Consider the following 57,671-nt stretch of genomic DNA (forward strand, 5'->3'; position numbering starts at 1 on the left):
CTTCGCTTTTCGCAGCGGCGCGGGGTGTGCATATTACGCTTTCCCGCTGTGAAGTCAACTGATTATTTTCAGAATTCTTCACCTGACAGGCCGGTATGTTTGCCGTTGTGCCGTGTCAGTGGAGGCGCATTATAGGGAGTTAATTCCTGCTGACAACCCCTAATTTCAAAAAACTTTTCAACCGTCTCTTTTTTGCTCAAAACGGCATTAAATAGCCAGTTTTTCGAGCCTTTCGAAGCCATAGCGCTGCAAAACGGGCAGTAATTGCGCAGTTTCCGGCGTCAAAGCCATGCAGTAGGCAATATTACTGTCAGACGATTTAGCTTCCGGCGCTTCATGCTCCAACAGCCAGGCGGTACGCCGTGCAATAGCCGAACCGGAATCAATCAGCCGCGTCCCTTCCGGCAGCACCTGCAACAGCTCTTCTTGTAATAGCGGGAAGTGGGTACAACCCAGCACCACGGTATCCGGTGGCTCCTTCATCCGCAGCCACGGGCGCAGGATACGGCGCAACTCCTCAAGCGGCACAGGTTCGCCGTGCAGCTTGCCCTCGGCCAGCTCCACCAGCTCAGCGGAACCCAGCATTTCGATCCGGCACTCATTAGCGAAGCGCGCGATCAATTCATGCGTATAAGGTCGCTTCACCGTCCCGCGCGTCGCCAGCAGGCCCACGATGCCGTTTGCCGTTAACCGCGCCGCAGGTTTGATCGCCGGCACCACGCCCACTACCGGGAAGGTGAACTTCTCACGCAGCGCGGGCAGCGAAACGGTGCTTGCCGAGTTACAGGCAATAATGGCCAGAGAGAGGGGATAACGTGCCTGAACGGCGGAAACAATCTCGACAACACGCTCAACGATAAACTCCTCGCTCTTCTCCCCATAGGGAAACGCGACGTTGTCGAAAGTGTAGATATAGTGCAAGTCCGGCAGGAGCTGTCGGATCTCGTCATACACGGAAAGCCCACCGACACCGGAGTCAAACACCAGCACGGTGGGCCGCGCGTCAGAAGGTGTAGCTGCCAGACAAGGTGTATTCCCGTCCTGCAGTTTGGTAACCATATGCTGTCTCGTACTCTTTATCGAACAGGTTGGCGATTTTACCACGAACTGTCAGGTGAGAGGTTACAGGATATGAGGCAGAAAAATCGACGGTGCTATAACTTGGCAGAATACGTTTCTCGCCCGTTGTATAATCGTGACGCTTACTGAAATACTCCCAGGCAAGATCCAAATCGACATCATATACAGACCAGTCAAGCTGGTACTTCGCCTGGCGCTGCGCCCTGCGCTGCAACACGTCGTGGGTTTCATCATCACGCGGGTCAATATATTGCAGCGTAACGCGGTGGGAGAAAATGCCCGTATCGATATCGCCGGTCCACTCAACACCCTTAATAGTGGCTGACTTAACATTGATATAAGCCTGGTTGCTGTAATCAATGAGATTCTCTATCTCATAGCGGTACGCCGAGAGACGCCAGTCCAGCGGACCGGTAAGCCCTTCAATGCCCGCTTCCCACTGTTTCGACTCTTCCGGCTTCAGATTGGGATTCGATGCAATGCCAAACCGCTTCGCGCCAAACTGCTGGCCCAGCGACGGCGCAAGGAAACCGGTGCCGTAAGAGAGCGTCAGGCGATAGTCCGGTACAAACTCCCAGCCTGCCGCCGTCTGCCAGGTGCCGTGCCAGCCAAACGAATCATCTTTATCTTCACGACCGGACGCCTCAAGCGTTACATCGCCTAACTGCTTCATTCCCGTCAGATAGAGCCCGGTGTTATCGCGATCGTAGGCATCGCGGCTGGTCTCGTTGGACGACACCAGGCGCTCCTGCTTCCAGTCCACGCCTGCACCAACCGAGCCTTTACCGATATCAACGTTATTTGCCCACTGGATGTAACGCTGCTCCAGCTCATCCAGCGTCGTGCCCGTATGGTATCGACCATAGATGCTGCTGTAGTTGTAGTCTTTGCTTTTTTGATAGCTCGCCAGCAGTTGAGAAGAGTAAATGCCCTGCTTGAAGTTGAGCCCGGTATCCCAGCCCTGGGCATAGAGCTGACGCTCATCGGCGCTGTACTCCGGCAAAAATGGCGGGCTGCCGAGGTCATAGTCCACGTTATTGCTGAAGTCATACCCGCGGAAGAAGCCGTCAAAATTGTCGTTAAACGTATGCTGAACGCTGCCCCAGAAGGTTTTGTTCCGGTAGCCGTCGCGATCCTCGTCATGATCCCAGCTTGAACCGGGCTGCACGTTAAACCCGCGCGTGCCGGTATAGGAAGCCGCACCGGTCACCACCGTGTCACCAAAACGCTGGCGCACTGTACCGTCGTAGGTTTGATACCCCTTCGAACCGATGCCCGCGTTAATTTGAGATTTCTGATCGCCCGTCAGAGTAATGATGTTTACGACGCCACCAATCGCGCCGGAGCCATACACCGTCGAGCGCGGCCCGCGGATGTACTCCACACGCTGCACCAGCGAGAGCGGGATCTGATCCAGCTCAGGAGCGTTAGAAATTCCTCCGCGCGCCACCGGCACACCATCTATCATCAGTAACAGGTGTCTGGATTCAGTCCCCCGTACATAGACAGATGAGAGCTGCCCGAGACCGCCGCTTTGCGAAACATCGATGCCCGGAAGGCGGCGCAGAACCTCTATCAGCGAGCGCGACTGCCAGCGATCAATCTCTTCACGCGTAACAATTTCCGTCGGCGCCAACACGGTTTTAAGCGGTTGTTGAAAACGGTTTGCTGTCACCACTACCTGATCCTGACCGCTATCCTGCGCCCAGCCGGAAAACGCCGTGACGGAGAGGGCCGTCAGCAGCGAAGCTTTTTTTATCATTATGTAAGCATCCACATAATAAGAAGGATGCCGCAGGTTCCATCAATAGCTCGCGATGATGACAACCAGATGCGACGTATGCCGGCAGGTCTTCGGGCTCGGAGGTACCACGAAAGGCGACTTCCCACCCGCAGGCAGTGTCTGGCCTCTCACCTTTATCCTTACCGCTGCGCGTCAGCCCCAGATTTGCACTGGGTTCCCTTTTAACTCACAGGACCGGAAAAAGGATGCTACATTCCGTTACATATAGATGTCCAGACTGCTACGGGACTATTTCATTGCGCCGCGGGCTGGACATCCCGTGAGCAATCCCTACAATCCCCGCGTTATTCATAATCTCTCAGGAAGCATCATGACCCCAGAACACCTGCCGACAGAACAGTACGAAGCCCAGCTGGCCGAAAAAGTCGTACGTCTGCAATCGTTGATGACGCCCTTTTCCGCGCCGCTTCCGGAGGTGTTCCGCTCACCCGTCAGCCATTACCGCATGCGCGCCGAGTTTCGTATCTGGCACGATGGGGACGATCTCTACCACATCATTTTCGATCAGCAGACCAAATCGCGTATCCGCGTCGACAGCTTCCCGGCGGCAAGCGAGCTGATTAACCAATTAATGTCGGTGATGATCGAGGCGGTGCGCGACAACAAAACCCTGCGCCATAAACTCTTCCAGATTGATTATCTGAGCACCCTGAGCAACCAGGCGATCGTCACGCTGCTCTATCACAAGAAGCTGGATGCCGAGTGGCAGGAAGAGGCCACGCGCCTGCGCGATGCGTTACGCGCGCAGAACCTGAATGTGCAGATTATTGGCCGCGCCACCAAAACCAAAATCGAGCTGGATCAGGATTTCGTTGATGAGCGTCTGCCGGTTGGCGGTCAGGAGATGATCTACCGCCAGGTGGAGAACAGCTTCACCCAGCCGAATGCGGCGATGAATATTCAGATGCTGGAGTGGGCGCTGGATGTCACGCGTGGGTCGAAAGGCGATCTGCTGGAGCTTTACTGCGGCAACGGCAACTTCTCGCTGGCGCTGGCGCGTAATTTCGAGCGCGTGCTGGCAACAGAAATTGCCAAACCTTCGGTTGCGGCGGCGCAGTACAACATCGCGGCGAACCACATTGATAATGTGCAGATTATCCGCATGTCGGCGGAGGAGTTTACCCAGGCGATGAACGGCGTACGCGCTTTTAACCGCTTACAGGGCATTGATTTGCAGAGCTACCAGTGCGAAACGATTTTCGTCGATCCACCGCGCAGCGGGCTGGATGCGGAAACTGAGAAGATGGTGCAGGCTTACCCGCGCATCCTTTATATCTCCTGCAACCCGGAAACGTTATGCAAAAACCTGGAAACATTAAGCCAGACGCATACGGTTTCACGCCTGGCGCTGTTTGACCAGTTCCCCTACACGCACCATATGGAGTGCGGCGTCCTGCTGACGCGCAAATAATCGCGATGCCGGAGGTGATAAAACGCCCTCCGGCTTACTGATTACTCGGAATCGGAGGCTTCGTACTGGCGGCTGCGGTTGCGCAGGCGAAAGCCAATCCAGAAGACCAGAATTACCGCCAGCAGCGCGGGCAGGAAGTTGGAGCCCATATCCGGATACTCCGCGCGCACCACGGCGCTATAGAGCAGCACACCGAGAATAAAGCAGGCCGCTGAAAGACCCGGTAAACCTACCGGCATGGTGCGATTCTGGTAACGCTGATGCAGACAGTAGATTGTCAGCACCAGCGAGATAATCGGAAAGAGCGAAAAGGGTACGAGGGAGCTAAACACGGCGGTAAACGTGCCGTTAATCGACAAACCGGCGATCAGCGCCAGCAGCAGCGTACCTTTCTCTTGACCTGACTGTTTCATCATTCATCCTTCACTCGTCGGTTGTTGCGCCATTTTTTCCTGTTCGCGGCGATACCAGTAATATGCGCCTTTTGAAATCATACGCAGCTGTAAAACCAGCCGCTCTTCCAGCTGTTTGCGCTGCTCTGCGCTGACGTCCAGCGCTTCCGCACCGGCGTTAAAAACGATGGTGACCATCGCTTCAGCCTGCGCTTCCGTGAAGGCGCGCGGCATGTGGTTTTCGAGTTCGAGGTAATCGGCAAGTTCCGCAATAAAGTGCTGGATCTCGCGCGCAACCGCTGCACGAAACGCGGCTGACGTTCCGGAGCGTTCACGTAAAAGTAGCCGGAAGGCGTTCGGGTTATTGCCAATAAATTCCATAAAAGTGGAGACCGACGTGCGGATCACGCTGCCGCCTTTAGCAATTCGCTGACGCGCCTGGCGCATCAACTGGCGCAGCATCAGGCCGCTCTCATCGACCATCGTCAGGCCAAGCTCATCCACGTCGCGGAAGTGCCGGTAAAATGACGTTGGCGCGATGCCCGCTTCACGAGCCACTTCCCGCAGGCTCAGGCTGGTAAAACTTCGCTCAGCGCTCAGTTGGCTGAATGCGGCTTCAACCAGTGACCGCCGCGTTCTCTCTTTTTGTTGCGCTCTTACACCCATCACGATGTTTGAATCCTTCCAGGGGCCCGCTGGCACTATACCAGAGAATAAATCCAAACCGATTGTACTGGATTGTGACGGATTGTTTACGCGCAGATTCTTCTTTTTCAGCGGAAAAAAGCACAGTGATAATTGGGTTATCCCGTGGTTAATGTTAGTATTATGTTGCTTTTATGTATAAGAACAGGTAAGCCTTACCATGCCACATTCCTACGATTACGATGCAATAGTGATAGGCTCCGGTCCCGGCGGCGAAGGCGCAGCCATGGGCCTCGTTAAACAGGGAGCCCGGGTAGCGGTTATTGAGCGCTACCACAATGTCGGCGGCGGCTGTACGCACTGGGGCACCATCCCCTCGAAAGCGCTCCGTCACGCAGTCAGCCGTATTATCGAATTTAACCAAAACCCGCTCTACAGCGACCATACCCGCCTTCTTCGCTCCTCTTTCTCCGATATCCTGAACCATGCCGAAAGCGTGATTAACCAGCAAACGCGTATGCGTCAGGGTTTTTACGAGCGTAACCACTGCGACATTCTGGAAGGCAACGCGCACTTTATTGATGACCACACGCTGGCGCTGGAGTGCCACGATGGCACCGTCGAAACGCTGACGGCAGAGAAGTTTGTCATCGCCTGCGGTTCGCGCCCTTATCACCCGGATGATGTCGACTTCGCGCACCCGCGCGTCTACGACAGCGACTCGATTCTCGATATGCACCATGAACCTCGCCACGTGATTATCTATGGCGCAGGGGTCATCGGCTGTGAATATGCATCCATCTTCCGCGGTATGAATGTGAAGGTTGACCTGATCAACACCCGCGATCGTCTGCTGGCGTTTCTCGATCAGGAGATGTCGGACTCCCTCTCCTACCACTTCTGGAACAGCGGCGTGGTGATTCGCCACAACGAAGAGTATGAGCGCATTGAGCCATTAGATGATGGCGTCATCATGCATCTGAAATCGGGTAAGAAGCTGAAAGCGGACTGCCTGCTCTACGCGAACGGCCGCACCGGCAACACCGACAGCCTTCAGCTTGCCAATATCGGGCTGGAAGCGGATAGCCGTGGTCAGTTGAAGGTCAACAGCATGTACCAGACCGCGCTGCCGCATATCTATGCCGTGGGCGATGTGATTGGTTATCCGAGCCTGGCATCAGCGGCTTACGATCAGGGGCGTATCGCCGCGCAGGCGATGATCAAAGGTGAAGCCACCGCGCATCTGATTGAGGATATCCCGACCGGGATCTACACCATTCCGGAGATCAGCTCCGTCGGGAAAACCGAACAACAGCTCACCGCCATGAAAGTGCCTTATGAAGTGGGCCGTGCGCAGTTTAAACACCTCGCACGGGCGCAAATCGTCGGCATGAATATTGGTACGCTGAAGATTCTGTTTCACCGCGAAACGAAAGAGATTTTGGGGATCCACTGCTTTGGCGAGCGCGCGGCCGAGATTATTCATATCGGCCAGGCGATTATGGAGCAGAAAGGTGGCGGTAACACCATTGAGTACTTCGTTAACACCACCTTCAACTACCCAACCATGGCGGAAGCCTATCGGGTAGCGGCACTGAACGGCCTAAACCGCCTGTTTTAAGCCTTTGTCGAAATGGCCATCCATCGCGCCGCGGATGGCCTCTGCCAGCTGCTCATAGCGGCTGCGCAGCGGCGAGCCTGGTCGATAAACCAGCCCAACCGTACGCTTCGGCTCCGGCTTAATGCACGGTAAGTAGACCACGCCGTCACGTTTACGCTCGCGCGGTACGGCAAGCGCAGGCAGCAGCGTGATGCCGCTTCCGGCCGCGACCATATTACGTAGCGTTTCCAGGCTGGTTGCGCGGAAATGAGTATCCTCATCCGCGCCCGCTTCAAAGCAGAAGCCCATCGCCTGATCGCGCAGGCAGTGCCCATCTTCCAGCATCAGCAGCTTTTCACCCGCCAGATCGGCCATTGGCACGCATTCACGGTTCGCCCAGGCGTGATCTTCGTAAATCGCCAGCATCATCGGCTCGTCAAACAGCGGCACTTCAATAAAAGCTTCACTCTCTTTGACCAGCGCGAGGATCGCGCAGTCGAGCTTGCCGCTATCAAGCTGCGCCAGCAGCTGCTGCGTCTGCGCTTCGTGCAGATACATCTCAAGTTTCGGGAAGGTTTGATGCAGCAGCGGAATAATATGCGGCAGCAGATAGGGGCCTACGGTCGGGATCAGCCCGATATGCAGCGGGCCGGACATGGCTTCACCTTGCTGGCTTGCCATCTCTTTCAGCACCTTGACCTCGCGCAGTACCGTGCGCGCCTGGTCCACCAGCAGCAATCCAGCCTGGGTAAAGAGAACTTTGCGGCTGGTGCGCTCAAGCAGCATCACGCCCAGTTCATCTTCCAGTTTGCGGATCTGCCCGCTCAGCGTAGGCTGGCTGACGTGGCACGAGTCGGCTGCACGGCGAAAATGGCGGTGTTCCGCTAACGCCACCAGGTATTCAAGATCACGAATATTCATCTTCATCCTCCGTCGCCACGATAGTTCATGGCGATAGATAGCATAGCAACGAACGATTATCCCTATCAAGCCTTCTGTACAATAATTGGCTCCAGGAAACGTAGCGGTACTGTGTTCTACCCTAACCAGTCACCCTTTTCACTACCGTTTCTCTCTGTACAACTAAAGCCAACGTGAACGTTTTGCGGACCCCGTGTCCGCTTTTTTTTGCATAAAAAAGCCCGGCGTTACGCCAGGCTCACTCTGTTTCCGCGCTTATCTCACACCAGGCGCGCTTTCGCTTCAGCAATCGCCTGCGCTACCTGCGTCGGGGAAACGCCCCCTTTCGCCGCGCGTTTATCCAGGCACGATTGCAGGGCAAGGATCGGGTAGACATCGTCGCCAATCACCGCACTGAACTGTTGCAGGTCGGCAAGCGCCAGCTCCTCCAGCGGTTTACCCTGACGAATCGCCTCCACGACCGCTTCACCCACAATGTGGTGCGCTTCGCGGAACGGCACGCCTTTGGCGACCAGATAATCTGCCAGCTCGGTCGCATTCGCGTAACCCTGCTGCGCCGCTTCCTGACAACGCGGGCGCTTCACCTGAATACCATCCAGCACCAGCGTCGCCATATGCAGGCAGTCAAGCCAGGTATCGAGCGCGTCAAACAGCCCCTCTTTATCTTCCTGCATATCTTTGTTGTAGGCCAACGGCAGCCCTTTCAGCGTCATCATCATACCGGTCAGCGCGCCCTGAACACGGCCGCACTTGCCGCGGATCAGTTCCAGCGCATCCGGGTTTTTCTTCTGCGGCATCAACGATGAGCCGGAAGTAACGCGATCGGAAAGCTCAACAAAGCCCGCTTCGCCGGAGTTGAAGAAGATCAGATCTTCAGCAAAACGCGACAGGTGCACCATGCCAATCGAGGCATCGGAGAGCAGTTCAAGCACGTGATCGCGATCGGAGACGCTGTCGAGGCTGTTACGAGTGGCCGATGCAAAACCTAACCAGCCCGCCAGCTGTTCACGATCGATCTCATAAGCGGTACCCGCCAGCGCGCCGCAGCCCAGCGGGCTGACATCCAGACGCTTCAGCGCATCCTGCAAACGGCTCTCATCGCGGGCCAGCATCTCAACGTAGGCCAGAGACCAGTGCGCAAAGGTGACCGGCTGGGCGCGTTGCAGGTGCGTATAGCCCGGCATGACGGCGTCCTGATTGTTCTCTGCGGTCACCACCAGCGCGCTCTGCAACTGGCGGTTGGCCAGCAGCAGTTCACTGATAGTCTCTTTGCACCACAGTTTTAAATCCGTCGCGACCTGATCATTACGGCTGCGCCCGGTGTGCAATTTCTTGCCCAGCTGGCCCACTTTGTCGATCAGCTTCCCTTCCACCCAGCTGTGAATATCTTCCGCGTCGCTTTGCAGGATCTGCTCAGGGTTGGCGCGCACCTCTTCCAGCAGGGTGTTCAGCGCCTCTTCCAGCTGCTGCTGCTCGGCGTCGGTCATCACGCCAACGGTGACTAACGCTTTGGACCAAGCCACAGAGCCAACGATATCCTGCTCCGCCAGGCGGTAGTCAAAGCGCAAAGAGTCGTTGAACTGTTTGAACCGTTGATCCGCTGCCTGAGTAAAACGCCCGCCCCAAAGTGCCATAATATGCTTCCTTCTTTTTCTACGTTTTGCCGGATGGCGCTGCGCTTACCCGGCCTACATAAGTGTGTCTGTGATTAAGCCAGAATACGGGTGCCGATTGGCGTGCCGTTAAACAGTGCCGGCAGTTGCTCGGCGTGACGCCAGGAGGCGATATCCACCGGACGACCCAGCGTGCGCGCTGCATCGAGCGCCGCATTCACTTTCACGATCATGCCATCGGTAATAATGCCCTGCGCAATCAGCTGCTCTGCTTTAGCCGCGGTCATCTCGGCGATGCGCTGGCCTTTGCCATCAAGAATGCCGCTCACGTCGGAGAGCAGAATCAGATCCGCGCCAAGGGTCGCCGCCAGCGCCGTTGCCGCCTGATCGGCGTTAACATTCATCAGCTTGCCTTCATCGGTCACGCCGATGGAGCTGACGACCGGCAGGAAACCGCCCTCCAGCAGGGTGTTAATCAGCGTCGGCGAGCCAGGCTGCGCTAAACCGACATGACCAAGCTCCTCATCCAGCTGGGTAACGCTGACGCTGTCGCCATCGCCAAGGAACAGACCTACCGAGGCGATATGGTGTTTCTTCGCCCACGCCAGCAGCGTTTTGTTGGCGGTGCCCGCCAGCGCGCCGGTAATGATGTCAATCTGATCGGCAGGCGTCACGCGCAGGCCATTCTTCTTCTTCACCGGCAGATTGAGTTGCTTCATTAACTCATCCACCACGCAGCCGCCGCCGTGAACGATCACCAGCGGGCGCTGATGGGCTTCGCGGTACTGCACCAGGGCGGTAAACAAACGCTCCAGCGCTTCTTCGCTATCCAGCAGTACGCCACCGAGCTTAATAATTAATGGATTCATCATCACGCCTGTTCGATTAGATAAGAGACTGGGTTTCAGCATAGCCGAAACGAATATTGGCACACTGCATCGCCTGCGCCGCCGCGCCTTTCAGCAGGTTATCTTCCGTCGCCACCACAATCAGATGCTCACCCTGCACGGCAAAGCCGATATCGCAGAATGGCAGGCCGACCACGTTTTTCAGCGCCGGGACACCTTTTTCATACAGACGCACCAGCGGTTTACCGTCGTAAGCCTGTTTAAACACGGCGGCGATTTGCGCATGGGTCACGCCCGGTTTTAAGCGGCAGGTGATGGTTTCCAGGATCCCACGCGGGAAGCTTGCCAGGTGCGGCGTGAAGATCACGTCCGTACCGAGATGCGTGGCGATTTCCGGATGGTGGCGATGGTTGAAGATACCGTACGGTTGCAGGCTCACTTCACAGAAGCTGTTCGAGAGCGCGGCTTTGCGCCCTGCGCCGCTAACGCCGCTGGTGGCGTTGATCACCGGCCACTGGTTAAGCTCCAGCAGGCCCGCATCGATCAGCGGTTTTAACGAGAGCTGCGCCGCCGTCGGGTAGCAACCCGGCACGGCAACCAGCTGTGCCTCTTTGATTTTGTCATGGTTCCACTCCGCCAGGCCGTAGACCGCTTTTTCGAGCAGATCGGCATGCTGATGGGTAAAGCCATAGAAGGTTTCATAAAACGCGGGATCGTTGACGCGGAACGCGCCAGAGAGATCGAACACCACGCAGCCAGCCGCCAGGCAATCCGGCACCAAATCGTGGCTCACTTCGTGGGCGGTTGCGAGGAACACCACATCCACACCGGTCAGAAAATCCTTGATATCGGCCATCGGCTGCAGCGGCAGATCAACAATGCCCTTCAGCTGCGGATGTAAATCGGAGAGACATTTTCCTGCATCATTACTTTGCGCAGAAACCGTCAAAGCGGTTATGTTCATATGAGGATGGCGATTTACATAGGACACAAGTTCTGCGCCGGCGTAACCGCTGGCACCCACAATTAATGTGTTCAACATCGGTGCGGTCTACCTTCTTACGTCATGTTCGGATCTGGAAGGGTGCGTTCTCCCTCCCGCGTCGCTGAGCAAAGTCGCCTTACGGGTTCCCATACGCTCAACATTATTGTATTTTTATGCACATTTACTGCATGAATATTGATACTATCACGAACTCAGGTATGTCAACAATGAAAATGAATTTGCCGCCATTTATCGAGATCTACCGCGCCCTGATTGCCACTCCGTCGATCAGCGCAACGGAAGAAGCACTCGATCAGAGTAATGCGTCTTTAATCAATCTGCTGGCAGGATGGTTTGGCGATCTTGGGTTCACTGTTGAAGTGCAGCCGGTACCCGGCACACGTAACAAATTCAATATGCTTGCCAGCGTCGGTAGCGGCGCGGGCGGGCTGTTATTGACCGGCCATACGGACACCGTGCCGTTTGACGATGGGCGCTGGACGCGCGATCCCTTCACCCTGACCGAGCACGACAACAAGCTCTACGGCCTTGGCACAGCGGATATGAAGGGCTTTTTCGCCTTTATTCTTGATGCCCTGCGTGACGTCGATGTGACAAAACTGAGCAAGCCGCTCTACATCCTCGCCACCGCCGATGAAGAGACCAGCATGGCGGGCGCGCGCTACTTCTCTGAGAATACGCAGCTGCGCCCGGATTGCGCGATTATTGGCGAGCCGACCTCACTGCAGCCGGTTCGCGCCCATAAAGGCCATATCTCCAACGCCATTCGCATCCTCGGCCAGTCCGGCCACTCGAGCGATCCGGCGCGCGGCGTCAACGCCATTGAATTGATGCACGATGCCATCGGCCATATCCTGACCCTGCGCGACAACCTGAAAGCGCGTTATCACTACGAGGCGTTTACCGTTCCCTATCCGACGCTTAACCTGGGACATATTCATGGTGGTGATGCGGCAAATCGTATCTGCGCCTGCTGTGAATTACATATGGATATTCGCCCGCTGCCGGGGATGACGCTTGACGATCTGAACGGTCTGCTTAATGAAGCGCTGGAGCCGGTCAGTTCGCGCTGGCCGGGCCGCCTGAATGTCTTTGAACTCCATCCGCCAATCCCCGGTTATGAATGCCCGCCGGATCATCAACTGGTTGAAGTGGTGGAAAAACTGCTCGGCGTCGAAACGGAGGTGGTGAACTACTGCACCGAAGCGCCGTTTATCCAGACGCTCTGTCCGACGCTGGTCCTCGGCCCTGGCTCCATTAATCAGGCGCACCAACCGGATGAATACCTGGAAACGCGCTTTATTAAGCCAACGCGCGAGCTTATTACCCAGGTTGTGCACCATTTCTGTTGGCATTAAGCGCGACAAAACAGATGAATGTTCCCCTCTGCTGAGGGGATTTTTATGCGCCAAAATAGTGCATTTCATAAGCGAAACTTATCTGCAGCGAAGGGTGTTAACTTTCATAAATTCCCGTGATTTATTCGTTTGCTGAACCGATTTCGCCGCAATTGACGTAGTGAGTTTTACGTGGCTTTATAAAAGACGGTGTCTTATATCTGCTCAACGGCGGGTATAACAAAACAAAATGAGATGGGGTGTCTGGGGTAACATGAACGAACAATATTCCGCGTTGCGTAGTAATGTCAGTATGCTCGGCAAACTGCTGGGAGATACCATCAAGGATGCACTGGGCGAGAACATTCTCGACCGCGTCGAAACAATCCGTAAGCTGTCCAAATCTTCTCGCGCCGGCAACGAAACAGACCGCCAGGCACTGCTCACCACCCTGCAGAATCTCTCTAATGATGAGCTGCTGCCGGTGGCCCGCGCATTCAGCCAGTTTCTGAATCTGGCGAACACCGCCGAGCAGTACCACAGCATTTCAGCGAAAGGCGAAGCGGCCAGCAACCCGGAAGTGATTGCCCGCACCATCAGAAAGCTGAAAGACCAACCTCATCTCAACGAATCCACCATTATTAATGCGATTGAATCGCTGTCGCTGGAGCTGGTACTGACTGCGCACCCGACGGAGATTACGCGTCGGACCCTGATCCATAAGATGGTGGAAGTGAACGCCTGTTTAAAACAGCTCGATAACAGCGATATCGCCGATTATGAGCGCCACCAGCTGATGCGCCGTCTGCGCCAGCTGATCGCCCAGTCCTGGCACACGGATGAGATCCGCCGCAATCGCCCAAGCCCGGTTGATGAAGCGAAGTGGGGCTTTGCGGTGGTGGAAAACAGCCTGTGGGAAGGGGTGCCAAACTACCTGCGCGAGCTGAACGAACAGCTGGAAGAGAACCTTAATTACAAGCTGCCGGTCGATTTTGTCCCGGTGCGCTTTACCTCCTGGATGGGCGGCGACCGCGACGGCAACCCGAACGTCACCGCCGACATCACCCGCCACGTTCTGCTGCTTAGCCGCTGGAAAGCGACCGATCTCTTCCTGAAAGATATCCAGCTGCTGATTTCCGAGCTGTCGATGGTTGAGTGTACCGACGAGCTGCGCGAGCTGGCCGGTGCCGAAGGTGCCCGCGAACCGTATCGTTACCTGATGAAAAAGCTGCGCGGCGATCTGATCGCGACGCAGAGCTGGCTGGAAGCGCGCCTGAAAGGGCAGAAGCTGCCGAAGCCTGCCGGGCTGCTGACACAAAACGAGCAGCTGTGGGAGCCGCTCTACGCCTGTTATAAATCCCTGCAAGCCTGCGGCATGGGCATTATCGCCAACGGCGAACTGCTTGATACCCTGCGCCGCGTGAAGAGTTTCGGCGTGCCTTTAGTGCGTATCGATATTCGCCAGGAGAGCACCCGCCACACCGAAGCGCTGGGCGAGCTGACCCGCTATCTCGGCATCGGCGATTACGAAAGCTGGTCAGAAGCCGACAAACAGGCCTTCCTGATCCGCGAGCTTAACTCCAAACGTCCGCTGCTGCCGCGCCAGTGGGAGCCAAGCGACGAGACCCGCGAAGTGCTCGACACCTGCCGGGTGATCGCCGAAGCGCCGCGCGGATCGATTGCCGCCTATGTGATCTCGATGGCGAAAACGCCGTCCGACGTGCTGGCCGTCCATCTGCTGTTGAAAGAGGCCGGTATTGGCTTTGCGCTGCCGGTTGCGCCGCTGTTTGAAACCCTCGACGACCTGAACAACGCCAATGATGTGATGAGCCAGTTGCTCAATATCGACTGGTACCGCGGCTTTATTCAGGGCAAACAGATGGTGATGATTGGCTACTCCGACTCCGCGAAAGATGCGGGCGTGATGGCCGCCAGCTGGGCGCAGTACCAGGCTCAGGACGCATTGATCAAAACCTGCGAGAAAGCGGGCATTGAACTGACGCTGTTCCACGGTCGCGGTGGATCTATCGGCCGCGGCGGCGCACCGGCGCACGCGGCGCTGCTCTCGCAACCCCCTGGCAGCCTGAAAGGCGGCCTGCGCGTCACCGAGCAGGGAGAGATGATCCGCTTTAAATATGGCCTGCCAGAAGTGACCATCAGCAGCCTCTCCCTCTATACCAGCGCAATTATGGAAGCCAACCTGCTGCCGCCGCCGGAGCCAAAAACCGAATGGCGTCACATCATGGATGAGCTGTCGGCCATCTCCTGCGAGATGTACCGCGGTTATGTGCGCGAAAACAAAGACTTTGTGCCCTACTTCCGCTCGGCGACGCCGGAGCAGGAGCTGGGCAAGCTGCCGCTGGGTTCGCGTCCGGCGAAGCGTCGCCCGACCGGCGGCGTCGAGTCGCTGCGCGCTATTCCGTGGATCTTCGCCTGGACGCAGAACCGCCTGATGCTGCCGGCCTGGCTCGGCGCGGGTGCGGCACTGCAAAAAGTGGTGGAAGATGGCAAACAGAGCGAACTGGAAGCGATGTGCCGCGACTGGCCCTTCTTCTCCACGCGCCTTGGCATGCTGGAGATGGTCTTCTCGAAAGCGGATCTGTGGCTGGCAGAGTATTACGATCAGCGCCTGGTGAAACCGGAGCTGTGGCCGCTGGGCAAAGAGCTGCGTAAGCTGCTGGCGGCCGATATTAAAGTGGTGCTGGATATCGCCAACGACTCCCATCTGATGGCCGATCTGCCGTGGATTGCTGAATCTATCCAGTTACGTAACATCTACACCGACCCGCTTAACGTGCTGCAGGCCGAGCTGCTGCAACGCTCGCGTCTGGCAGAAGAGCAGCAAAAAGAGCCTGATAGCCGCGTCGAGCAGGCGCTGATGGTGACCATCGCTGGCGTCGCCGCCGGGATGCGCAACACCGGCTAATCTTCTCGCGTTAGTTTTGTTAACTGATTGCAGCATTTTTATCTTCTGGGTAAAAATGCTGCAAATTTTGGTTGTCATCTATCCTTCACATTCCTTATATTCCTCGCGAAATTCTCACATCCTGGTGAGTCTTCACCAAAACAAACTCGCCTGAATAGTGACATTCAGGTTTGCTTAAGCTTTAGCCGCTATGTTTTAGCGCTATTTATTCGCACAGGCACTTCGTATGCGCTCCACACAATCTCATGCTAAACAATCGTTTAGTATGAAAGCCCTTGGATGGGCTCTGCTCTATTTTTGGTACTTCTCCACGGTTCTGCAGGTCGCTATCCTGGTTAGCGGATACAGCGGCACCAACGGTTTTCGCGACTCCATTCTCTTCAGCTCGCTATGGTTGATCCCGGTCTTCCTCTTCCCACGCTATACGCGCGCCATCGCGGCGGCTATTGGCGTGGTGCTGTGGGCTACCTCGCTGTCGATGCTCTCCTACTACGTCATCTACGGGCAGGAGTTCTCGCAGAGCGTGTTGTTTGTGATGTTCGAAACCAACACCCATGAAGCGAGCGAGTTTTTAGGGCAATACTTCAGCCTGAAGCTGGTGCTGATTGCGCTGGCCTACACTGCGGGCGCGATCTTCCTCTGGACTCGCCTGCGTCCGGTTTACATTCCTAACCCATGGCGCTGGGTCGTCTCTTTCGCCCTGCTGTATGGGCTGATCCTCAATCCGATTGCGATAAACATGCTGAAATATAAGCAGGATTTCGCTAAGGCTTCTTCAGGATTAGCCTCCAAGCTGGAGCCTGCCGCGCCGTGGCAGCTGGTGATGGGCTATGTGCAGTATCGTAACCAGTTGAGCAGCCTGAACAGACTGCTCGACAGCAACCACGCCCTGCCGCCGCTGGCAAATCTGAAAGATGAGTCGGGCGATGCACCGCGCACGCTGGTGCTGGTGATTGGTGAATCGACGCAGCGTGGCCGCATGAGCCTGTATGGCTATCCGCGCGAAACTACGCCGGAGCTGGATGCGCTGCATAAAAGCGACCCGCGGATGAGCCTCTTTACTAACGTAGTGACTTCGCGCCCCTACACCATCGAGATCCTGCAACAGGCGCTGACGTTCGCCGATGAGCAGCATCCGGATCTCTATCTGACGCAGCCCTCGCTGATGAACATGATGAAGCAGGCCGGGTACAAAACCTTCTGGATCACTAACCAGCAGACGATGACCGAGCGCAACACCATGCTGACCGTCTTTTCAAAACAGACGGATGTGCAGTTCTATATGAACCAGCAGCGTACGCAGAGCGCCCGCGAATATGACACCAACGTGCTGAAGCCGTTTAAAACCGTACTCGCCGACCCTGCGCCGAAGAAGTTCATCATTGTGCACCTGCTCGGGACGCATATTCGGTACGACTTCCGCTATCCGCAAGGCTGGGGCAAGTTTACCGATAAGCACGACCATCAACCGCCGGGGCTGGATGCCGATCAATCCGAGACCTACAACAGCTATGACGATGCCAACCGCTTTAACGATCATGTTGTCTCCTCGCTGATTAATGATTACAAAGCAACCGACCCGAACGGCTTCCTGCTCTACTTCTCCGATCATGGCGAAGAGGTGTATGACACGCCGCCGCACAATATTCAGGGGCGTAACGAAGCGGAGCCGACGCGCCATATGTACACCATTCCGTTTATCCTCTGGACTTCGGATAAGTGGCAAGCGGCGCATCCGCGTGATTTCTCCGCTGACCTCAACCGCAAATACAGCAGCTCACAGCTGATCCACACCTGGTCGGATTTGGCAGGCCTGCGCTATGACGGCTATGACGCCACGCGCTCGGTGGTCAGCCCGCAGTTCGTTGAAGCGACGCGCTGGATCGGTAACCCGTATAAGAAAAATGCGTTACGGGATTACGACGCGCTGCCGTACGGCGATCTCCCCGCCAACCAGTAAGCGTGTAAAGCCATCCCATCGGGATGGCTTTTTTTTTAGCCTGGCGCTATGGTGAGCCTGTTTTTTTGTCGCAGGAACATCATGAGCCACGATATTGCGCCTCTCCTCTCCCGCCTGATCCACGGCCCGGCAACGCTCAGGCAGATCCGCTTTGCGGCGGTGAACGCAACCGCGCCTGCGCTTGCCTGCCAGGTCGACTTCCCGCGCCTTGAAATCGTGCTGGAAGGGGCGCTGACCGATGCGGCGATCGTCGGCGAGACAGCATTGATGATGCAACATGATGTGCTGTACGTTCCCGCTGGCGGCTGGAACTGCCCGCGCTGGCTGGCACCGGCCAGGAGCTTAAGCGTGCTGTTTGGCAAACAGCAGCTCTGCTTTAGCCTTACGCAGTGGGATGGCGAAGCCCTGCAGACGCTGACCCGCCAGCACGTAGCCCGGCGCGGCCCGCGCATAGGCTCCTTCCTGCTGCAAACGCTGCACGAGATGCAGATGCAGCCAGATGAGCAGCACACGGCGCGGTTGATTGTCACCAGCCTGCTGAGCCACTGCCACGATCTGCTCGGCAGCCAGATCCATACCGCGTCGCGCAGCCAGGCGCTGTTTGAAGCCATTCGTGACTATATCGACGAACATTACGCCATGCCGCTCACCCGCGAGTCGGTCGCGCAGGCGTTCTACATTTCGCCCAACTACCTCTCCCATCTGTTCCAGAAAACCGGCTCTGTCGGCTTTAGTGAATATCTGACCCACACCCGGCTGGAGCATGCGAAAACGCTGCTTAAAGGCTACGACCTGAAAATCAAAGAGGTGGCGCACAGCTGCGGGTTTGTCGACAGCAACTACTTCTGCCGCCTGTTCCGTAAAAACACCGAACGCTCGCCCTCGGAGTATCGCCAGCACTACCATAGCCAGCTACGGGACAAGTAACTCCGCTACTGGATTTTTGTACGCTTTTATACCCACTTAACTTCCATGCTTCGCGTCTGAATCCGCTTTTCATCGGAGTGCACTGCATTTTGTGAGCGCTGTCGCACTTCATCCCTATGCGTACATTTGTCCAGTGTTTGGCAGAATTGTTATATAGCCGCCGCCGCCTCGCAGACCGTATGCTTTCGCCAGATCATATTGATGAGGAAGCAGGATGGAACTCTATCTGGATACGGCCGATATCGCGGAAGTGGAGCGCCTTGCGCGCATCTATCCGCTGGCTGGTGTCACCACCAACCCGAGCATTATTGCCGCTGGTAAAACTCCACTCTGGGAGGTTTTGCCGCGCCTGCAACAGGCGATTGGGGCGAATGGTACGCTCTTCGCCCAGGTGATGAGCCGCGATGCCGAGGGAATGGTGAGCGAGGCGAAAAGGCTTCACCACGCGCTGCCGGGTATCGTGGTTAAAATCCCGGTGACGGGCGAAGGGCTGGCGGCGATTAAACAGTTGAAAAAAGAGGGGATTGTGACGCTCGGCACGGCGGTCTATAGCGCGGCGCAGGGTTTACTCGCGGCGCTGGCCGGGGCCAAATATGTCGCGCCCTATGTTAACCGCGTCGATGCGCAGGGCGGCGATGGTGTGCGCATGGTGCAGGAGCTGCAAACTTTGCTGAGTTTGCATGCGCCGGAAAGCAAAGTGCTGGCGGCGAGCTTCAAAACCCCGCGCCAGGCGCTCGACTGCCTGCTCGCAGGGTGCGAAGCGATTACCCTGCCGGTCGATGTGGCGAAGCAGATGCTCAATACACCCGCCGTTGAATCCGCCGTCGAGAAGTTCGAGCAGGATTGGCAAAGCGCGTTTGGCAGCCTGAGCCTGTAATTTTCTCCGTACTAGACGGCAACGTTACAGGCCGGGCGCACGCCGAGGGTGTGGCAAATGGCATAGCTCATTTCGGCGCGGTTCAGGGTGTAGAAGTGAAAATCTTTAACCCCTTCACGGCTGAGGATCTTCACCATATCCATGGCGATATTCGCGCCGACCAGCTTGCGGGTTTCCGCATCGTCATCCAGCCCGGCGAACATTTGCGACATCCACGCCGGGATGCGCACGTTGGTCATGTCGGCGAACTTTTTCGCCTGCTTAAAGTTGGAGACCGGCAGAATGCCGGGGATGATCTCGACGTCGATACCGGTTGAGGCGCAGCGATCGCGAAAGCGCAGGTAGCTCTCAACATCGAAGAAAAATTGCGTGATGGCGCGGCTGGCGCCCGCATCGACTTTACGCTTCAGGTTGAGCAAGTCCGCCTGCGCGCTTTTCGCTTCCGGGTGCACTTCCGGGTAAGCCGCGACGGAGATATCAAAATCCGCCACCTCTTTTAACAGGCTCACCAGATCGGCGGCATACATTTCAGGCTTTCCGCCGCCCGGCGGTAAATCGCCGCGCAGGGCAACGATATGGCGAATGCCGTTGTTCCAGTAATCCTGCGCGATGGTGCGCAGTTCATCGCGGGTGGCGTCGATGCAGGTCAGATGCGGCACCGCTTCCAGCCCGGTGCGATCTTTAATCCCTTTGATAATGCTGTGCGTGCGGTCGCGCTCGCCGGAGTTCGCGCCGTAGGTGACCGAAACGAATTTCGGCTTCAGACTGCTTAAGCGATCGATGGAGCTCCATAAGGTCTGTTCCATTTCACTGGTGCGCGGCGGGAAAAACTCAAAGGAGACGTTAATCTGGCCGTGAACTTCCGCCAGGCTCTGATTCAGGGCTTCCCGCTGATTGGCGTGAAAAAAGCTCATACCTTACCTCATCAATCACAAGTCATTATTCAGGGTGAGTGAACTTCTATACGTTTAGACGTCCAGATGTAAAAGTGACGGAAATCGTACAAAGCGTCAACAGAAATATCTCGATTATGCGTGAGGAGTTTTCAGCGAAGATGAAAAAGATTCATGAGGCGGGAAAACTCCCCTCCCGGCGCGGGAGAGGAGTTGCAGCGAGGATTAGAGCAGCTGTGCGAGGCGGTTAATATCGGACTGAATAGCGCCCGCGGTGACATCACGGCCTGCGCCCGGCCCGCGGATCACCATCGGGTTATCGCGATACCAGCGGCTCTCAATAGCAAAGACGTTATCGCACGGCAGCAGCGCGGCAAGCGGATGCTCCGGACGCACCGCTTCAACGCCAACGCGCGCTTTGCCATTGGCATCGAAACGGGCAACGTAACGCAGCACCAGCCCCAGCTCGCGGGCGGCTTCAAGGCGCTGGAGCATCTGCTCATTTAACGCCTCGCCATTCTCGAAGAAGTGATCGACGGATTCTGCTTCGCAGCCCGGCGGCACCAGCGACTCGACGCGCACCTGATCCGGCTCGATGTCATACCCCGCTTCGCGGGCGAGGATCACCAGCTTGCGCATCACATCTTTACCGGAGAGATCGACGCGCGGATCCGGCTCGGTCAGCCCCTGCTGCCATGCCTGATCCACCAGCTCGGTGAAGGGCACGCTGCCATCAAACTGCAGGAACAGCCAGGAGAGCGTCCCGGAGAAGATACCGCTGATCGCCAGAATTGAATCGCCGCTGTCGCGCAGATCGCGCACGGTGTGGTTAACCGGCAGACCCGCGCCGACGGTGGCGTTATAGAGCCAGTGGCGGCCGGTTTTTTCAAAGGCGTCATGGATCTGGCGGAAGCGATCGCTTTTGCTCGCGCCCGCCAGCTTGTTAGCGCTGATCACATGGAAACCGTGGCTGGCGAAATCGAGATACTGCTCTGCAAGCTGCTCGCTGGCGGTGACATCCAGCACCACTAAATCATCATACGGATGGGCGCGCATCCACAGGAACAGCGACTCCTCATCCTGCTCTACCGCTTCGTCATTGAAGAAAGCAAGCGCGCGGCTGGCATCCAGCCCGTCGTAGCTCAACAGGCTGCGGCGGCTATCCACCACGCCTGCCAGCACAAACTCAAACCCGGTGCGCGCCGAGAGCGCGCTCTGCTCGCGGGAGAAAAGCTCCAGCCAGCGCGAGCCGATATTACCTTTACCAAACAGCACCAGACCAATGCGTTTTTCCGCGCGGAACAGCGACTGGTGCAGACCCTGAATCAGGCTCTCGGTCGGGCCGACGCGCAGCACGGCCACCAGGCTGATCCCTTCGTCCGATTGCCAGATAAACTCGACCGGCTGCCCTTTTAACTGCTGCCAGAAGCGGTGGCTGTGCAGTGGATTGCGGCATACGCCCGCGCCGACCATCGCCACCAGCGCCAGACCCTGGCGTAAACGCAGCTCGCCCGGCAGACCCGCCTCATCAAGCAGTTTAAAGACGCTGTCGACCACTTCGGAGGTGTAGCAGAGTTGCAGCAGATTGCGGTCAGCGTGAACACCGACCGCCAGCGGGCGCACCTGCGCGCGCTTGAGAATAATGTCGATCTCTCTGTGCGCCAGCTTGAAGTCCTGCCCTGACGGCACGAGGAACTCAATCAGGCAGACATCATCATGGCTGGTAACAATGCGCGCCCCGGTGCCGGAAGCGAGCACGCGCTCAATGCGCGTTGAACCCTGTTCGGGGTTGTAGCTGCAACGCAGTTGCAGATCGATATTGCTGCCGGAAACCGGCTGTAACGTGCGGGCATGCAGTACCGGCGCGGCAAGGCGCGCCAGCTCGCTCGCTTCATCCAGACGCAACAGCGGCAGCAGACAGGCATCTTTCACTTTGCGCGGGTCGGCGCTGTAGACCCCGGCGACGTCGCTCCAGATGGTCACGCGCGAAACATCGCCCAGCGCACCGATCTGCGTTGCCGAGTAGTCGGAACCGTTACGGCCAAGCAGCACGGTTTCGCCCGCGTCGTTGCGGCTGATAAAGCCGGTCACCACAATTCGTTTACCCGGATGCTGCGCCAGCTGCTGCTGGAGTAAAGGGTACGAGGCCCCTTCATTGACCTGCGGCTGCGCGCTGCGCTCGGCGCGCAGGAAATCGCGGGCATCGAGCCAGGTGGCGTCCAGCTCTTGCTGATTCAGCACCGCTGCCATCAAGCGCGCAGACCAGATTTCACCGTGACCCACTACTTCGGCATAAACGGCATCGTTGATGCCGCTGTCGAGCAGCGCGGCGAGGTGCTCCAGATCGTGAATAAAGGCGCTGGTCAGGCCATCGGCTACATCGGCAGGTAACAGGCCGTTAATTAATTCGAGCTGATAGCGGCGCAGCGATTGCTGCACCTGATGCGCAGAGAGGCGATCGGTCTGGCTCAGTTTAAGCCAGCTAATCAACTGGTTGGTGGTGCTGCCGGCGGCCGAAACCACCATCATGTCGCCCGGCTGCGAGTACTCCGCCATGATCCCTGCTACGCGCAGATAACACTTCACATCCGCCAGACTACTGCCACCAAATTTGTGCAGCTGACGAGCCTTCGTCCCTGCCTGCGCAATCACACTCATGTTTACCCCTCAGCGGCGATCCGGAAGCCATTTTCCAGATCGGCAATCAAATCTTCACTATCTTCAATACCGGTTGAAATGCGCAGCAGCGTCTCACCGATCCCGGCGGCGGCGCGTGCTTCCGGCGCCATGCCCGCGTGGGTCATGGTCGCGGCGTGGGAGATTAAACTCTCAACCCCGCCTAACGATTCCGCCAGTGTAAACAGAGACAGTCCGCTCAGGAAACGACGCAGCGTCTGCTCATCGCCAGCCAGTTCAAAACTCAACATCGCGCCAAAGCCCTTTTGCTGACGCGCCGCAATCTCATGCCCCTGGTTATCCGGCAGAGAGGGATGGTACAGCTTTTTCACCAGCGGCTGAGTCTGCAAAAAGTCGACAATCGCCTGCGCGTTACGCTGCGCCACTTCCATGCGCGGCGACAGGGTGCGCAGCCCGCGCAGCAGCAAATAGCTGTCGAAGGCGCTGCCGGTGACGCCAATATTATTCGCCCACCATGCCAGTTCGGTGACGGTCGCCTCATCCTTCGCAATCACCACACCGGCTACCACATCGGAGTGCCCGTTGAGGTATTTGGTGCAGGAGTGCAGCACCAGATCCGCCCCCAGCGCCAGCGGGTTTTGCAATGCCGGGCTCAGGAAGGTGTTATCCACCACGCTTACCGCACCCGCTTCCCGCGCAAGCCCACAGATTTTCGCAATATCTACGACGCGCAACAATGGGTTACTTGGAGTTTCTACCAGCACCAGCTTCGGTTTTTCCGCCAGCGCCGCTCTCAGCGCCTGCTCATCGCCCTGATCGACAAACTTCACGCGGTAGCAGCCGCGTTTCGCCAGGCTATCAAACAGACGATAGCTGCCGCCGTAACAGTCGTGCGGCGCCACCAGCAGATCGCCAGGCTTAAGGAACACCGTGGTCACCAGGTGAATTGCCGACATGCCGGTATTGGTCATCACCGCGCCCGCACCGCCCTCCAGCTCCGCCAGCGCGCGCTGCACTACATCACGCGTAGGATTACCGCGACGCGAGTAGTCATGGGCGCGAGGTTCGTTAAAACCGGTGAAGTTATAGGTACTGGAGAGGTGAATCGGGGGGACAACGCAACCGTACTGTTCGTCATCGTTCAATCCGCTACGCACTGCGATGGTGGCCTGTTTACGCGTCATGGTGAAGGCTTCCTGGCTTAATGGATGAAAAGTCAGGTCACAGAGTAAACACTGGAATAATAGACGTCAATACATCTGGACATCTAAACTTCTTTGCGTATAGATTGAGCAATCGCATAATAGCCGTTAAAATTATATGCTTTCGTACGATATTGCAGAGCGATACACGGTGTCACCCCGATGACTCTACGGTAAACTACGCGCAATTACGGCCCGGCGCGACCGGGTATAGATCAATGACTGAGAGGATTAAAGGTATCTCATGGCTGAATGGAGCGGCGAATATATCAGCCCATACGCTGAGCACGGCAAGAAGAGTGAGCAAGTAAAAAAAATTACGGTGTCCATTCCTCTTAAGGTGTTAAAAATCCTCACCGATGAACGTACCCGTCGTCAGGTGAATAACCTGCGCCACGCCACCAACAGCGAACTGCTGTGCGAGGCGTTTTTACATGCGTTCACCGGCCAGCCTTTGCCGAATGATGAAGACCTGCGCAAGGAGCGCAGCGATGAGATCCCGGAAGAGGCGAAAGTGATTATGCGTGAAATGGGTATCGACCCGGATACGTGGGAATACTGATCGCAATAAAAAGGGCGGAAATCATATTCCGCCCTTTTTGATTTATCGCACCTGCTTATCAGAAACGCGTCACTTCCGGATGCACTTCTGCCAGTGAGAGCAGGTAAGACATAAATACGTTTTTCATTGATGTCAGCATACAAATGATCCTTTTACGCTCAAATAGTGTGAGGAGATGTATGGCGACAGGGTATGCCTGTTTTTTGACCAGAGCAATATTTTTGTGAAGCTCATCACAAAAATACTCCCCCTGAGGCAAACCGCAGAGACAAAAAAAGCGCCTTTCGGCGCTTTTTTCTTTGGCAACTTACTTGCTGCCCGGGATGCTGAAGCGTTTGTTGAAACGGTCAACACGGCCACCAGTTGCAACATCACGCTGCTTACCGGTGAAGAACGGGTGGCATTTACCACACACGTCCAGGTTCAGATCGTGACCCAGAGTAGAGTGGGTTTCGATCACGTTACCGCAAGAACAGGTTGCAGTAATCGCTACGTAATTCGGGTGAATACCTTTTTTCATGGGGAAACCTCAGTTTAAGGCCGCGTCGCTCTTCCAGCCCTAACGCCAGACACCACGCGAGTTGATATGTAAGTGAATCTCTGACGCCGCAATGAGCATCAAAGGCGGCGAATCATACAGAAATTAACCGGCGTATGCAAACTGATCCGCTCGACCGTCTTAACAATGTGTATACTAACCCGCCACTTTTCAAGTCAGGATGATGAAATGCCCGTCGCCCACGTTGCGCTCTCTGTACCGCTGCCCCGCACTTTCGATTACCTGCTGCCGGAGGGAACCCCCGCCAGCGCCGGTTTTCGCGTGCGCGTGCCGTTCGGTAACCAGACCCGCGTCGGGATTGTGGTGGCGGTCAGCGACAAAAGCGAGCTGCCGCTGGCGGAGCTGAAAAGCGTCGAAGAGGTGCTCGACAGCGAGCCCGCGTTCTCAACGCCCGTCTGGCGAATGCTGCTCTGGGCGGCTGACTATTATCATCATCCAATTGGCGATGTGTTATTCAATGCCCTGCCCGTTCTGCTGCGCCAGACCAAACCGGCCAGCGCCGAGTTTCAGGGCTACTGGTTCGCCACCGAACAGGGGCAGGCAACCGACATCAACCGCATCAAGTCGCCAAAACAGCAGCAGGCGTTATCGGCGCTGCGCAAAGGCAAAGTGTGGCAGCATCAGCTAGCGGCGTTAGATCTGAAAAGCGTGACCCTGCAAGCGCTGCGCGCAAAAGGGCTGGTGGAGATGAACAGCGAAGCGCCGACGTTTACGGACTGGCGCAGCACCTTTTCCGTCAGCGGCGATCGTCTGCGGCTCAATACCGAACAGGCCACCGCCGTCGGCGCGATCCACAGCGCAGCAGATCGCTTCTCTGCCTGGCTGCTGGCGGGCGTCACCGGCTCCGGCAAAACGGAAGTCTATCTGAGCGTGCTGGAAAATGTGCTCGAACAGGGCAAACAGGCGCTGGTGATGGTGCCGGAAATTGGCCTGACGCCACAAACCATCGCCCGTTTTCGCGAGCGGTTTAATGCTCCCGTTGAAGTGCTGCACTCTGGCCTTAACGACAGCGAACGCCTGACCACCTGGCAGAAAGCAAAGAGCGGTGAAGCGGCGATTGTCATCGGCACGCGCTCCTCGCTCTTCACTCCTTTTAAGAATCTTGGCGTCATAGTTATTGATGAGGAGCACGACAGCTCCTATAAACAGCAGGAGGGGTGGCGTTACCATGCGCGCGATCTGGCTGTTTACCGTGCGCATAGCGAGCAAATCCCGATAATCCTCGGTTCGGCGACGCCGGCGCTGGAGACGCTGCACAACGTGCGGGCGCGGAAATACCATATTCTGCGTTTAACCCGCCGCGCAGGCAACGCACGTCCGGCGATGCAGCACGTGCTGGATATGAAAGCCCAGCCGCTGCAGGCGGGGCTGGCCCCTGCCTTAATCAACCGCTTGCGCCATCATCTGCAAGCGGGCAACCAGGCGATCCTTTTCCTTAACCGGCGCGGCTTCGCCCCGGCGCTGCTCTGCCATGATTGCGGCTGGATCGCCGAGTGCGCGCGCTGCGATCACTACTACACCTTCCACCAGGCGCAGCAGCATCTGCGTTGCCACCACTGCGACAGCCAGCGCCCGGTGCCGCGCCAGTGTCCGTCGTGCGGCTCCACCCACCTGCTGCCGGTTGGACTTGGTACCGAGCAGCTGGAGCAGGCACTGGCCCCGCTGTTTCCTGGCGTACCGATTTCGCGCATCGACCGCGACACCACCAGCCGCAAGGGCGCGCTGGAGCAGCATCTTGCCGAAGTGCATCGCGGCGGTGCGCGCATTCTGATTGGCACCCAGATGCTCGCCAAAGGGCATCACTTTCCGGATGTTACGCTGGTGGCGCTGCTCGACGTCGACGGCGCGCTCTTTTCCGCCGACTTCCGCGCCGCAGAGCGCTTTGCTCAGCTCTACACCCAGGTTTCAGGCCGCGCCGGACGCGCTGGCAAACAGGGCGAAGTGGTGCTGCAAACGCACCACCCGGAACACCCGCTGCTGCAAACGCTGCTGCATAAAGGCTACGACACCTTTGCCGAGCAGGCGCTGGCCGAGCGCCAGACACTGCAACTCCCGCCGTGGACCAGCCATGTGCTGATCCGCGCGGAAGATCAGAACAACCAGCACGCCCCCCTCTTCCTGCAACAGCTGAAAAACCTGCTGCAGGCGAGCCCGCTGGCAGATAACCAACTCTGGATCCTCGGCCCGGTCCCGGCGCTGGCGGCCAAGCGCGCCGGGCGCTACCGCTGGCAAATCCTGTTACAACACTCCTCCCGCATTCGCCTGCAACACATTGTGCATGGCGCGCTGGCGCTGATTAACACCCTGCCCGATGCCCGACGCGTAAAATGGGTACTGGATGTCGATCCGATCGAGAGCTAATGCTGCGAGCCAGCGCGTAAAATAGAATGCCCGTCACACTTTTTGTGAAATTTCTGTAACCGATGCGCTTAACTATCTGATAAAAATGTGACTACGCCTGCGCCGTGCATGCGAGGAGAACAAGGTGAAACCGAAAAATCAGGTTGCGGCAGCAACCATGAAAGATGTTGCCATGAAAGCAAAGGTTTCTACGGCAACCGTATCCCGTGCATTAATGAACCCGGAAAAAGTGTCACAGGCGACCCGCAACCGGGTTGAGCAGGCCGCCATGGAAGTGGGCTATCTGCCGCAGTCGATGGGCCGCAATGTGAAGCGCAATGAGTCCCGTACCCTGCTGGTGATTGTGCCGGATATCTGCGATCCCTTCTTCAGTGAGATTATCCGCGGCATCGAAGTGACCGCTGCGGAGCATGGCTACCTGGTACTGATTGGCGACTGCGCCCATCAAAATCAGCAGGAAAAGACCTTTATCGATCTGATCATCACCAAGCAAATTGATGGCATGCTGCTGCTCGGTTCACGTCTGCCGTTTGACGCCAGCATTGAAGAGCAGCGCAATTTACCGCCGATGGTGATGGCTAATGAGTTCGCGCCGGAGCTGGAGCTGCCGACGGTGCACATCGACAACCTGACGGCGGCCTTTAATGCCGTCTCTTATCTGCAGGAGCAGGGGCATCAGCTGATTGGCTGTATCGCCGGCCCGGAAGAGATGCCGCTCTGCCACTACCGTTTACAGGGTTACGTGCAGGCGTTGCGCCGCGCGGGTGCGACGGTGGATAAGGAGTATATTACGCGCGGTGATTTTACCTTCGAAGCCGGAGCGCAGGCGCTGGAGCAGCTTCTCTCCCTGCCGAAACCGCCGACTGCTCTCTTCTGCCATAGCGATGTGATGGCGCTCGGCGCACTGTCGCAGGCAAAACGCCGGGGCCTGAAGGTGCCGGAGGATCTGTCGATTATCGGCTTTGATAACATCTCGCTGGCAGAGTATTGCGACCCGCCGCTCACCACCGTTGCGCAGCCGCGCTACGACATTGGGCGCGAAGCAATGCTGCTTCTGCTGGAGCAGTTGCAGGGCCACACGGTGAGCAGCGGCTCGCGACTATTAGATTGTGAATTAATCCTGCGTGGCTCAACGCGCGCGCTAACGTAAAGGCGGGGGCTTTCGGACGCCCTCTTCTGGTCAAAACCCCGTCGCTTAAGTAACATGGCGGGCTGTTAAACGAATATGAATACAGCGAAACGATAGTGGCCCAACGAGATTATGTACGCCGCAGCCAGTCGACTCCTGCGCGGCGAAAGAAGAGCACCTCAAAGAAAAAGCAGCGCAGCGCGCCTGCGGTCTCGCCAGCAATGGTCGCGATAGCGGCCGCCGTGCTGGTCGCCTTTATCGGTGGTTTGTACTTTATTACGCATCATAAGAAAGAAGAGTCAGAATCCCTGCAGAACCAGAAAGTGACCGGTAACGGCTTGCCGCCGAAGCCGGAAGAGCGCTGGCGCTATATTAAAGAGCTGGAGAGCCGCCAGCCTGGCGTACGCGCGCCGACCGAGCCGACAGCCGGGGGCGAAGTGCAAAAACCGGAGCAGTTAACCGATGAGCAGCGCCAGCTGTTAGCCCAGATGCAGGCAGATATGCGCCAGACGCCGACGCAGCTCAATGAGGTGCCGTGGAACGAGCAGACGCCGGAGCAGCGCCAGCAAACGTTGCAGCGTCAGCGCCAGGTTCAGCAGATGCAGCAGCAGTCTCAGTGGACACAAAGCCAGCCGGTTCAGCAACCGCGTACGCAGCCGCGCACCGTGGAACAGCAGCCTGCACGCGTCGCCACGCCGCCACGCCAGACGCAGCAAGCGCAGCAGAAACCGGCCACCAATTCGCAGCCCTATCAGGATCTGCTGCAAACACCGCCGCACAGCAACGCCGCGCAGCCGAAAACGCAGCAGGCCGCGCCGGTAACGCGCGAAGCGGAAACGGCGAAGGCGCAGCCGACAGAGAAAAAAGATGAGCGTCGCTGGCTGATCCAGTGCGGCTCGTTCAAAGGCCAGGAGCAGGCGGAAACCGTCCGCGCGCAGCTGGCGTTTGAGGGCTTTGACTCACGCATCACCAGCAATAATGGCTGGAATCGCGTTGTGATGGGTCCGCTGAAAGGTAAAGAGAGCGCCGAAGCCACCCTCGGCAAGCTGAAACTGGCCGGTCACGCAAACTGCATTCGACTTTCCGCCGGGGGTTGAAACCCCCAAAATCTCCCCCATCTATAAATGCATTCTGCCCCGTACGCTGTGCGGGGCGCTGTATGTGCTTTTGTAACCAAGGGGTCTGCTCGTGACAACAATCGTAAGCGTACGCCGTAACGGCCATGTCGTTATCGCCGGTGATGGCCAGGCCACACTGGGCAACACCGTGATGAAGGGCAACGTTAAAAAAGTTCGCCGTCTCTATAACGACAAAGTCATTGCAGGCTTTGCGGGCGGCACAGCGGATGCCTTCACGCTGTTTGAGCTGTTTGAACGCAAACTGGAAATGCACCAGGGTCATCTGGTGAAAGCCGCCGTCGAGCTGGCAAAGGACTGGCGTACCGATCGTATGCTGCGCAAGCTGGAAGCGCTGTTAGCGGTCGCCGACGAAACCGCGTCGCTGATCATCACCGGTAACGGCGATGTGATTCAGCCGGAAAATGACCTGATTGCCATTGGCTCCGGCGGACCATACGCCCAGGCCGCTGCCCGCGCACTGCTGGAGAACACCGAGCTTGGCGCGCGCGACATTGCTGAGAAGGCGTTGGGGATCGCAGGCGATATCTGCATCTACACCAACCACTTCCATACCATCGAAGAATTACCCGCTCAAGCGTAAGGATCTCCCATGTCTGAAATGACCCCACGCGAAATCGTCAGCGAACTGAATAAACACATCATCGGCCAGGACGCGGCAAAGCGCTCTGTGGCGATTGCTCTGCGTAACCGCTGGCGCCGTATGCAGCTCGATGAAGAGCTGCGTCACGAAGTGACCCCGAAAAATATTCTGATGATCGGCCCGACCGGCGTCGGTAAAACCGAAATCGCCCGTCGTCTGGCAAAGCTCGCCAATGCGCCGTTTATCAAAGTGGAAGCGACCAAGTTCACCGAAGTGGGCTATGTCGGGAAAGAAGTGGATTCGATTATCCGCGATCTGACCGATGCCGCCGTGAAAATGGTGCGCAGCCAGTCAATTGACAGGAACCGCTACCGCGCCGAAGAGATGGCGGAAGAGCGCATCCTTGATGTGCTGATCCCGCCGGCGAAAAACAACTGGGGCCAGCCGGAACAGGCGGCAGAACCCTCTGCGGCGCGCCAATCCTTCCGTAAAAAACTGCGCGAAGGCCAGCTGGATGACAAAGAGATTGAGATCGATCTCGCCGCTGCGCCAATGGGCGTCGAAATCATGGCCCCTCCGGGCATGGAAGAGATGACCAACCAGTTGCAGTCGATGTTCCAGAACCTCGGCGGGCAGAAACAGAAGCCGCGTAAACTGAAAATCAAAGACGCGATGAAGCTGCTGATCGAAGAGGAAGCGGCGAAACTGGTTAACCCGGAAGAGCTGAAAGAGGAAGCGATCGAAGCCGTTGAGCAGCACGGGATCGTCTTTATCGATGAGATCGACAAAATCTGTAAGCGCGGCGGTAACACCTCCGGCCCGGACGTCTCTCGCGAAGGCGTACAGCGCGACCTGCTGCCGCTGGTTGAGGGCTGCACCGTGTCGACTAAACATGGGATGGTGAAAACTGACCATATCCTGTTTATCGCGTCCGGCGCGTTCCAGGTTGCCAGCCCGTCCGATCTGATCCCGGAACTGCAGGGCCGTCTGCCGATCCGCGTTGAGCTGCAGGCGCTGACTGCGGAAGACTTTGAGCGCATCCTCACCGAGCCTAACGCCTCTGTGACCGTGCAGTACAAAGCGCTGATGGCCACCGAAGGGGTGAATATCGAATTTACCGACGACGGCATTAAGCGTATCGCGCAGGCCGCATGGCAGGTGAACGAAAGCACCGAGAACATCGGCGCGCGCCGTTTGCACACCGTACTGGAGCGTTTGATGGAGGATATCTCCTATGACGCCAGCGATCTGGGCGGCGAAACCATTACCATTGATGCAGACTATGTGAGTAAACACCTTGATGCTTTAGTGGCGGATGAAGATCTGAGCCGTTTTATCTTATAATCGCGCTCATACTCTTTTCATCACACTCGATGGGGGCTTATGCCCCCATTTTTATTGGCCGGACTTATGAACGATACGCACTCTCTGAGCCTTACCCAGGCATGGCTGGAAAGCCTGCGACCGAAAACGTTGCCGCTGGCCTTTGCCGCTATCGTGGTGGGAACCGTGCTTGCCTGGTGGCAGGGCTACTTCGATCCGCTGGTGGCGGCGCTGGCGCTGATCACCGCCGGTTTGCTGCAAATCCTCTCTAACCTCGCGAATGATTACGGCGATGCCATTAAAGGCAGCGATAAGCCGGATCGCATTGGCCCCCTGCGCGGGATGCAAAAAGGGGCGATCTCCCTTGGGCAGATGAAGCGCGCGCTGCTTATCGTGATTGTGCTGAGCTGTATTTCCGGGCTCGGGTTGGTGAGCGCAGCGACCCAGACGATGGCCGATTTTGTCGGCTTCCTCGCACTCGGTGGCCTGTCGATTATCGCCGCCATTACCTACACCGTCGGCAAGCGGCCGTATGGTTATCAGGGGCTGGGCGATATTTCGGTGCTCACCTTCTTCGGCTGGATAAGCGTGATGGGAAGCTGGTATTTGCAGGCGCATACGCTGATTCCGGCGATCTTCCTGCCCGCCACCGCCTGCGGTTTGCTGGCGACGGCGGTGCTGAACATCAATAACCTGCGCGATATCGATAGCGATCGCGAGAACGGCAAACATACGCTGGTGGTGCGCTTAGGCCCGGTGAATGCCCGCCGTTATCACGCCGGTTTGCTGGCGGGCGCGCTGCTCTGCTTTGCGCTCTTCAACCTGATTTCGCTCCATAGCCTCTGGGGCTGGCTGTTTTTACTTGCCGCGCCGCTGCTGTTTAAACAGGCGCGTTATGTGCTGCGCGAGCGCGATCCGCGCGCGATGCCGCCGATGCTCGAGCGCACCGTGAAAGGCGCGCTGCTGACTAATCTCCTGTTTGTACTGGGGATTATTTTGAGTAAGACGCTCGCCTGAGTGCCAAAAAACAATTAAAAATTGATGCTTTTGCCAACAGCGCGCGATGCGCGATATACTTACGGCTCTCGCAGCAACTGAACGTAAATCCTATGAAATACGATACTTCTGAGCTTTGTGACATCTACCAGGAAGAGGTCAACGTCGTCGAACCGCTGTTCTCCAACTTTGGCGGTCGCTCCTCTTTCGGCGGGCAAATCATCACGGTGAAATGTTTCGAGGATAACGGGTTGCTTTACGATCTGCTCGAACAGAATGGCCGTGGTCGCGTGCTGGTCGTCGACGGCGGCGGTTCTGTACGCCGGGCGTTAGTCGACGCCGATCTCGCGCGTCTGGCGGCGCAAAACGAGTGGGAAGGGATGGTGGTCTACGGCGCGGTGCGCCAGGTGGACGATCTGGAAGAGCTGGATATCGGCATCCAGGCGATGGCCGCGATCCCGGTTGGCGCAGCGGGCGAAGGCATTGGCGAAAGCGATATCCGCGTCAACTTCGGCGGCGTGACCTTCTTCTCTGGCGACCATCTTTATGCCGATAACACCGGCATTATTCTCGCCGAAGATCCTCTCGATATCGAATAAACGAAAGGGCACCTGAGGGTGCCCTTTTTTGTCGCTGCCGAATGGAATGGCGCTTAACTATTTTGCTTAATACGCGAAAGATTTCGTGTTGTGGCAAGGCGGCAAGCAAGTGAATCCCCGGGAGCACAGATAACTATGTGACCGGGGTTAGCGCGCGCAGCCAAGGCCGCTACGGCACGAAAGATAAAGCGTAATTACACTTCTTCCATGCGGCCCAGCAGCGCCTGCAGACGCTCCTGCCAGCCGTGCTGCTGCTCGCGCAGCTGTTGGTTTTCGCGCTCCAGCTCTTCACGGCTCTGGTGTGCAGAGTGAACGTCCTGCGACAGGCTGTTGTTCTTCTCTTTCAGTTCTTCGATTTCCATCTGCAGCAGGGTGATGGTATCAATCGCCTGCTGTACTTTTGCTTCCAGTTTCTCAAACACTTCTAATGACATAGTCATACTTCTCCTGAGTGGCAAGGCGTTGATGGACTTACACCTCATTATTCGCCAGGCAAATAGGTTACCCCTCTGCCCGCTAAATTATGCGTGTCTTTAAGCGTCCTCGTCCCGCAGAGCGGCGACGCCTTAATACAATGAGCGGATTTCGCTTGTTACCGATTGTATGAATCGCGCCAGCCCCTGTCCAGCGTGGAGCGGCGCTGTTTGCGCTTTGCAACACTTTTCGTCCTCATCCTGGTGCAATCCGCTTCGCTACCCCGTAATTGTTAATGCCCGGGTTACAAAAATGATTCAGCTCTCATTTCGTATTGGTGCAAAAACGCGCGACACCGCTCGTAAACGCTCATTTTATTGACGCAGTACACACATTTCGATTTCGATATTTCTCGTTTTTGCTCGTTAACGATAAATTAACACTATGTCTACACGACATCATGGGGGTGCTGTTTCCCTCATGCCTACAATAACCATTAAACTTCTGCAGGATCCGATTATGAGTCAGACACCAACCGTAAAAGGCCAGTGCATTGCCGAGTTTCTCGGTACCGGGTTGTTGATTTTCTTCGGCGTGGGATGTGTTGCAGCGTTAAAAGTGGCGGGTGCCACCTTTGGCCAGTGGGAGATCAGTATCATCTGGGGTCTGGGCGTGGCGATGGCCATCTACCTGACCGCAGGGGTTTCCGGCGCGCATCTTAATCCGGCTGTAACCATTGCACTTTGGCTCTTCGCGAGCTTTGACGGACGCAAAGTTGTTCCTTTTATTTTTTCTCAATTTGCCGGCGCGTTTTGCGCGGCTGCACTTGTTTACGGGCTTTACTACAATCTTTTCCTCGACTTCGAACAGACGCACAATATGGTACGCGGCAGCGTCGAAAGTCTTGATCTGGCTGGTATCTTTTCAACCTACCCCAACCCGCACATCAATTTTGTGCAGGCCTTCGCTGTTGAGATGGTAATTACCGCTATTCTGATGGGCGTGATTATGGCGCTGGGCGATGATGGCAACGGCGTGCCGCGCGGCCCAATGGCTCCGCTGCTGATCGGTCTGCTGATCGCCGTCATTGGTGCTTCAATGGGTCCGCTCACCGGCTTTGCCATGAACCCGGCGCGTGACCTTGGACCGAAGACCTTCGCCTGGCTCGCTGGCTGGGGTAACGTCGCCTTTACCGGCGGCAAAGATATTCCCTACTTCCTCGTGCCGCTGTTTGGGCCGATTGTAGGCGCGGCGCTTGGCGCGTTCAGCTATCGCAAACTGATTGCCCGCCATCTGCCGTCTGGAACCAGTGAGGCTGCGAAAGAGAAAGGCACCGCCTCCACCACGGCTCAACAAAAAGCTTCGCTGTAATGTGACTACGGGATCATAACCATGACTGACAAAAAATATATCGTTGCGCTCGACCAGGGCACTACCAGCTCCCGCGCCGTTGTGATGGACCACGATGCCAACATCATTAGCGTTTCACAGCGCGAATTTGAACAAATCTACCCGAAGCCAGGCTGGGTTGAGCATGACCCGATGGAAATTTGGGCGTCACAAAGCTCCACGCTGGTCGAAGTGCTGGCAAAAGCGGATATCAACTCCGACGAGATTGCCGCCATCGGCATCACTAACCAGCGCGAAACCGCGATTGTCTGGGAGCGTGAAACCGGCAAACCGATTCATAACGCCATCGTCTGGCAGTGCCGCCGCACCTCTGAGATCTGCGAAAAGCTCAAACGCGACGGCATGGAAGATTACATCCGTAGCACCACCGGGCTGGTGATCGACCCCTACTTCTCCGGCACCAAAGTGAAGTGGATCCTCGACCACGTTGAAGGTTCGCGCGAGCGTGCTAAACGCGGCGAACTGCTGTTCGGCACCGTCGATACCTGGCTTATCTGGAAAATGACCCAGGGGCGCGTACACGTCACCGACTACACCAACGCCTCACGCACCATGTTGTTCAACATCCACACGCTGGAGTGGGACGACAAAATGCTGGAAGTGCTGGATATCCCGCGCGCAATGCTGCCGCAGGTGCGTAAATCCTCCGAGGTGTACGGCCAGACCAACATCGGCGGTAAAGGCGGCACGCGTATTCCTATCGCCGGTATTGCGGGCGACCAGCAGGCGGCGCTGTTTGGCCAGCTCTGCGTGAAAGAGGGGATGGCGAAAAACACCTACGGCACTGGCTGCTTTATGCTGATGAACACCGGCGAGCAGGCAGTGAAATCCGATCATGGCCTGCTGACCACCATCGCCTGCGGCCCGAAAGGCGAAGTGAACTATGCGCTGGAAGGCGCGGTGTTTATGGCTGGCGCCTCCATTCAGTGGCTGCGCGATGAGATGAAGCTGATTAACGACGCGTTCGACTCTGAGTACTTCGCGACTAAAGTGAAGGACACCAACGGCGTCTACGTTGTTCCGGCCTTCACCGGCCTGGGCGCGCCGTACTGGGACCCGTATGCACGCGGCTCCATCTTCGGCCTGACCCGCGGCGTTAACGCGAACCACATCATTCGTGCGACGCTGGAGTCGATTGCCTTCCAGACCCGCGACGTGCTGGAAGCGATGCAGGCAGACTCCGGCATTCGCCTGCACGCGCTGCGTGTCGATGGCGGCGCGGTGGCGAATAACTTCCTGATGCAATTCCAGTCGGACATTCTCGGCACGCGCGTTGAGCGTCCGGAAGTGCGTGAAGTGACCGCGCTGGGTGCCGCTTACCTGGCGGGTCTGGCGGTCGGTTTCTGGCAGAACCTGGATGAGTTGCAGGAGAAAGCCGTGATCGAGCGCGAATTCCGTCCGGGTATCGAAACGACCGAGCGTAACTTCCGCTACAGCGGCTGGAAAAAAGCCGTTAAACGCGCGATGGCGTGGGAAGAACACGAAGAGTAACCGCTCCACTTATGCCCTCTCCCTGCCGGGAGGGGGCATCTGCCTCACCCCCCTCCTCTTTTCACTGTGTTAAACTTCGCGCAATTTCTTTCAAAACTGAGTGTGTGATGAAACGAGAACTTGCCATCGAATTCTCCCGTGTTACCGAAGCTGCGGCGCTGGCTGGCTATAAATGGCTGGGGCGCGGCGATAAAAACACGGCGGACGGCGCAGCGGTACACGCTATGCGCATTATGCTCAACCAGGTCAACATTGACGGCACGATTGTCATCGGCGAAGGGGAGATCGACGAAGCGCCGATGCTCTTTATCGGTGAGAAAGTGGGCACCGGCAAAGGCGATGCGGTGGATATTGCCGTCGATCCGATTGAAGGGACACGCATGACGGCGATGGGCCAGGCCAACGCGCTGGCGGTGCTGGCGGTTGGTGATAAAGGCTGCTTCCTCAACGCGCCGGACATGTATATGGAAAAGCTGATCGTCGGCCCCGGTGCCAGAGGCGCTATCGATCTCAACCTACCCTTAGCCGATAACCTGCGCAATATCGCCACCGCACTCGGCAAACCGCTCAGCGAGCTGACGGTCACCATTCTTGCCAAGCCGCGCCATGATGCGACCATCGCCGAGTTACAGGCGCTGGGCGTGCGCGTGTTTGCCATTCCTGACGGCGACGTCGCCGCCTCGATCCTCACCTGCATGCCCGACAGTGAAGTGGATGTGCTCTACGGGATTGGCGGCGCGCCGGAAGGCGTGGTGTCGGCGGCGGTGATCCGCGCCCTGGATGGCGATATGCAGGGCCGCCTGCTGGCGCGTCACCAGGTGAAAGGCGACAGCGAAGAGAACCGCCGTATCGGCGAGCAGGAGCTGAAACGCTGCCGCGGCATGGGCATTGAAGCGGGCAATGTGCTGCGCCTCGATGAGATGGCGCGCAGCGATAATGTCATCTTCTCTGCCACCGGCATCACCAAGGGCGATCTGCTGGACGGCATTACGCGCAAAGGCAATATGGCGACCACCGAGACGCTGCTGATCCGCGGTAAATCGCGCACCATTCGCCGGATTAAATCGATCCATTATCTGGATCGTAAAGACCCGGACGTACAACGGCATATACTGTAAGTCTATTTGTTCAATTGAGCTTTCCGGCCCGCGCGGGCTGGAAATCTCAGGCGACAACCACCAGGATAAGGCAACGTTACAGAACAGGAGAGAACCATGGCGGATTGGGTAACAGGAAAAGTCACAAAGGTGGAATTCTGGACCGATGCACTCTTCAGCCTCACCGTACATGCCCCCGTTCAACCCTTCACTGCCGGACAGTTCGCCAAGCTTGGGCTGGAGATTGACGGCGAGCGCGTGCAGCGCGCTTACTCCTACGTCAACGCGCCGAGCAATCCCGATCTCGAGTTCTATCTCGTCACCGTTCCGGAAGGCAAACTGAGCCCGCGCCTGGCCGCCCTGCAACCGGGCGATGAGTTGTTAATTGTCAGCGAAGCCGCCGGCTTTTTCGTGCTGGAAGAGGTGCCGGAGTGCGAAACACTCTGGATGCTGGCGACCGGCACGGCCATCGGGCCTTATCTGTCGATGCTGCAGGAGGGGAAAGATCTTGAACGGTTCAAAAATATCGTCCTGCTGCACGCGGTGCGCTACGGTGCGGACTTAAGCTACCTGCCGCTGATGCTGGAGCTGCAAAAGCGCTATGAAGGGAAGCTGCGCATTCAGACGGTGGTCAGCCGCGAGACGCTCTCCGGCTCTCTAACCGGGCGCGTGCCGGCGCTGATTGAGAGTGGCGCCCTTGAAGAAGCCGTCGGTTTGCCACTGACCGCCGAGACCAGCCATGTGATGCTGTGCGGCAATCCGCAGATGGTGCGCGACACCACACAGTTGCTGAAAGATACCCGGCAGATGGCCAAACATCTGCGCCGCCGTCCTGGGCATATCACCGCTGAGCACTACTGGTAATCAGCGGAACTTCACCTCGAGTGTCTCGCTGCCAAAACGGTTTTTGCCCTGGGTGCCGAGCATCGCGCCCAGGTCGATCATCATTACCACGATAATCGCCACCGGGATCAGGCGTCCCACCGCCCACGCCAGCGTGCCGTCGAGGATCGCCCAGTTACCTGACAACAGCATCCACGCCAGCACCATCAGCAGCGCCCAGCCGCCGTGACGACCGCGATCGTGCAGCCGTTTGACCATCACGCAGGTGGTCGGCCAAATCAGGCAGACGAGAATAAACGCCGCCGTCTGAAAATCGAGCATGCCGCCATTCGCCAGCACAAACAGCAGGGTCATGCTCACCACCCACAGCACCATCCAGATCCAGAAATCGCGGCGTCCAATGCGCCCCTTAAACGAAAACAACCACTGCTGTATGCCCATGTAAGGTTCCTTATTATCGTAATAGCGGCTAGTGTACCCTGGCGGCGGGAGTTTTTGACAAGGCCGCCCAATCTCGTTTTAATCGTCAGCACACTCTACAGAGGGCGATGTGAATGAAAGCACGGCGTTACCACTTTTGGCTGCTCTTTTCCGCGCTGGCGTTCTGCGCGCCGGGTTGGGCAGAAGAGGCGCCAGCCGCCGTCACCGCACCCTATTTACTGCCGGGCGCCCCCACCTTTGATGAATCGATCAGCCAGTTCCGGGAGAAGTTCAATACCGACAATCCCACCCTTGCGCTGAACGAGTTCCGCGCTGTTGATAGCCGCAGCGATCGCGCCAACCTGACGCGCGCGGCTACGCGCATCAACGATTATCTCTATGCCTCCACGGCGCTTGAGCGCGGCACGTTAAAGATCAAATCGATGCAGATCACCTGGCTGCCGGTGCAGGGGCCGGAGCAGAAAACGACGAAAGCGAAGGCGCAGGAGTATATGAGCGCCTTTATCCGCGCCTTCTCTCCGACCATGACCGCGGCGCAAAGCATGCAAAAAGTACAAAAACTGCTCACCAACGGCAAAAACAAGGTCTACTACGCTGAGACGGAAGGCGCGGTGCGCTATGTGGTGGCAGACAACGGCGAAAAGGGGCTAACCTTCGCGGTTGAACCGATTAAGCTGACGCTATCTGAACCTCTTGAAGGGAACAATAAATGACAAAAAGCAAAGCCTTTCAGGGGAGGGATCTCTATACTGTTTCTCAGACCATGCTGCCCTGATGGGCGGCCATTTTCATTAATTCGCCAAGCGCGTGGAGAGTAAAAATGCGACATCCTTTAGTGATGGGTAACTGGAAGTTGAACGGCAGCCGCCACATGGTAAACGAACTGATTGCCAACCTGCGTACCGAACTGGCGGGCGTTTCAGGCTGCGGCGTGGCGATTGCGCCGCCGAACCTCTACCTGGATCTGGCAAAACACGCCGCTGACGGCAGCCACATCATCCTCGGCGCGCAGAACGTTGATACCAACCTCTCTGGCGCGTTCACCGGCGAAACCTCCGCTGAAATGCTGAAAGATATCGGCGCTAAATACATCATCATCGGCCACTCTGAGCGTCGTACTTACCACGCTGAATCCGATGAGCTGATCGCGAAAAAATTCGCCGTGCTGAAAGAGCAGGGTCTGGTTCCGGTGCTGTGCATCGGTGAAACCGAAGCGGAAAACGAAGCGGGTAAAACCGAAGAAGTGTGCGCGCGCCAGATCGACGCCGTGCTGAAAACGCAGGGCGCGAGCGCGTTCGAAGGCGTGGTTATCGCGTACGAACCCGTTTGGGCGATCGGTACCGGCAAATCTGCTACCCCGGCGCAGGCTCAGGCCGTGCACAAATTTATCCGTGACCACATTGCTAAAGCCGACGCGAAAGTGGCTGAGCAAGTGATCATCCAGTACGGCGGTTCTGTTAACGCCAGCAACGCGGCAGAACTCTTTGCCCAGCCGGATATCGACGGCGCGCTGGTTGGCGGTGCTTCCCTGAAAGCCGACGCCTTCGCAATGATCGTTAAAGCTGCTGAAGCCGCTAAACAGGCGTAATGCTGCTGTTACCCTCTCCCGCCCGGGAGAGGGTCTCTTCTACAATTTCCCCAGTACTTTAAACCACGCGTAATCAAGCGGCAGCAACAGCAGATAACTCACCAGCGCCAGCGCCAGGCAGAGCAGCATCCCCGCGCGCGCAGGCACTTTACCGAGCGCCATCGCCACCACAATCGGCGAAGCCTGATAGGGCAACAGCGGCGTCGAATAGCCCAGCACCTGAATCATAATCACCGACAGCAGCGGGAAACCGGTAGCGTCGGCAAAGCTTTGCGCCAGCGTGGTAAACAGCGCCGGGACGCCGTTGGCGGTCATAATAAAATTGAGCGCGGTGGTAATGCCGGTGAGCGCGAGAAAACTGGTGAATGGGCGTTCAGCATCAAGCGGCATCACATGCAGCAGCGCCTCGCCCACCGCGCTACCGATACCGGTTTGCGTCACGGTGATCGCCAGCCCCAAAATCCCCGCGACATAGATGCAGGTGCGGATATTTACTCCGCTGGAGAACTCATCGCCGGAGATAAAGCCAACGCGCGGCAGCAGCGTAACGAAAGCGGCTGCCAGCCCGGTCCACGCCGGGCCAATGCCGTGCCAACTCTCCGTTACCCACAGCGTCAGCACCACCGCCAGCAGCCACGCGAGACGCTTCTCATCCCCGCTCATCGGCGTAGAAGGCAGCGCTTCGCGCATCGCCTGCGGTTTACCGGGAAAGAGCCAGCAGATCAGGCTAATCAGGATCGCGCCTTTCAGGATCCCCAGCACCGGCGTGTGCAGCAGCAGATAAGGCAAATAGTTGAGATGGATACCGTAGGAGCCTTCCGCCGCGCCGCTCATCACCAGATTGGGAACGTTGGCAGGCAGAATGGTTGCCGAAAGCTGGAAAGTGCCGAAACCCACCGCCAGCGCCAGGCCATACCACGCGCGCGTGCCCTCATTGATGCCAGCGCGTGCCGCCATCGCTGCGACAATGGGCATTAACAGCGCAATTCGCCCCATGTTGGAGGGCATAACAAACGCCAGTGCATAGCTGAGCAGCACCACGCTTGCCACCATCTGCGGCCAGGAGCCGGTCATCTTCGCCGATAGCGCCCGCGCCGCGCGATCCGCCAACCCGGTCTTACGGATAGCCACGCCGAGCACAAAGCCGCTAAACACCAGCCAGAAAGCGGACGAGGCAAAACCGCCAAAAATCACCTCCGGCGGCGCGATTTTCGCGATCATCGCAGCGGTGAAAAAGAGCAGCGCGGTGATGAACTCCGGCAACAGCGACGTCGCCCAGAGAATAATGGTGATACCGACAATGACAGAGGGAAGGAACAGAGGGTGCGAAAGCCAGAGCGACATGCCTGTCTCCTGTAGATTTTTTCAGCAAGTCTACGGGGACAGGCAGAGTGAGTAAATGCGAATTATGGTGGGGTTATTTGAGGATCTCGCACTGATGATCCTGAATCTCTTCCGCCGATGCGCGGTTTAGCGCCAGCAGATTTCGCTCTGTCGCCAGCAGCACAAACGAGCGGTCCGACTGCTGCGCCAGTGCCAGCGCAAAGCGCCCCATATGTGCTTTCGCGTCCGGCACCTCTTCCGCCAGCATCAGGAAGGGGCTGCGCTGCGCCAGCTCTGCCGCCGTTACGCGCCGGGCTAAATACTCATGCCCAAGCAGCCCGCCGGGGAATGCCAGCCACTGGCTACTGATGCGCCCGGCATTCTCATCGAGCTTTTCGCGCACGTCGGTACGCAGGCAAGAGATATGAATATGGAAATGGTTCTGCGTGCGGCCAGAGCGGGAGTTAATCGCCAGCGAGACTGCTTCATCCGGGATCGGGCTGCCGCGGCGGGTGCTCATCACATCCCGTGATTGCCAGGACTGCCAGAAGAAGTTCGGCGTCGCAGGCTTAAGCAGTACCGGGCTTTCGGTGCCGTTAATCAGATAGGTGGGCATTAACAAATACTGCAACGGGCCGTTGCGGTCCTTCATTAACACATAGCCGTTTTTGAAATTAACCTGCTCGCAGGGTGCGGGGTTGTTGTGATTACGCATATTGGGCAGGCACTGCTGAAAGACGATTTGGCGCAACGCGTCCGGGTTGCTGGTGAACTTCATCCAAATCCATACACCTGCGGCTGCAACGACAATCAGGACCAGCAGGGCAATCATAAGACGTTTAACAGTTTTCATTTTCCGCTTCCTTTGCTGAAAGAAACGGCATAATAGCGCAAAAATTAAACGAAGTGACACATCGATTTTGCCGGATAGCACTGACGCCATCCGGCTGGTTTAACAGTAAAAATTAGCGTTTGCTGATCTCATCAAAGGTGCCGCCGTTGGCGAAGTGCTCTTTCTGCGCCTTGCTCCAGCCGCCGAACACATCATCAATGGTGAACAATTTCAGTTTCGGGAATTCGCTGGCGTACTTCGCCGCAACCTGCGCATCACGCGGGCGGTAGAAGTTCTTCGCGGCAATCTCCTGCCCTTCTGGCGAGTAGAGATATTTCAGATAGGCTTCTGCCACTTTCTGAGTGCCCTTTTTATCCGCGACTTTATCGACCACTGATACGGTCGGCTCGGCGAGGATAGATTCGCTCGGCGTGACGATCTCAAACTTATCTTTGCCCAGCTCTTTGGTCGCCAGCAGCGCTTCGTTTTCCCACGCAATCAGCACATCGCCAATCCCGCGTTCCACGAAGGTGTTGGTCGCGCCGCGCGCGCCGGAGTCGAGCACTTCGACATTTTTGTACAGCGCTTTAACAAACTCCTGCGCTTTAGCCTGATCGCCGCCGTTCTGATGCAGAGCGTAGCCCCAGGCCGCCAGGTAGTTCCAGCGTGCGCCGCCGGAGCTTTTCGGGTTCGGCGTGATAACGGAGACGCCCGGTTTTACCAGATCGTTCCAGTCATGAATCTGTTTCGGATTGCCTTTACGTACCAGGAAGACAATGGTCGAAGTGTAGGGTGCAGAGTTGTCGGGCAGGCGTTTGATCCAGTTTTTATCGATACGACCGCGTTCGGCAATCGCGTCAACGTCATAGGCCAGCGCCAGCGTTACCACATCGGCGTCAATACCGTTGATAACCGAGGTCGCCTGTTTGCCGGAGCCGCCGTGCGACTGGCGGATCACCACATTGTCGCCGGTCTCCTGTTTCCAGTGCGCGCTGAACGCTTTGTTGTACTGCTCGTACAGTTCACGCGTCGGATCGTAAGACACGTTCAACAGTTGGATATCTTTTGCCAGTAGGCTGCTGGAAGCCAGCAGCAGCGTTAAGCCCACGCCCCATTTATTCATTGCCCGCTCTCTTCGGTTGTCAATTTTGATGACACCAGCCTGCCAGAAAGGGATCCGATGATTAAAGAATAAAAAAAGATTGGCTATAACTTTGAGGAATATCTTGCGGTAAAAAAACGCCCTCAGCAGCGAGGGCGTAGTGCGGATTAGTAGAGCTTTTTAGCGCAGTCCAGCCAGTCGCCTTTGAACGGACGCTTCATATTTTCAATCGCGTCGATGATGTCATGATGCACCATTTTTTCGTTTTGGATGCCGACGCAGCGACCGCCGTAGCCCTGCAGCAGCAGATCGATAGCGTAGGAACCCATGCGGGAGGCAAGAATGCGGTCGTAAGGCACCGGCGAACCGCCACGCTGGATGTGGCCCAGCACGGTCGCGCGAGTTTCGCGCTGCGTTTCGCTCTCAATGTACTTCGCCAGCTCGTCGATATCGCAGATGTGCTCGGTGATCGCCACAATCGCGTGTTTTTTACCTTTGGCGATACCGGCTTTGATCTCGGCTACCAGGTCTTCGCGGTTGAACTCCACTTCCGGCAGAACGATAAACTCACACCCACCGGCAATGGCTGCGGCCAGGGTCAGATCGCCGCAGTAACGGCCCATCACTTCAACGATGGAGATACGCTGGTGTGAAGAGGAGGTGTCGCGCAGGCGGTCAATCGCTTCAACCACGGTTTGCAGCGCAGTGAAGTAGCCGATGGTGTAGTCGGTACCGGCAACGTCGTTATCGATGGTGCCCGGCAGACCGATGCATGGGAAGCCCATTTCGGTCAGGCGCTTTGCGCCCATGTAGGAGCCGTCGCCGCCGATAACGACCAGCGCGTCAATGCCGCGCTTTTTCATGTTTTCGATAGCCACGGCACGGATATGCTCTTCGCGGAACTCCGGGAAGCGGGCAGAGCCGAGGAAGGTACCGCCGCGGTTGATCATGTCAGACACGCTGTAGCGGTCGAGCTGGATCATCCGGTCTTCATACAGGCCCAGGTAGCCGTCGTAGATACCTGCAACTTCCAGACCTTCTGTTAATGCTGCACGGACAACGCCGCGGATGGCGGCATTCATGCCTGGCGCATCACCGCCGCTTGTCAACACACCGATTTTTTTAATCATGACTACCTCTGAACTTAGGAATGCAAAATAAAATTCTGTGGCCCGAAGCAACTCCCACGGGGAGCGAACAACAATGCTGCAAATAGTATCTCAATCCACTACTGCTGAATTGATTCAGGTCAGGCGAAATGGGGGTATTTTATACACAACCGCACTGCCTGACCCACACTTAAAAAACGCGTTACGAAAGCCTCTGCGGGCTTATCGTCCTTGAGGAACAACTGAGCACGGATCCTGATGAATAATCACATCGGAACCGGGGAAACGGCGCAAAATCGCCTGCTCTACCTGTTCAGCGACAAGGTGCGCCTCAACCAGCGGCAGGTGATCGTCCATTTCCAGATGTATTTGAATAAAGCGGGTCGGCCCTGACTGCCGCGTGCGAAGATCGTGAGCGCCTCTGACGCCCGGCCAGGAAGTGACAATATCAACAATTTCCTGACGCTCTCCATCGGGTAGTGCGCGATCTAGCAGCGCCTGTACCGCCTCATACCCCATACGCAACGCACTGTACAAGATATAGCCGCCGATACCCAGCGCAAACAGCGCATCCGCCCGGTGCCAGCCATACCACGCCAGCCCAAGCGCGATGAGAATAGCGCCGTTCATCATAACATCAGACTGATAATGAAGCATATCCGCGCGCACCGCCTGGCTGTGTGTTTTGCGCACAACCCAGCGCTGAAAGGTGACCAGAATCACGGTGCTGATCAGCGCCACCAGCGTGACGGCAACGCCAATTCCCGCACTCTGCAAGGGCTCCGGCCGCGCAAGGTGCTGAATGCCGGTTAAAAAGAGGAACAGCGCGGAGCCGGAGATAAACATACTCTGCGCCAGTGCGGCTAACGACTCGGCTTTGCCGTGCCCGAACGTATGCTCCTCATCCGCCGGTTGCAGCGAATAGCGCACCACCAGCAGGTTGGTGAGCGACGCGGCGATATCCACCAGCGAATCGACCAGCGCCGCCAGAATACTGACCGAACCGGTATGCCACCAGGCGAAAATTTTAATCACCAGCAGCAGCGACGCCATGATGGTTGCCGCCATTGCCGCCCGTGTGACCAGCCGTCCATAAGATGCTTTCATACACGCTCCTGCTTGTCGTTGGCGGAATTATAACGGATAGCAAAAGGAGCAATGGAGAAAATAGGGGCAGGAATTGCGGGCAAAAAAAACCCCCACATCATGTGGGGGAAGACAGGGATGGTGTCTATGGCAAGGAAAAACAGGGGTTGTTACCTGGTACTGCTACTACTCATTACCGTCAACGGGGAGCTTTTTTGCATCTGCGCAACGTTACGCAGCTTTGCCATCCGTTGTTGGTGCTTCTGGTTTAAAACCGCTTGCTGCTCCGGCGTTAGCAGGTGGTACATCTGGTTGCGGACTTTCGCCATCTCAACCTGGCGAGCGACCTGCTCCTGCGCCATTTTTTCTGCCTGAGCGCGTACAGCGGTTTCATCAAATTTATCTGCGGTGACAAGGCTGTGCATTGTCTCCATTTCGCTAACATTAACAGGTGGCTGGTCGTGCCGCGCCTGTGTCATCAGATCCCGCATCTGCTGGCGCTGATGTTCGGTCAGATTAATACCGTCGAACATATGGCTCTGAACACTGCGCTGTGCAATCCCCTCAGTGGGGTGCCAGTTATCGCCTGTTACGGCTTCAGCAGCCTGGCTAACAGCGCTTAATGTCAGCGTTGAGGCCATGACGGCAGCGGTAACGATGCGCATCATTTACTCCAGTAACCTATTTGTCTCACGAGTGAACGAAAATCAGTCTACGATTCAGGCTGCAAACATGCGTCAGGGGGTGTAAAACAACGTAAAGTCATGGATTAGCGACGCTTGATGACGTAATTTCTGCCTCGGAGGTATTTAAACAATGAATAAAATCCTTTTAGTAGATGATGACCGAGAGCTGACTTCCTTGTTAAAGGAACTTCTCGACATGGAAGGTTTTAACGTGCTCGTTGCCCATGACGGTGAACAGGCGCTCGACCTCCTTGATGACAGCATCGATTTGCTTTTGCTCGACGTGATGATGCCGAAGAAAAACGGCATTGATACCCTTAAAGAGCTACGCCAGACACACCAGACACCGGTAATCATGCTTACAGCCCGCGGCAGCGAGCTGGATCGCGTTCTCGGCCTTGAGCTGGGCGCGGATGACTATCTCCCGAAACCCTTTAACGATCGTGAACTCGTGGCGCGTATTCGCGCGATTTTGCGCCGCTCCCACTGGAGCGAACAGCAGCAGAACAGCGACAGCGGTTCGCCAACGCTGGAAGTAGACGCGCTCAGCCTCAATCCTGGCCGCCAGGAAGCGAGCTTTGACGGCCAGTCGCTGGAGCTTACCGGCACCGAATTTACTCTGCTCTACCTGCTGGCTCAGCATTTAGGCCAGGTGGTGTCGCGTGAACACCTGAGCCAGGAAGTGCTGGGTAAACGCCTGACGCCGTTCGATCGCGCCATCGACATGCATATCTCCAACCTGCGCCGCAAACTGCCGGAGCGTAAAGATGGGCATCCGTGGTTTAAAACCCTGCGCGGTCGCGGTTATCTGATGGTCTCCGCTTCATGATAGGAAGTTTGACCGCCCGCATCTTCGCCATCTTCTGGTTAACCCTGGCGCTGGTGTTGATGCTGGTATTGATGGTGCCAAAGCTGGACTCCCGCCAGATGACGGAGCTGCTCGACAGTGAGCAGCGCCAGGGTCTGATGATTGAACAGCATGTGGAAGCGGAGCTGGCTAACGACCCGCCGAACGATCTGATGTGGTGGCGCAGGCTGTTTCGCGCCATCGACAAATGGGCGCCGCCCGGTCAACGTCTGCTGCTGGTCACCAGCGAAGGGCGCGTGATCGGCGCGGAGCGCAGCGAAATGCAGATCATCCGCAACTTTATCGGCCAGGCCGATAACTCCGATCATCCGCAGAAGAAAAAGTATGGCCGCGTCGAAATGGTGGGCCCCTTTTCCATTCGCGACGGGGAAGATAACTACCAGCTCTACCTGATCCGTCCTGCCAGCAATTCGCAATCTGACTTTATCAACCTGCTGTTCGACCGCCCGCTGCTGCTGCTGATCGTCACCATGTTGATCAGTTCACCGCTGCTGCTGTGGCTGGCGTGGAGCCTGGCAAAACCGGCGCGTAAGTTGAAAAATGCGGCGGATGAGGTGGCGCAAGGCAACCTGCGCCAGCATCCGGAGCTGGAAGCCGGGCCGCAGGAGTTTCTCGCCGCCGGGGCCAGTTTTAACCAGATGGTGAGCGCGCTGGAGCGCATGATGACCGCGCAGCAGCGTCTGCTGTCGGACATCTCTCACGAGCTGCGCACGCCGCTGACGCGCCTGCAACTTGGCACCGCGCTATTGCGCCGCCGTAGCGGAGAGAGCAAAGAGCTGGAGCGCATTGAAACCGAAGCGCAGCGGCTGGACAGCATGATCAACGATCTGCTGGTGATGTCGCGCAACCAGCAGAAAAACGCGCTGGTCAGCGAAACGGTCAAAGCCAATCAGCTGTGGCATGAGGTGCTGGATAACGCCGCGTTCGAAGCCGAGCAGATGGGCAAATCCCTGACGGTCACCTTCCCGCCCGGGCCGTGGCCGCTGTATGGCAACCCCAACGCGCTGGAGAGTGCGCTGGAGAATATTGTCCGCAACGCGCTGCGCTACTCCCACACCAAAATCGAAGTAAGTTTTGCGGTGGATAAAGAGGGCATCACCATCAACGTTGATGACGACGGTCCTGGCGTCAGCGCAGAAGATCGCGAGCAGATTTTCCGTCCCTTCTACCGAACCGACGAAGCGCGCGACCGCGAATCGGGCGGCACTGGCCTTGGGCTGGCGATTGTCGAAACGGCAATTCAGCAGCATCGAGGCTGGGTGAAAGCGGACGACAGCCCGTTAGGCGGTTTACGCTTAACCCTCTGGCTGCCGCTCTATAAACGCGCATGATAACGCGCCCTCTCCTGCCGGAGGGGGCGTTTTTTTATCCGCGCAGCCGCCGGGCGTTATCCTCAACCTTGCCGCTCAGGCGCCGCTTCTGCATCGTGCGCGTCCAGCTTGCCGATAACCCCGCCGCCGCGAGCAGGCGCTGATACTGCTCATCATCAAACGGTTGATACCAGGCGATCGCCGCGGCCTCATGAACGCTAACATCGCTTACCCTTGATACCAGCTCTAACGGCGCGTCAGCGGCGACTTTGCCTGCGGCAATCACCCGGTAGAGCCAGCCCATGCGACCGCTCGCCTGCATCTGCGTGGCCATATCCTCAATGCCGAAGTGGTAGTTGAGCTTAAAGCAGGGCGAGCGCGGCTGCGTCACCTGAATCAGCGTCTCGCCCCAGCGAAAGATATCGCCGATAAAGACATTCTGTTCCGTCAGCCCGACGGTAGAGAGGTTTTCGCCGAAGGCGGGCGCGCAAAAGAGTGCGGCCTGTTGCGGGAAGGCTTGCGCCCAGTGCGTGTAGTGTTCACGCGGATAGTGGCACAGCGCGCGATCCGCCCCGCCGTGGTAGCTTTTCTCTGCCTGCTCATCGCCGGCAAGGCCCAGTTCGGTCAGGGTCAACTCCCCCTGCACCTGCAATTTGGCGATGGCGCTCGGTCGGCTGCCGTCATAATCCCTTATCTTGCCCCTGAAAACGTTAACCTGATGGCGCATCTTCCCTCCCGGAATTCCGTTGTTGGTCGCGTTATTAGAGCACACTTTTTTCTCACCCGAAGCGGCGAAAATGAGACATTCATGCGCGTGTCTGACGCCATGCCGTGTTATCACTTACCTTGAGTTTTGAAACGCAATTTCATTAAACGAGGAGAGAGCGACGTGGCCACTACAGTTCCATTTTCCGGCGTCTGGTGCCCTTCCATCACGCCGATGGATCGTGAAGGGAATATCGATCTGGCAGGCTTAGCGCAACACATTGCCCGCCTGAACGCGGCAAAAGTCGATGTCGTGCTACTAATGGGCAGCATCGGGGAGTTTGCCTCGTTCTCGCTGGAGGAGCGCTTAATGCTTATCCGCGAAGCGCGGGAGATGTCGCCGGGCACGCTGGTAGCAAACGTCTCCTCCCCCTGCTTTTCCGATGTGGTGCGCATGGCGCAAGAGGCGAGGCGCGTCGGGTATGACGCGGTGATGGTGCTGCCGCCCTATTACTACGGGCAGACCAGCGGGCAGTTATTGCACTACTTTCGCGCCATCGGCCAGGCGGTTGAGGGCAAGTGGTTCGCCTACAACTTCCCGGCGCGCACCGGCTGCGATTTAACGCCGGAGCTGGTCGCCACCCTGGCCGCCGAGTTTCCTGATTTTGCTGGCATCAAAGATACGGTCGATTGCCAGTCCCACACGCGGAACATGATCCTCGCCACCCAGGCGGTACGTAGCGATTTCGCCGTGTTGAGCGGCTACGACGAGTACTACATCCCGAACTTGCTGGCAGGCGGCGCAGGGGTGATCTCCGGGTTGAATAACGTCATGCCAGAGCTATTTGTGCAGGCGAGAGAAGCCTGGCGCACCGGCGATCTCGATGGGTTGAGCAAAGCGCAGCAGGAGATCGGCAAGTTTATGGCGATCTACGCCATCGGGGATGATTTCGTCACCACCATCAAAACCGTGGTATCACGTAAATTTGGCTACTCGACGCCCGTCTCGCGCAACGTCGGCGGCACGCTCAGCGACGCGCAGTGCGCCATCGTCGACCAGGTGTTTAGTATCACCTCGCGAAGGTAAACCGCAGGCAATAAAAAACCCCCGACGGCGAAGCCGGACGAGGGTTGACCTCACGCAAGCGTGGGGGAGTGTGCGAACTTATTTTTTAGCGGCGAAACGTGCTGCTGCTTCGTCCCAGTTCACCACGTTCCAGAACTCTTTAATGTAGTCCGGGCGGCGGTTCTGGAATTTCAGGTAGTAAGCGTGTTCCCACACATCCAGGCCGATGATCGGGAAGCCGGATGCGCCAGAGATCGCTTCACCCATCAGCGGGGAGTCCTGGTTTGCGGTAGAGACCACAGCCAGTTTGTCGCCTTTCAGCACCAGCCATGCCCAGCCGGAACCGAAGCGGGTTGCAGCGGCTTTTTCAAATTCAGCTTTGAAGTTGTCCACGGAACCGAAATCGCGCTCGATAGCCGCTTTCAGATCGCCCTGCAGGGTAGTGCCGACTTTCAGGCCTTTCCAGAACAGGCTGTGGTTAGCGTGGCCGCCCGCGTTGTTACGCAGTACGGTTTTCTTGTCGGTCGGCAGCTGGTCCAGCTTGGTGATCAGCTCTTCAACCGGCAGGCTTGCGAACTCCGGCAGGTTTTCCAGCGCGGCGTTAGCGTTGTTTACGTAGGTCTGGTGATGTTTAGTGTGATGGATTTCCATCGTCTGCTTGTCGAAATGAGGCTCAAGGGCATCATACGCATACGGCAGAGCGGGCAGTGTATAGCTCATTTTCATCTCCATTTTTAGTCTGGCGGCTTAATTGTTAACGCCGCGTAAGCAGTTGGATCATTATAGTTAATTACGTGATATTGAAAATGTTTATCAATGCCGTAGTTTCTATAAGGTTATCTATTTTAGTTATGTTCTTGAAATTGTGAAGCTGCTCATTCCCATCATGCCCTGATTGCCAGCGCCAGGCGCAGCGCGGCAATCGTCTCAAGGTTAAATCGTTTACTGATTTTTACACTCTGCAAGTCGGCGACCTCTGTCGGCCATAAAAACAAAAGGAGTGCACAATGAGTAACGCGATTACGATGGGTATTTTGTGGCATTTGATAGGCGCGGCCAGTGCTGCCTGTTTCTATGCCCCGTTCAAAAAGGTCAAACAGTGGTCATGGGAGACGATGTGGTCGATAGGCGGCCTTGTCTCCTGGATAGTCCTCCCCTGGAGCATCAGCGCGCTGTTACTGCCCGATTTCTGGGCCTATTTCAGCTCGTTTAATGCCTCCACCCTGCTGCCGGTGTTTCTCTTCGGCGCGATGTGGGGCGTTGGCAATATCAATTACGGTTTAACGATGCGCTATCTCGGCATGTCGATGGGCATCGGTATTGCTATCGGCATCACGCTGATTGTCGGCACCCTGATGACGCCGGTGCTCAACGGCACTTTTGGCGTGCTGATCCATACCGAAGGGGGCCGGATGACGCTGCTTGGCGTACTGGTTGCCCTGATTGGCGTCGGCATTGTGACGCGCGCCGGGCAGTTGAAAGAGCGCAAAATGGGCATCAAAGCCGAAGAGTTCAATCTGAAAAAAGGGCTGGCGCTGGCGGTCATGTGCGGCATCTTCTCGGCAGGGATGTCCTTTGCGATGAACGCTGCCAAACCGATGCACGACGCCGCTGCGGCGCTGGGCATCGATCCGCTCTACACCGCGCTGCCAAGCTATGTGGTGATCATGGGTGGCGGTGCGCTGGTCAACCTTGGCTTCTGCCTTATCCGCCTGGCAAAAGTGAAGAATTTATCGGTCAAAGCGGACTTCTCACTGGCAACGCCGTTGATTATCAGCAATATCCTGCTCTCCGCGCTCGGCGGGCTGATGTGGTATCTGCAATTCTTCTTCTACGCCTGGGGCCACGCCCGTATTCCGGCGCAATATGACTACATCAGCTGGATGCTGCACATGAGTTTCTACGTGCTGTGCGGCGGCATTGTCGGGCTGGTGCTGAAGGAGTGGAAAAACGCCGGACGCCAGCCGGTCAGCGTGCTGAGCCTCGGCTGCGTGGTGATTATTATCGCGGCCAATATTGTCGGCCTCGGTATGGCGAGCTAATCAGGCAGCGGCGCGACTGCGATGACGCCACTGTCCTGGCGTCATCCCCACTTCGCGGCTAAAGACCACCGAAAAGTAGTTACTGTCCTCAAACCCGCACTGCATGGCGATGTCGCCAATCATCTGCTCCGAGTGCTGGAGCAGATATTGCGCGTGGCAGATGCGCAGCTGGCGCAGATAGTGGTTGATGGTCATGCCGGTCTGGGAGCGAAACTGCTGGCGCAGGGCGCGCTCGCTGCACTGCTCCTGCTCGCAAAACTGTTCAAGCACAAAGCTGCGATTCAGGCTGCCGGAAAGGGCGGTAATCAGCTTATCCAGCAGCGCTTCGCTGTGGGTGGCGGCAAGGTTATCGGCGGCGAAACGGTGGCGTTTTAAGGTCATCACCAGCTGGGCAAAGAGCGTTTCCGCCATTCCATTCGCCAGCGGATCGCTCTTATTGCTCTCATGCTCCAGCTGGGCAATCACCTGGCGGGCCTGCGTCATGCCGCTGCTGCCGATACGCCAGTGGGGGCTCCACGCGCCGCCGCTAAAGCCCGGAATCAGCCCCGCCCAGTCGAGATTAAGCGTCAGCCGCTCCGGGCAGTAGATGATGTTCTGCAACACCAGATCGTTAACCGAGGCGTAAGAGTGGCAATCCTCGGCGCGGATATAGAAGAGATCGCCGCGCGTAATGCGGTACGGGCGGTTGTTGAGCACATGCAGGCCATTGCCGCGCCACACCATCACCAGTTCATTAAACTCGTGGGTGTGTTCGGCAAACACATGTTGCGGGTAGCGATCCGCCACCGCCACCGCCTGACCGGCGCGCGGAAAAAAGTCGTCCCGACGAAGAATAAGCTGGCCTGTCACATCATCACCTCTGCGTGCACTAACCTGACATTATTAGCCAAAGCGCAGCCAAAAATCGGTGATTCTCTTCTCGTTACTGAAGCAGCGTATCGCGCCCCTGGCGGATCTCGCGCGGAGACCAGCTAAACTCGCGGCGAAACAGGGTCGAAAAGTGGTTACTGTCGCCAAACCCGCAGCGAAAAGCGATATCCGTTACGCTCTCATCGCTGTGGCGCAACATATGGCGGGCTTTGATCAGCCGCAGGCGGTTCAGATAGCGCTGCGGTGTCATGCCGGTGGTCTGTTTAAGCTGGCGATGCAGCGTGCGCAACGAGAGCGTGAAGCGCTCGGCAAGCGACGCCCAGCAGATATCCTCCGCGAAGTGATCCTCCAGCCACAGCAGCAACTGGTTAAGCCGCGCATCGCTGTTGCCCATCTCCGCCTGCTGGCTGCTACGGCGCAGCAGCACCAGCAGCTGCATAAAGAGCATTTCGCGGTTAGCAATATCGTGAGTTTCCAGTTCCGCGCCCTGCGCCTCCATCTGGCTGATAATGCCGCGCACCTGCCCCAGCGTCTGCTGGCTCACCCGCCAGTGCGACGGGTAGTGCCCCTCCTGCTCCTGCGGTAACAGCTGGTTTAACCCGGCAAGAAACTGGAAAGCATCCGGCGAGCGGTAGAGCACGTTGGTCAGGCAGAGATTATCGGTGTGTTCATAAAGATGACGGTCATGATCGCGCACAAAGCAGACCGTGCCGCCGCTGATGGTGTAAGGCTGACCGTTAAAGACGTGAATGCCGGAGCCATGCTCAACAATCACAATCTCATGAAAATCATGATGATGCTCAGGGAAAGCCGCCTGCGGCAGCCGCGGCTCAATGGCAACCGGTGATTTACCTGGCGGAAAGAAATCAACGCTATGCAGTATGGTCATGATCGCCCCAGCAAATGAGAAACAGTCTCAAAATAGTAATTAAGGGCGGCCAACCTCACCTTTAATTTTCGACACCATTTCGCGCATAAGCTGCCCGTTTTTCAAGAAACGCCCGGAAAGATCGGGAAATGTGGCGAGAGTCACAATGGCGCAACGCCGCGTCATCACTGGAATTTGTGAACTCTCTCACGTTCATCTTTGCTTTCTTGCCAGCGCCCCTTCGCCGCTGTCAGTAGCAAGAAGGTAGACCCCACGCCCCTTTTTTAGACTGTCCGCAATGACTCTTTGAAGGACCTCATCATGACTTTTCGCCACTGCGTCGCGGTTGATTTAGGTGCCTCCAGCGGACGGGTAATGCTGGCGCGTTACGATCGCCAGAGCCGGGCGCTGACACTTCAGGAAATTCACCGCTTTGTTAACTGCTTACAGAGAGTCGACGGCTTCGACTGCTGGGATATCGACCGCCTTGAAGCCGAGATCCGCACCGGGCTGCAAAAGGTGTGCGAATCCGGCGTGCAGCCTGACAGCATCGGCATTGATACCTGGGGCGTCGATTATGTGCTGATTAACCGCGCGGGCGAACGCGTCGGCCTGCCAATCGCCTACCGCGACAGCCGCACCGACGGCATTATGCAGCGCGCTTTCCAGCAGCCGGGCAAAGCCGATATCTATCGCCGCAGCGGCATCCAGTTTCTCCCCTTCAATACTCTTTACCAGCTGCGCGCACTGGCGGAACAGCAGCCGCACACCGTAGAGCAGGTGGAACACGCCCTGCTGATCCCGGACTACTTCAGCTTCCGCCTGACCGGGCAGCGCAACTGGGAGTACACCAACGCCACCACCACGCAGCTGGTCAATATCAACACCGACAACTGGGACCCCACGCTGCTCGACTGGGCTGGCGTGCCCGCAAGCTGGTTTGGTACACCAACCCATCCGGGGAATGTGATTGGCGACTGGATCTGCCCGCAGGGCAACGCCATTCCGGTCGTCGCCGTTGCCAGCCACGATACCGCCAGCGCGGTGATCGCCTCGCCGCTGGCCGATAACGATGCGGCGTACCTCTCTTCCGGCACCTGGTCATTAATGGGCTTTGAGAGCAAAACGCCCTACACCAGCGACGCCGCGCTCGCCGCCAATATCACCAATGAGGGCGGTGCCGAGGGGCGCTATCGGGTGCTGAAAAATATCATGGGCTTATGGCTGCTACAGCGGGTGCTGAAAGAGCAGAACATCAGCGACCTGCCCGCACTTATCGCCCTTACCGAACAGATTGCGGTCTGCCGCTTCATCATCAACCCCAACGATGAACGTTTTATCAACCCGGCGAATATGAGCGCCGAGATCCAGGCTGCCTGCCGCGACGCGGATCAACCCGTGCCGCAGAGCGCGGCGGAACTGGCACGCTGCATCTTCGACAGCCTCGCCCTGCTCTATGCCGATGTGCTGAGCGAGCTGGCAACCCTGCGCGGCAAGCCCTTTACCCGCCTGCACATTGTTGGCGGCGGCTGCCAGAACCAGTTGTTAAACCAGCTTTGCGCCGACGCCTGCGGTTTGCCGGTGGTCGCCGGGCCGGTTGAAGCCTCAACGCTCGGCAATATTGGCGTACAGCTAATGACGCTCGATGAGCTGACCAACGTCGATCAGTTCCGTCAGGTGGTGGCGGCTAACCACCCCCTGCTCACCTTTACCCCCGATTCTGATAATGAAATCGCCCGCTATGTCGCGCGTTTTCAGCAAAAACGACAGACAAAGGAGCTTTGCGCATGACCACTCAACTTGAACAGGCCTGGGAGATTGCCAGAGAGCGTTTTGCCGCGGTCGGCATCGACGCCGAGGAGGCGCTGCGTCAGCTCGATCGCCTGCCGGTCTCGATGCACTGCTGGCAGGGCGACGATGTGGCCGGGTTCGAAAACCCGGAAGGCAGCCTGACTGGCGGCATCCAGGCCACCGGTAACTACCCGGGTAAAGCGCGCAACGCCGCCGAATTACGCGCCGATCTTGAGCAGGCGCTGAGCCTGATCCCCGGCCCTAAACGCCTTAATCTGCACGCGATTTATCACGAAGCCGATGCGCCCGTGGCGCGCAACGAGATCAAACCAGAGCACTTTAAAAACTGGGTTGCGTGGGCGAAAGCCAACAAGCTGGGGCTCGATTTTAACCCCTCCTGCTTTTCGCACCCGCTCAGCGCCGACGGCTTTACCCTCTCCCACGCCAATGATGAGGTGCGCCAGTTCTGGATTGATCATGTTAAAGCCAGCCGCCGCGTCTCGGCCTCGTTCGGCGAGCAGCTCGGCACGCCGTCGGTGATGAATATCTGGGTGCCGGACGGCATGAAGGATGTCACGGTCGATCGCCTGGCCCCGCGCCAGCGTCTGCTGGCGGCGCTCGATGAGGCGATGAGCGAGAAACTGAACCCGGCGCACCATATCGATGCCGTGGAGAGCAAGTTGTTCGGCATCGGTGCCGAGAGCTACACCGTCGGCTCGAATGAGTTCTATATGGGGTACGCCACCAGCCGCCAGACCGCGCTCTGCCTGGATGCGGGCCACTTCCACCCGACGGAAGTGATCTCCGACAAAATCTCCGCCGCCATGCTCTATGTGCCGCGCCTGCTGCTGCACGTCAGCCGCCCGGTGCGCTGGGACAGCGATCACGTGGTGCTGCTGGATGACGAAACCCAGGCCATTGCCAGCGAGATCATTCGCCACAAGCTGTTCGATCGCGTGCATATCGGCCTCGACTTCTTTGACGCCTCTATCAACCGTATCGCCGCGTGGGTGATTGGCACCCGCAATATGAAAAAAGCGCTGCTGCGCGCCCTGCTGGAGCCGGTTGAACAGCTGCGCCAGCTGGAAGTCGACGGCGATTACACCGCGCGCCTTGCGCTGCTCGAAGAGCAGAAATCCCTGCCGTGGCAGGCGGTGTGGGAGATCTATTGCCAACGCCACGACACCCCCGCCGGTAGCCAGTGGCTTGAGAGCGTGCGGGCATATGAGCAAGCGGTATTACGCCAGCGCCAGTAACGCTGTGCCGGATGGCGGCTTACGCCTTATCCGGCCTACAAAAGAGGCGCACCGCTTAACGAATGCTGTGCCGGATGGCGGCTTACGCCTTATCCGGCCTACAAAAGAGGCGTACCGCTTAACGAATGCTGTGCCGGATGGCGGCT

General features: G+C 57.3%; 50 protein-coding genes, 1 pseudogene and 1 riboswitch. Of the genes and pseudogenes, 27 read left to right on the plus strand and 24 right to left on the minus strand.

Features of this window, described 5'->3' with window-relative positions; genetic code table 11:
• Positions 1-207: 207 nt before the first annotated feature.
• Together murI and btuB are read right to left on the minus strand one after the other, a co-directional pair.
• On the minus strand, positions 208-1,059 hold the full coding sequence (murI, locus tag ABIC80_RS22090; protein ID WP_200135256.1) for a glutamate racemase: 852 nt from the start codon (positions 1,057-1,059) through the stop codon (positions 208-210).
• Positions 1,004-2,842: a TonB-dependent vitamin B12 receptor BtuB gene (gene btuB, locus ABIC80_RS22095; RefSeq protein ID WP_429178586.1), complete on the minus strand. Its 1,839-nt coding sequence runs from the start codon at positions 2,840-2,842 to the stop codon at positions 1,004-1,006. The genes murI and btuB overlap by 56 nt, the downstream gene beginning before the upstream one ends.
• A gap of 66 nt (positions 2,843-2,908) precedes the next feature.
• A riboswitch (cobalamin riboswitch) is annotated at positions 2,909-3,078 on the minus strand.
• A gap of 116 nt (positions 3,079-3,194) precedes the next feature.
• On the opposite strand from btuB, the gene trmA reads away from it, so the two are divergent.
• The gene (gene trmA, locus ABIC80_RS22100; RefSeq protein ID WP_094422548.1) at positions 3,195-4,295 is read left to right on the plus strand and encodes a tRNA (uridine(54)-C5)-methyltransferase TrmA; all 1,101 of its coding nucleotides are present in this window, start codon (positions 3,195-3,197) and stop codon (positions 4,293-4,295) included.
• A gap of 41 nt (positions 4,296-4,336) precedes the next feature.
• On the opposite strand, the gene ABIC80_RS22105 is transcribed toward trmA, so the two are convergent.
• Positions 4,337-4,708, minus strand: a complete 372-nt coding sequence (locus tag ABIC80_RS22105; protein WP_023479341.1) for a YijD family membrane protein — start codon at positions 4,706-4,708, stop codon at positions 4,337-4,339.
• A 3-nt stretch (positions 4,709-4,711) separates the two neighbouring features.
• Positions 4,712-5,356: an HTH-type transcriptional repressor FabR gene (gene fabR, locus ABIC80_RS22110; RefSeq protein WP_034812619.1), complete on the minus strand. Its 645-nt coding sequence runs from the start codon at positions 5,354-5,356 to the stop codon at positions 4,712-4,714.
• Positions 5,357-5,552: 196 nt separating this feature from the next.
• Here fabR and sthA point away from each other — a divergent pair, with 196 nt between their 5' ends.
• On the plus strand, positions 5,553-6,953 hold the full coding sequence (gene sthA, locus ABIC80_RS22115; protein WP_042717085.1) for a Si-specific NAD(P)(+) transhydrogenase: 1,401 nt from the start codon (positions 5,553-5,555) through the stop codon (positions 6,951-6,953).
• On the opposite strand, the gene oxyR is transcribed toward sthA, so the two are convergent.
• The 4 genes from oxyR to argC all read right to left on the minus strand — a co-directional run bounded on the left by oxyR (position 6,936) and on the right by argC (position 11,356).
• Entirely contained in the window at positions 6,936-7,853 is a 918-nt protein-coding gene (oxyR, locus tag ABIC80_RS22120; protein WP_305207129.1) for a DNA-binding transcriptional regulator OxyR, read from the minus strand. The two genes, sthA and oxyR, sit on opposite strands and share 18 nt — an antisense overlap.
• Positions 7,854-8,113: 260 nt before the next feature.
• A complete protein-coding gene (gene argH / locus ABIC80_RS22125) occupies positions 8,114-9,487 on the minus strand; it encodes an argininosuccinate lyase (protein WP_076768839.1) in 1,374 nt (457 codons plus the stop codon).
• Between the two features lie 74 nt (positions 9,488-9,561).
• On the minus strand, positions 9,562-10,338 hold the full coding sequence (argB, locus tag ABIC80_RS22130) for an acetylglutamate kinase (RefSeq protein WP_094193156.1): 777 nt from the start codon (positions 10,336-10,338) through the stop codon (positions 9,562-9,564).
• A gap of 13 nt (positions 10,339-10,351) precedes the next feature.
• Positions 10,352-11,356, minus strand: a complete 1,005-nt coding sequence (argC, locus tag ABIC80_RS22135; protein WP_312606167.1) for an N-acetyl-gamma-glutamyl-phosphate reductase — start codon at positions 11,354-11,356, stop codon at positions 10,352-10,354.
• A 170-nt stretch (positions 11,357-11,526) separates the two neighbouring features.
• On the opposite strand from argC, the gene argE reads away from it, so the two are divergent.
• From argE to fsa, 5 genes are all read left to right on the plus strand, one after another.
• A complete protein-coding gene (argE, locus tag ABIC80_RS22140) occupies positions 11,527-12,678 on the plus strand; it encodes an acetylornithine deacetylase (RefSeq protein ID WP_076768840.1) in 1,152 nt (383 codons plus the stop codon).
• 253 nt (positions 12,679-12,931) lie between these two features.
• On the plus strand, positions 12,932-15,583 hold the full coding sequence (gene ppc, locus ABIC80_RS22145; protein WP_076768841.1) for a phosphoenolpyruvate carboxylase: 2,652 nt from the start codon (positions 12,932-12,934) through the stop codon (positions 15,581-15,583).
• A 226-nt stretch (positions 15,584-15,809) separates the two neighbouring features.
• Entirely contained in the window at positions 15,810-17,543 is a 1,734-nt protein-coding gene (locus ABIC80_RS22150; protein ID WP_429178587.1) for a phosphoethanolamine transferase CptA, read from the plus strand.
• An 81-nt stretch (positions 17,544-17,624) separates the two neighbouring features.
• Positions 17,625-18,470 carry a helix-turn-helix transcriptional regulator gene (locus ABIC80_RS22155; protein ID WP_429178588.1) on the plus strand — a complete coding sequence of 282 codons (846 nt, stop codon included), beginning with the start codon at positions 17,625-17,627 and terminating at the stop codon, positions 18,468-18,470.
• Between the two features lie 214 nt (positions 18,471-18,684).
• The gene (fsa, locus tag ABIC80_RS22160; protein WP_094422558.1) at positions 18,685-19,347 is read left to right on the plus strand and encodes a fructose-6-phosphate aldolase; all 663 of its coding nucleotides are present in this window, start codon (positions 18,685-18,687) and stop codon (positions 19,345-19,347) included.
• An 11-nt stretch (positions 19,348-19,358) separates the two neighbouring features.
• Here fsa and metF read toward each other — a convergent pair whose 3' ends face one another.
• From metF to metB, 3 genes are all read right to left on the minus strand, one after another.
• Positions 19,359-20,261 carry a methylenetetrahydrofolate reductase gene (gene metF / locus ABIC80_RS22165; RefSeq protein WP_042717063.1) on the minus strand — a complete coding sequence of 301 codons (903 nt, stop codon included), beginning with the start codon at positions 20,259-20,261 and terminating at the stop codon, positions 19,359-19,361.
• 204 nt (positions 20,262-20,465) lie between these two features.
• Entirely contained in the window at positions 20,466-22,898 is a 2,433-nt protein-coding gene (locus tag ABIC80_RS22170) for a bifunctional aspartate kinase/homoserine dehydrogenase II (RefSeq protein ID WP_042717061.1), read from the minus strand.
• A gap of 2 nt (positions 22,899-22,900) precedes the next feature.
• Positions 22,901-24,061, minus strand: a complete 1,161-nt coding sequence (metB, locus tag ABIC80_RS22175) for a cystathionine gamma-synthase (RefSeq protein WP_094422562.1) — start codon at positions 24,059-24,061, stop codon at positions 22,901-22,903.
• A gap of 262 nt (positions 24,062-24,323) precedes the next feature.
• Between metB and metJ the strand changes: the two genes are divergently transcribed.
• Positions 24,324-24,641, plus strand: a complete 318-nt coding sequence (metJ, locus tag ABIC80_RS22180) for a met regulon transcriptional regulator MetJ (RefSeq protein WP_023479337.1) — start codon at positions 24,324-24,326, stop codon at positions 24,639-24,641.
• A 307-nt stretch (positions 24,642-24,948) separates the two neighbouring features.
• Here the strand turns inward: metJ and rpmE are convergent, their stop codons facing one another.
• On the minus strand, positions 24,949-25,161 hold the full coding sequence (rpmE, locus tag ABIC80_RS22185) for a 50S ribosomal protein L31 (RefSeq protein ID WP_023479344.1): 213 nt from the start codon (positions 25,159-25,161) through the stop codon (positions 24,949-24,951).
• A 207-nt stretch (positions 25,162-25,368) separates the two neighbouring features.
• On the opposite strand from rpmE, the gene priA reads away from it, so the two are divergent.
• The 7 genes from priA (at position 25,369) to rraA (ending at position 33,327) form a co-directional block, all read left to right on the plus strand.
• Positions 25,369-27,561, plus strand: coding sequence for a primosomal protein N' (gene priA, locus ABIC80_RS22190; RefSeq protein WP_429178589.1), 2,193 nt, complete (start codon positions 25,369-25,371; stop codon positions 27,559-27,561).
• A gap of 124 nt (positions 27,562-27,685) precedes the next feature.
• The gene (cytR, locus tag ABIC80_RS22195; protein ID WP_042717055.1) at positions 27,686-28,711 is read left to right on the plus strand and encodes a DNA-binding transcriptional regulator CytR; all 1,026 of its coding nucleotides are present in this window, start codon (positions 27,686-27,688) and stop codon (positions 28,709-28,711) included.
• A gap of 95 nt (positions 28,712-28,806) precedes the next feature.
• Complete coding sequence (gene ftsN, locus ABIC80_RS22200) at positions 28,807-29,787, plus strand: cell division protein FtsN (protein WP_429178590.1); 981 nt, start codon at positions 28,807-28,809, stop codon at positions 29,785-29,787.
• A 91-nt stretch (positions 29,788-29,878) separates the two neighbouring features.
• Complete coding sequence (gene hslV, locus ABIC80_RS22205; RefSeq protein ID WP_023479345.1) at positions 29,879-30,409, plus strand: ATP-dependent protease subunit HslV; 531 nt, start codon at positions 29,879-29,881, stop codon at positions 30,407-30,409.
• Between the two features lie 9 nt (positions 30,410-30,418).
• Positions 30,419-31,753, plus strand: a complete 1,335-nt coding sequence (gene hslU, locus ABIC80_RS22210; RefSeq protein WP_023479328.1) for an HslU--HslV peptidase ATPase subunit — start codon at positions 30,419-30,421, stop codon at positions 31,751-31,753.
• Positions 31,754-31,819: 66 nt separating this feature from the next.
• Positions 31,820-32,749 carry a 1,4-dihydroxy-2-naphthoate polyprenyltransferase gene (gene menA / locus ABIC80_RS22215; protein WP_312605135.1) on the plus strand — a complete coding sequence of 310 codons (930 nt, stop codon included), beginning with the start codon at positions 31,820-31,822 and terminating at the stop codon, positions 32,747-32,749.
• A gap of 92 nt (positions 32,750-32,841) precedes the next feature.
• Positions 32,842-33,327 (plus strand): ribonuclease E activity regulator RraA, encoded by a 486-nt coding sequence (gene rraA, locus ABIC80_RS22220; RefSeq protein ID WP_023479360.1) that lies wholly within the window; start codon positions 32,842-32,844, stop codon positions 33,325-33,327.
• 194 nt (positions 33,328-33,521) lie between these two features.
• Here rraA and zapB read toward each other — a convergent pair whose 3' ends face one another.
• Positions 33,522-33,767, minus strand: a complete 246-nt coding sequence (zapB, locus tag ABIC80_RS22225) for a septal ring assembly protein ZapB (RefSeq protein ID WP_023479321.1) — start codon at positions 33,765-33,767, stop codon at positions 33,522-33,524.
• 493 nt (positions 33,768-34,260) lie between these two features.
• On the opposite strand from zapB, the gene ABIC80_RS22230 reads away from it, so the two are divergent.
• The 4 genes from ABIC80_RS22230 (at position 34,261) to fpr (ending at position 38,603) form a co-directional block, all read left to right on the plus strand.
• Positions 34,261-35,112 (plus strand): MIP/aquaporin family protein, encoded by an 852-nt coding sequence (locus ABIC80_RS22230; protein WP_023479322.1) that lies wholly within the window; start codon positions 34,261-34,263, stop codon positions 35,110-35,112.
• Positions 35,113-35,133: 21 nt separating this feature from the next.
• Positions 35,134-36,642 (plus strand): glycerol kinase GlpK, encoded by a 1,509-nt coding sequence (gene glpK / locus ABIC80_RS22235; protein WP_076768846.1) that lies wholly within the window; start codon positions 35,134-35,136, stop codon positions 36,640-36,642.
• Between the two features lie 107 nt (positions 36,643-36,749).
• A complete protein-coding gene (glpX, locus tag ABIC80_RS22240; RefSeq protein WP_429178591.1) occupies positions 36,750-37,760 on the plus strand; it encodes a class II fructose-bisphosphatase in 1,011 nt (336 codons plus the stop codon).
• 96 nt (positions 37,761-37,856) lie between these two features.
• Positions 37,857-38,603 carry a ferredoxin--NADP(+) reductase gene (fpr, locus tag ABIC80_RS22245; protein ID WP_042717039.1) on the plus strand — a complete coding sequence of 249 codons (747 nt, stop codon included), beginning with the start codon at positions 37,857-37,859 and terminating at the stop codon, positions 38,601-38,603.
• On the opposite strand, the gene ABIC80_RS22250 is transcribed toward fpr, so the two are convergent.
• Complete coding sequence (locus ABIC80_RS22250) at positions 38,604-39,023, minus strand: DUF805 domain-containing protein (RefSeq protein WP_429178593.1); 420 nt, start codon at positions 39,021-39,023, stop codon at positions 38,604-38,606.
• A 113-nt stretch (positions 39,024-39,136) separates the two neighbouring features.
• Here ABIC80_RS22250 and ABIC80_RS22255 point away from each other — a divergent pair, with 113 nt between their 5' ends.
• The gene (locus ABIC80_RS22255) at positions 39,137-39,736 is read left to right on the plus strand and encodes a YiiQ family protein (protein ID WP_429178595.1); all 600 of its coding nucleotides are present in this window, start codon (positions 39,137-39,139) and stop codon (positions 39,734-39,736) included.
• 107 nt (positions 39,737-39,843) lie between these two features.
• The gene (tpiA, locus tag ABIC80_RS22260) at positions 39,844-40,611 is read left to right on the plus strand and encodes a triose-phosphate isomerase (RefSeq protein ID WP_429178597.1); all 768 of its coding nucleotides are present in this window, start codon (positions 39,844-39,846) and stop codon (positions 40,609-40,611) included.
• Positions 40,612-40,650: 39 nt separating this feature from the next.
• Here tpiA and ABIC80_RS22265 read toward each other — a convergent pair whose 3' ends face one another.
• From ABIC80_RS22265 to cpxP, 6 genes are all read right to left on the minus strand, one after another.
• Complete coding sequence (locus tag ABIC80_RS22265) at positions 40,651-41,955, minus strand: SLC13 family permease (protein WP_042717034.1); 1,305 nt, start codon at positions 41,953-41,955, stop codon at positions 40,651-40,653.
• Between the two features lie 73 nt (positions 41,956-42,028).
• Positions 42,029-42,787, minus strand: coding sequence for a CDP-diacylglycerol diphosphatase (locus ABIC80_RS22270; RefSeq protein WP_429178599.1), 759 nt, complete (start codon positions 42,785-42,787; stop codon positions 42,029-42,031).
• 112 nt (positions 42,788-42,899) lie between these two features.
• Positions 42,900-43,889 carry a sulfate ABC transporter substrate-binding protein gene (locus ABIC80_RS22275; protein ID WP_279794791.1) on the minus strand — a complete coding sequence of 330 codons (990 nt, stop codon included), beginning with the start codon at positions 43,887-43,889 and terminating at the stop codon, positions 42,900-42,902.
• A 146-nt stretch (positions 43,890-44,035) separates the two neighbouring features.
• Positions 44,036-44,998: a 6-phosphofructokinase gene (gene pfkA / locus ABIC80_RS22280; protein ID WP_023479317.1), complete on the minus strand. Its 963-nt coding sequence runs from the start codon at positions 44,996-44,998 to the stop codon at positions 44,036-44,038.
• Positions 44,999-45,199: 201 nt separating this feature from the next.
• A complete protein-coding gene (gene fieF, locus ABIC80_RS22285; protein ID WP_094422585.1) occupies positions 45,200-46,084 on the minus strand; it encodes a CDF family cation-efflux transporter FieF in 885 nt (294 codons plus the stop codon).
• 149 nt (positions 46,085-46,233) lie between these two features.
• Positions 46,234-46,728, minus strand: coding sequence for a cell-envelope stress modulator CpxP (gene cpxP / locus ABIC80_RS22290; protein ID WP_023479354.1), 495 nt, complete (start codon positions 46,726-46,728; stop codon positions 46,234-46,236).
• A gap of 151 nt (positions 46,729-46,879) precedes the next feature.
• Here cpxP and cpxR point away from each other — a divergent pair, with 151 nt between their 5' ends.
• Positions 46,880-47,578, plus strand: coding sequence for an envelope stress response regulator transcription factor CpxR (cpxR, locus tag ABIC80_RS22295; RefSeq protein ID WP_034812606.1), 699 nt, complete (start codon positions 46,880-46,882; stop codon positions 47,576-47,578).
• Positions 47,575-48,948, plus strand: coding sequence for an envelope stress sensor histidine kinase CpxA (gene cpxA, locus ABIC80_RS22300; protein WP_054804135.1), 1,374 nt, complete (start codon positions 47,575-47,577; stop codon positions 48,946-48,948). Before cpxR ends, cpxA begins: the two co-directional genes overlap by 4 nt.
• Here the strand turns inward: cpxA and yiiM are convergent.
• Positions 48,913-49,654 (minus strand): annotated as a pseudogene (gene yiiM, locus ABIC80_RS22305) (6-hydroxyaminopurine reductase). The gene cpxA and the pseudogene yiiM overlap by 36 nt on opposite strands.
• Before the next feature lie 162 nt (positions 49,655-49,816).
• Between yiiM and ABIC80_RS22310 the strand changes: the two are divergent.
• Positions 49,817-50,719 carry a dihydrodipicolinate synthase family protein gene (locus ABIC80_RS22310; RefSeq protein WP_429178601.1) on the plus strand — a complete coding sequence of 301 codons (903 nt, stop codon included), beginning with the start codon at positions 49,817-49,819 and terminating at the stop codon, positions 50,717-50,719.
• A gap of 78 nt (positions 50,720-50,797) precedes the next feature.
• Here ABIC80_RS22310 and sodA read toward each other — a convergent pair whose 3' ends face one another.
• Positions 50,798-51,418: a superoxide dismutase [Mn] gene (gene sodA, locus ABIC80_RS22315; RefSeq protein WP_023479369.1), complete on the minus strand. Its 621-nt coding sequence runs from the start codon at positions 51,416-51,418 to the stop codon at positions 50,798-50,800.
• 287 nt (positions 51,419-51,705) lie between these two features.
• Here sodA and rhaT point away from each other — a divergent pair, with 287 nt between their 5' ends.
• On the plus strand, positions 51,706-52,740 hold the full coding sequence (gene rhaT, locus ABIC80_RS22320; RefSeq protein ID WP_270222563.1) for an L-rhamnose/proton symporter RhaT: 1,035 nt from the start codon (positions 51,706-51,708) through the stop codon (positions 52,738-52,740).
• On the opposite strand, the gene rhaR is transcribed toward rhaT, so the two are convergent.
• Complete coding sequence (rhaR, locus tag ABIC80_RS22325) at positions 52,741-53,589, minus strand: HTH-type transcriptional activator RhaR (RefSeq protein WP_023479373.1); 849 nt, start codon at positions 53,587-53,589, stop codon at positions 52,741-52,743.
• Positions 53,590-53,662: 73 nt separating this feature from the next.
• Positions 53,663-54,499, minus strand: a complete 837-nt coding sequence (gene rhaS / locus ABIC80_RS22330; RefSeq protein ID WP_023479306.1) for an HTH-type transcriptional activator RhaS — start codon at positions 54,497-54,499, stop codon at positions 53,663-53,665.
• A gap of 300 nt (positions 54,500-54,799) precedes the next feature.
• On the opposite strand from rhaS, the gene rhaB reads away from it, so the two are divergent.
• On the plus strand, positions 54,800-56,269 hold the full coding sequence (gene rhaB / locus ABIC80_RS22335; protein WP_263753578.1) for a rhamnulokinase: 1,470 nt from the start codon (positions 54,800-54,802) through the stop codon (positions 56,267-56,269).
• Positions 56,266-57,525 (plus strand): L-rhamnose isomerase, encoded by a 1,260-nt coding sequence (locus ABIC80_RS22340; RefSeq protein ID WP_263753580.1) that lies wholly within the window; start codon positions 56,266-56,268, stop codon positions 57,523-57,525. Before rhaB ends, ABIC80_RS22340 begins: the two co-directional genes overlap by 4 nt.
• Positions 57,526-57,671 lie beyond the last annotated feature (146 nt).

This window comes from Kosakonia sp. 1610 (assembly GCF_050435845.1).
Classification (GTDB): Bacteria; Pseudomonadota; Gammaproteobacteria; order Enterobacterales; family Enterobacteriaceae; genus Kosakonia; species Kosakonia cowanii.

Coding starts and splice junctions, on each gene's coding strand:
- murI (WP_200135256.1), bottom strand. CDS start 1,059: ATGGTTACCAAACTGCAGGACGGGAATACACCTTGTCTGGCAGCTACA.
- btuB (WP_429178586.1), bottom strand. CDS start 2,842: ATGATAAAAAAAGCTTCGCTGCTGACGGCCCTCTCCGTCACGGCGTTT.
- trmA (WP_094422548.1), top strand. CDS start 3,195: ATGACCCCAGAACACCTGCCGACAGAACAGTACGAAGCCCAGCTGGCC.
- ABIC80_RS22105 (WP_023479341.1), bottom strand. CDS start 4,708: ATGAAACAGTCAGGTCAAGAGAAAGGTACGCTGCTGCTGGCGCTGATC.
- sthA (WP_042717085.1), top strand. CDS start 5,553: ATGCCACATTCCTACGATTACGATGCAATAGTGATAGGCTCCGGTCCC.
- oxyR (WP_305207129.1), bottom strand. CDS start 7,853: ATGAATATTCGTGATCTTGAATACCTGGTGGCGTTAGCGGAACACCGC.
- argH (WP_076768839.1), bottom strand. CDS start 9,487: ATGGCACTTTGGGGCGGGCGTTTTACTCAGGCAGCGGATCAACGGTTC.
- argB (WP_094193156.1), bottom strand. CDS start 10,338: ATGATGAATCCATTAATTATTAAGCTCGGTGGCGTACTGCTGGATAGC.
- argC (WP_312606167.1), bottom strand. CDS start 11,356: ATGTTGAACACATTAATTGTGGGTGCCAGCGGTTACGCCGGCGCAGAA.
- argE (WP_076768840.1), top strand. CDS start 11,527: ATGAAAATGAATTTGCCGCCATTTATCGAGATCTACCGCGCCCTGATT.
- ppc (WP_076768841.1), top strand. CDS start 12,932: ATGAACGAACAATATTCCGCGTTGCGTAGTAATGTCAGTATGCTCGGC.
- ABIC80_RS22150 (WP_429178587.1), top strand. CDS start 15,810: ATGCGCTCCACACAATCTCATGCTAAACAATCGTTTAGTATGAAAGCC.
- ABIC80_RS22155 (WP_429178588.1), top strand. CDS start 17,625: ATGAGCCACGATATTGCGCCTCTCCTCTCCCGCCTGATCCACGGCCCG.
- fsa (WP_094422558.1), top strand. CDS start 18,685: ATGGAACTCTATCTGGATACGGCCGATATCGCGGAAGTGGAGCGCCTT.
- metF (WP_042717063.1), bottom strand. CDS start 20,261: ATGAGCTTTTTTCACGCCAATCAGCGGGAAGCCCTGAATCAGAGCCTG.
- ABIC80_RS22170 (WP_042717061.1), bottom strand. CDS start 22,898: ATGAGTGTGATTGCGCAGGCAGGGACGAAGGCTCGTCAGCTGCACAAA.
- metB (WP_094422562.1), bottom strand. CDS start 24,061: ATGACGCGTAAACAGGCCACCATCGCAGTGCGTAGCGGATTGAACGAT.
- metJ (WP_023479337.1), top strand. CDS start 24,324: ATGGCTGAATGGAGCGGCGAATATATCAGCCCATACGCTGAGCACGGC.
- rpmE (WP_023479344.1), bottom strand. CDS start 25,161: ATGAAAAAAGGTATTCACCCGAATTACGTAGCGATTACTGCAACCTGT.
- priA (WP_429178589.1), top strand. CDS start 25,369: ATGCCCGTCGCCCACGTTGCGCTCTCTGTACCGCTGCCCCGCACTTTC.
- hslU (WP_023479328.1), top strand. CDS start 30,419: ATGTCTGAAATGACCCCACGCGAAATCGTCAGCGAACTGAATAAACAC.
- menA (WP_312605135.1), top strand. CDS start 31,820: ATGAACGATACGCACTCTCTGAGCCTTACCCAGGCATGGCTGGAAAGC.
- rraA (WP_023479360.1), top strand. CDS start 32,842: ATGAAATACGATACTTCTGAGCTTTGTGACATCTACCAGGAAGAGGTC.
- zapB (WP_023479321.1), bottom strand. CDS start 33,767: ATGACTATGTCATTAGAAGTGTTTGAGAAACTGGAAGCAAAAGTACAG.
- ABIC80_RS22230 (WP_023479322.1), top strand. CDS start 34,261: ATGAGTCAGACACCAACCGTAAAAGGCCAGTGCATTGCCGAGTTTCTC.
- glpK (WP_076768846.1), top strand. CDS start 35,134: ATGACTGACAAAAAATATATCGTTGCGCTCGACCAGGGCACTACCAGC.
- glpX (WP_429178591.1), top strand. CDS start 36,750: ATGAAACGAGAACTTGCCATCGAATTCTCCCGTGTTACCGAAGCTGCG.
- fpr (WP_042717039.1), top strand. CDS start 37,857: ATGGCGGATTGGGTAACAGGAAAAGTCACAAAGGTGGAATTCTGGACC.
- ABIC80_RS22250 (WP_429178593.1), bottom strand. CDS start 39,023: ATGGGCATACAGCAGTGGTTGTTTTCGTTTAAGGGGCGCATTGGACGC.
- ABIC80_RS22255 (WP_429178595.1), top strand. CDS start 39,137: ATGAAAGCACGGCGTTACCACTTTTGGCTGCTCTTTTCCGCGCTGGCG.
- tpiA (WP_429178597.1), top strand. CDS start 39,844: ATGCGACATCCTTTAGTGATGGGTAACTGGAAGTTGAACGGCAGCCGC.
- ABIC80_RS22265 (WP_042717034.1), bottom strand. CDS start 41,955: ATGTCGCTCTGGCTTTCGCACCCTCTGTTCCTTCCCTCTGTCATTGTC.
- ABIC80_RS22270 (WP_429178599.1), bottom strand. CDS start 42,787: ATGAAAACTGTTAAACGTCTTATGATTGCCCTGCTGGTCCTGATTGTC.
- ABIC80_RS22275 (WP_279794791.1), bottom strand. CDS start 43,889: ATGAATAAATGGGGCGTGGGCTTAACGCTGCTGCTGGCTTCCAGCAGC.
- pfkA (WP_023479317.1), bottom strand. CDS start 44,998: ATGATTAAAAAAATCGGTGTGTTGACAAGCGGCGGTGATGCGCCAGGC.
- fieF (WP_094422585.1), bottom strand. CDS start 46,084: ATGAAAGCATCTTATGGACGGCTGGTCACACGGGCGGCAATGGCGGCA.
- cpxP (WP_023479354.1), bottom strand. CDS start 46,728: ATGCGCATCGTTACCGCTGCCGTCATGGCCTCAACGCTGACATTAAGC.
- cpxR (WP_034812606.1), top strand. CDS start 46,880: ATGAATAAAATCCTTTTAGTAGATGATGACCGAGAGCTGACTTCCTTG.
- cpxA (WP_054804135.1), top strand. CDS start 47,575: ATGATAGGAAGTTTGACCGCCCGCATCTTCGCCATCTTCTGGTTAACC.
- sodA (WP_023479369.1), bottom strand. CDS start 51,418: ATGAGCTATACACTGCCCGCTCTGCCGTATGCGTATGATGCCCTTGAG.
- rhaT (WP_270222563.1), top strand. CDS start 51,706: ATGAGTAACGCGATTACGATGGGTATTTTGTGGCATTTGATAGGCGCG.
- rhaS (WP_023479306.1), bottom strand. CDS start 54,499: ATGACCATACTGCATAGCGTTGATTTCTTTCCGCCAGGTAAATCACCG.
- rhaB (WP_263753578.1), top strand. CDS start 54,800: ATGACTTTTCGCCACTGCGTCGCGGTTGATTTAGGTGCCTCCAGCGGA.
- ABIC80_RS22340 (WP_263753580.1), top strand. CDS start 56,266: ATGACCACTCAACTTGAACAGGCCTGGGAGATTGCCAGAGAGCGTTTT.